61 protein-coding genes, 1 tRNA gene and 1 pseudogene (1 of these 63 cut by a window edge) are annotated in these 53605 nt (G+C 68.0%); 32 read left to right on the forward strand and 31 right to left on the reverse strand.

What is annotated here, in order from left to right:
- The 4 genes and pseudogenes from KBY71_RS03160 to serA form a co-directional block, all read right to left on the reverse strand.
- Nucleotides 1-323: pseudogene (locus KBY71_RS03160) on the reverse strand (hypothetical protein); the annotation flags it as partial.
- A 47-nt stretch (nt 324-370) separates the two neighbouring features.
- The gene (locus KBY71_RS03165) at nt 371-670 is read right to left on the reverse strand and encodes a ferredoxin (RefSeq protein ID WP_094560128.1); all 300 of its coding nucleotides are present in this window, start codon (nt 668-670) and stop codon (nt 371-373) included.
- A gap of 141 nt (nt 671-811) precedes the next feature.
- Nucleotides 812-1714 carry a 50S ribosomal protein L11 methyltransferase gene (gene prmA, locus KBY71_RS03170; protein ID WP_254927543.1) on the reverse strand — a complete coding sequence of 301 codons (903 nt, stop codon included), beginning with the start codon at nt 1712-1714 and terminating at the stop codon, nt 812-814.
- Complete coding sequence (gene serA / locus KBY71_RS03175) at nt 1714-3300, reverse strand: phosphoglycerate dehydrogenase (protein WP_254927544.1); 1587 nt, start codon at nt 3298-3300, stop codon at nt 1714-1716. Before serA ends, prmA begins: the two co-directional genes overlap by 1 nt.
- An 82-nt stretch (nt 3301-3382) precedes the next feature.
- Between serA and KBY71_RS03180 the strand changes: the two genes are divergently transcribed.
- Nucleotides 3383-3886 (forward strand): hypothetical protein, encoded by a 504-nt coding sequence (locus KBY71_RS03180; protein ID WP_254927545.1) that lies wholly within the window; start codon nt 3383-3385, stop codon nt 3884-3886.
- A gap of 15 nt (nt 3887-3901) precedes the next feature.
- Nucleotides 3902-4687 (forward strand): photosystem II S4 domain protein, encoded by a 786-nt coding sequence (locus KBY71_RS03185; protein ID WP_254927546.1) that lies wholly within the window; start codon nt 3902-3904, stop codon nt 4685-4687.
- A 58-nt stretch (nt 4688-4745) separates the two neighbouring features.
- Here the strand turns inward: KBY71_RS03185 and KBY71_RS03190 are convergent, their stop codons facing one another.
- Complete coding sequence (locus KBY71_RS03190; protein ID WP_254927547.1) at nt 4746-5231, reverse strand: type II secretion system protein; 486 nt, start codon at nt 5229-5231, stop codon at nt 4746-4748.
- A gap of 134 nt (nt 5232-5365) precedes the next feature.
- Here KBY71_RS03190 and KBY71_RS03195 point away from each other — a divergent pair.
- From KBY71_RS03195 to KBY71_RS03210, 4 genes are all read left to right on the forward strand, one after another.
- Nucleotides 5366-5437: transfer RNA gene (locus tag KBY71_RS03195), tRNA-Val, on the forward strand.
- Nucleotides 5438-5462: 25 nt separating this feature from the next.
- Complete coding sequence (gene murD, locus KBY71_RS03200; RefSeq protein ID WP_396095061.1) at nt 5463-6881, forward strand: UDP-N-acetylmuramoyl-L-alanine--D-glutamate ligase; 1419 nt, start codon at nt 5463-5465, stop codon at nt 6879-6881.
- Nucleotides 6882-6953: 72 nt separating this feature from the next.
- A complete protein-coding gene (locus tag KBY71_RS03205; protein WP_254927549.1) occupies nt 6954-7412 on the forward strand; it encodes an EVE domain-containing protein in 459 nt (152 codons plus the stop codon).
- The gene (locus KBY71_RS03210) at nt 7409-8173 is read left to right on the forward strand and encodes a hypothetical protein (protein WP_254927550.1); all 765 of its coding nucleotides are present in this window, start codon (nt 7409-7411) and stop codon (nt 8171-8173) included. Before KBY71_RS03205 ends, KBY71_RS03210 begins: the two co-directional genes overlap by 4 nt.
- Here the strand turns inward: KBY71_RS03210 and KBY71_RS03215 are convergent.
- From KBY71_RS03215 to KBY71_RS03225, 3 genes are all read right to left on the reverse strand, one after another.
- The gene (locus tag KBY71_RS03215) at nt 8160-8414 is read right to left on the reverse strand and encodes a DUF2811 domain-containing protein (protein ID WP_254927551.1); all 255 of its coding nucleotides are present in this window, start codon (nt 8412-8414) and stop codon (nt 8160-8162) included. The two genes, KBY71_RS03210 and KBY71_RS03215, sit on opposite strands and share 14 nt — an antisense overlap.
- Nucleotides 8415-8750: 336 nt before the next feature.
- Complete coding sequence (locus KBY71_RS03220) at nt 8751-9164, reverse strand: DUF1818 family protein (protein ID WP_254927552.1); 414 nt, start codon at nt 9162-9164, stop codon at nt 8751-8753.
- Nucleotides 9165-9174: 10 nt separating this feature from the next.
- Entirely contained in the window at nt 9175-9405 is a 231-nt protein-coding gene (locus KBY71_RS03225; protein WP_190389914.1) for a DNA-directed RNA polymerase subunit omega, read from the reverse strand.
- 63 nt (nt 9406-9468) lie between these two features.
- On the opposite strand from KBY71_RS03225, the gene KBY71_RS03230 reads away from it, so the two are divergent.
- From KBY71_RS03230 to KBY71_RS03240, 3 genes are all read left to right on the forward strand, one after another.
- Nucleotides 9469-11049: an Hsp70 family protein gene (locus tag KBY71_RS03230; RefSeq protein ID WP_254927553.1), complete on the forward strand. Its 1581-nt coding sequence runs from the start codon at nt 9469-9471 to the stop codon at nt 11047-11049.
- Between the two features lie 117 nt (nt 11050-11166).
- The gene (locus KBY71_RS03235) at nt 11167-11994 is read left to right on the forward strand and encodes a hypothetical protein (RefSeq protein ID WP_254927554.1); all 828 of its coding nucleotides are present in this window, start codon (nt 11167-11169) and stop codon (nt 11992-11994) included.
- Nucleotides 11995-12061: 67 nt separating this feature from the next.
- Nucleotides 12062-12280 carry a ferredoxin-thioredoxin reductase variable chain gene (locus KBY71_RS03240; RefSeq protein WP_254927555.1) on the forward strand — a complete coding sequence of 73 codons (219 nt, stop codon included), beginning with the start codon at nt 12062-12064 and terminating at the stop codon, nt 12278-12280.
- Here the strand turns inward: KBY71_RS03240 and pyrR are convergent.
- Complete coding sequence (gene pyrR / locus KBY71_RS03245) at nt 12277-12813, reverse strand: bifunctional pyr operon transcriptional regulator/uracil phosphoribosyltransferase PyrR (protein ID WP_254927598.1); 537 nt, start codon at nt 12811-12813, stop codon at nt 12277-12279. The two genes, KBY71_RS03240 and pyrR, sit on opposite strands and share 4 nt — an antisense overlap.
- A gap of 256 nt (nt 12814-13069) precedes the next feature.
- Here pyrR and gpmI point away from each other — a divergent pair, with 256 nt between their 5' ends.
- Genes gpmI through msrB form a run of 3 tightly spaced genes read left to right on the forward strand, consistent with a single transcriptional unit; the run spans nt 13070 to nt 15392 of the window.
- Nucleotides 13070-14641 carry a 2,3-bisphosphoglycerate-independent phosphoglycerate mutase gene (gpmI, locus tag KBY71_RS03250; protein ID WP_254927556.1) on the forward strand — a complete coding sequence of 524 codons (1572 nt, stop codon included), beginning with the start codon at nt 13070-13072 and terminating at the stop codon, nt 14639-14641.
- Between the two features lie 24 nt (nt 14642-14665).
- Entirely contained in the window at nt 14666-14896 is a 231-nt protein-coding gene (gene secG / locus KBY71_RS03255; protein WP_254927557.1) for a preprotein translocase subunit SecG, read from the forward strand.
- A gap of 13 nt (nt 14897-14909) precedes the next feature.
- Nucleotides 14910-15392, forward strand: coding sequence for a peptide-methionine (R)-S-oxide reductase MsrB (gene msrB, locus KBY71_RS03260; RefSeq protein ID WP_254927599.1), 483 nt, complete (start codon nt 14910-14912; stop codon nt 15390-15392).
- A 104-nt stretch (nt 15393-15496) separates the two neighbouring features.
- Here the strand turns inward: msrB and groL are convergent, their stop codons facing one another.
- Together groL and groES are read right to left on the reverse strand one after the other, a co-directional pair.
- Entirely contained in the window at nt 15497-17131 is a 1635-nt protein-coding gene (gene groL / locus KBY71_RS03265; protein WP_190389921.1) for a chaperonin GroEL, read from the reverse strand.
- A gap of 89 nt (nt 17132-17220) precedes the next feature.
- The gene (gene groES, locus KBY71_RS03270) at nt 17221-17532 is read right to left on the reverse strand and encodes a co-chaperone GroES (protein ID WP_094561335.1); all 312 of its coding nucleotides are present in this window, start codon (nt 17530-17532) and stop codon (nt 17221-17223) included.
- Between the two features lie 269 nt (nt 17533-17801).
- Here groES and atpD point away from each other — a divergent pair, with 269 nt between their 5' ends.
- Both atpD and atpC read left to right on the forward strand, forming a co-directional pair.
- On the forward strand, nt 17802-19262 hold the full coding sequence (atpD, locus tag KBY71_RS03275) for a F0F1 ATP synthase subunit beta (RefSeq protein WP_254927558.1): 1461 nt from the start codon (nt 17802-17804) through the stop codon (nt 19260-19262).
- A gap of 29 nt (nt 19263-19291) precedes the next feature.
- Nucleotides 19292-19699: an ATP synthase F1 subunit epsilon gene (gene atpC, locus KBY71_RS03280; RefSeq protein ID WP_254927559.1), complete on the forward strand. Its 408-nt coding sequence runs from the start codon at nt 19292-19294 to the stop codon at nt 19697-19699.
- 147 nt (nt 19700-19846) lie between these two features.
- Here atpC and KBY71_RS03285 read toward each other — a convergent pair whose 3' ends face one another.
- The gene (locus KBY71_RS03285) at nt 19847-20323 is read right to left on the reverse strand and encodes a 30S ribosomal protein PSRP-3 (RefSeq protein WP_396095064.1); all 477 of its coding nucleotides are present in this window, start codon (nt 20321-20323) and stop codon (nt 19847-19849) included.
- 77 nt (nt 20324-20400) lie between these two features.
- On the opposite strand from KBY71_RS03285, the gene KBY71_RS03290 reads away from it, so the two are divergent.
- Together KBY71_RS03290 and KBY71_RS03295 are read left to right on the forward strand one after the other, a co-directional pair.
- Nucleotides 20401-21060, forward strand: coding sequence for a transaldolase family protein (locus KBY71_RS03290; RefSeq protein WP_254927560.1), 660 nt, complete (start codon nt 20401-20403; stop codon nt 21058-21060).
- Between the two features lie 34 nt (nt 21061-21094).
- Nucleotides 21095-21871 (forward strand): TIGR01548 family HAD-type hydrolase, encoded by a 777-nt coding sequence (locus KBY71_RS03295; protein ID WP_254927561.1) that lies wholly within the window; start codon nt 21095-21097, stop codon nt 21869-21871.
- A gap of 4 nt (nt 21872-21875) precedes the next feature.
- Here the strand turns inward: KBY71_RS03295 and KBY71_RS03300 are convergent, their stop codons facing one another.
- Nucleotides 21876-23195 carry an aminopeptidase P N-terminal domain-containing protein gene (locus KBY71_RS03300; protein WP_254927562.1) on the reverse strand — a complete coding sequence of 440 codons (1320 nt, stop codon included), beginning with the start codon at nt 23193-23195 and terminating at the stop codon, nt 21876-21878.
- 107 nt (nt 23196-23302) lie between these two features.
- On the opposite strand from KBY71_RS03300, the gene KBY71_RS03305 reads away from it, so the two are divergent.
- From KBY71_RS03305 to ald, 6 genes are all read left to right on the forward strand, one after another.
- Nucleotides 23303-24319, forward strand: coding sequence for a CNNM domain-containing protein (locus tag KBY71_RS03305; protein WP_254927563.1), 1017 nt, complete (start codon nt 23303-23305; stop codon nt 24317-24319).
- Entirely contained in the window at nt 24316-25641 is a 1326-nt protein-coding gene (locus tag KBY71_RS03310; protein WP_254927564.1) for a GTP-binding protein, read from the forward strand. Before KBY71_RS03305 ends, KBY71_RS03310 begins: the two co-directional genes overlap by 4 nt.
- A gap of 11 nt (nt 25642-25652) precedes the next feature.
- Nucleotides 25653-26261 carry a nicotinate-nucleotide adenylyltransferase gene (locus tag KBY71_RS03315; protein ID WP_254927565.1) on the forward strand — a complete coding sequence of 203 codons (609 nt, stop codon included), beginning with the start codon at nt 25653-25655 and terminating at the stop codon, nt 26259-26261.
- The gene (locus tag KBY71_RS03320; RefSeq protein WP_254927566.1) at nt 26261-27982 is read left to right on the forward strand and encodes an NAD+ synthase; all 1722 of its coding nucleotides are present in this window, start codon (nt 26261-26263) and stop codon (nt 27980-27982) included. Before KBY71_RS03315 ends, KBY71_RS03320 begins: the two co-directional genes overlap by 1 nt.
- Nucleotides 27979-29310 (forward strand): APC family permease, encoded by a 1332-nt coding sequence (locus KBY71_RS03325; RefSeq protein WP_254927567.1) that lies wholly within the window; start codon nt 27979-27981, stop codon nt 29308-29310. Before KBY71_RS03320 ends, KBY71_RS03325 begins: the two co-directional genes overlap by 4 nt.
- 63 nt (nt 29311-29373) lie before the next feature.
- Nucleotides 29374-30525: an alanine dehydrogenase gene (gene ald / locus KBY71_RS03330; protein ID WP_254927568.1), complete on the forward strand. Its 1152-nt coding sequence runs from the start codon at nt 29374-29376 to the stop codon at nt 30523-30525.
- Between the two features lie 28 nt (nt 30526-30553).
- Here the strand turns inward: ald and KBY71_RS03335 are convergent, their stop codons facing one another.
- From KBY71_RS03335 to KBY71_RS03400, 14 genes are all read right to left on the reverse strand, one after another.
- A complete protein-coding gene (locus KBY71_RS03335) occupies nt 30554-30961 on the reverse strand; it encodes a YchJ family protein (RefSeq protein ID WP_254927569.1) in 408 nt (135 codons plus the stop codon).
- Nucleotides 30962-30965: 4 nt separating this feature from the next.
- A complete protein-coding gene (locus KBY71_RS03340; protein ID WP_254927570.1) occupies nt 30966-32021 on the reverse strand; it encodes a DUF3326 domain-containing protein in 1056 nt (351 codons plus the stop codon).
- A gap of 115 nt (nt 32022-32136) precedes the next feature.
- Nucleotides 32137-32442: a hypothetical protein gene (locus tag KBY71_RS03345; RefSeq protein ID WP_254927571.1), complete on the reverse strand. Its 306-nt coding sequence runs from the start codon at nt 32440-32442 to the stop codon at nt 32137-32139.
- Between the two features lie 7 nt (nt 32443-32449).
- Entirely contained in the window at nt 32450-32812 is a 363-nt protein-coding gene (locus tag KBY71_RS03350) for a 2Fe-2S iron-sulfur cluster-binding protein (RefSeq protein ID WP_254927572.1), read from the reverse strand.
- A 37-nt stretch (nt 32813-32849) separates the two neighbouring features.
- Nucleotides 32850-33572, reverse strand: a complete 723-nt coding sequence (locus KBY71_RS03355; RefSeq protein WP_254927573.1) for a TIGR02466 family protein — start codon at nt 33570-33572, stop codon at nt 32850-32852.
- 196 nt (nt 33573-33768) lie between these two features.
- Nucleotides 33769-34722, reverse strand: coding sequence for a F0F1 ATP synthase subunit gamma (locus KBY71_RS03360; protein ID WP_254927574.1), 954 nt, complete (start codon nt 34720-34722; stop codon nt 33769-33771).
- Between the two features lie 15 nt (nt 34723-34737).
- Nucleotides 34738-36255, reverse strand: a complete 1518-nt coding sequence (gene atpA, locus KBY71_RS03365; RefSeq protein WP_254927575.1) for a F0F1 ATP synthase subunit alpha — start codon at nt 36253-36255, stop codon at nt 34738-34740.
- 85 nt (nt 36256-36340) lie between these two features.
- A complete protein-coding gene (gene atpH, locus KBY71_RS03370; RefSeq protein ID WP_254927576.1) occupies nt 36341-36889 on the reverse strand; it encodes an ATP synthase F1 subunit delta in 549 nt (182 codons plus the stop codon).
- A complete protein-coding gene (locus KBY71_RS03375; RefSeq protein WP_254927577.1) occupies nt 36889-37413 on the reverse strand; it encodes a F0F1 ATP synthase subunit B in 525 nt (174 codons plus the stop codon). The genes atpH and KBY71_RS03375 overlap by 1 nt, the downstream gene beginning before the upstream one ends.
- Nucleotides 37410-37880 (reverse strand): F0F1 ATP synthase subunit B', encoded by a 471-nt coding sequence (locus KBY71_RS03380; protein WP_254927578.1) that lies wholly within the window; start codon nt 37878-37880, stop codon nt 37410-37412. The genes KBY71_RS03375 and KBY71_RS03380 overlap by 4 nt, the downstream gene beginning before the upstream one ends.
- A 97-nt stretch (nt 37881-37977) precedes the next feature.
- A complete protein-coding gene (gene atpE, locus KBY71_RS03385) occupies nt 37978-38226 on the reverse strand; it encodes an ATP synthase F0 subunit C (protein WP_010315318.1) in 249 nt (82 codons plus the stop codon).
- Nucleotides 38227-38386: 160 nt separating this feature from the next.
- Nucleotides 38387-39106 carry a F0F1 ATP synthase subunit A gene (gene atpB, locus KBY71_RS03390; RefSeq protein ID WP_396095062.1) on the reverse strand — a complete coding sequence of 240 codons (720 nt, stop codon included), beginning with the start codon at nt 39104-39106 and terminating at the stop codon, nt 38387-38389.
- A 55-nt stretch (nt 39107-39161) separates the two neighbouring features.
- On the reverse strand, nt 39162-39668 hold the full coding sequence (locus tag KBY71_RS03395) for an ATP synthase subunit I (RefSeq protein ID WP_254927579.1): 507 nt from the start codon (nt 39666-39668) through the stop codon (nt 39162-39164).
- A gap of 46 nt (nt 39669-39714) precedes the next feature.
- Complete coding sequence (locus KBY71_RS03400; RefSeq protein ID WP_254927580.1) at nt 39715-40914, reverse strand: class I SAM-dependent methyltransferase; 1200 nt, start codon at nt 40912-40914, stop codon at nt 39715-39717.
- 150 nt (nt 40915-41064) lie between these two features.
- Between KBY71_RS03400 and KBY71_RS03405 the strand changes: the two genes are divergently transcribed.
- The 7 genes from KBY71_RS03405 to KBY71_RS03435 all read left to right on the forward strand — a co-directional run bounded on the left by KBY71_RS03405 (nt 41065) and on the right by KBY71_RS03435 (nt 49158).
- Nucleotides 41065-44088: a phycobilisome rod-core linker polypeptide gene (locus tag KBY71_RS03405; protein ID WP_254927581.1), complete on the forward strand. Its 3024-nt coding sequence runs from the start codon at nt 41065-41067 to the stop codon at nt 44086-44088.
- Nucleotides 44089-44457: 369 nt separating this feature from the next.
- Nucleotides 44458-44943 carry an allophycocyanin gene (locus KBY71_RS03410; RefSeq protein WP_254927582.1) on the forward strand — a complete coding sequence of 162 codons (486 nt, stop codon included), beginning with the start codon at nt 44458-44460 and terminating at the stop codon, nt 44941-44943.
- Nucleotides 44944-44990: 47 nt separating this feature from the next.
- Nucleotides 44991-45479, forward strand: coding sequence for an allophycocyanin subunit beta (gene apcB, locus KBY71_RS03415; protein WP_254927583.1), 489 nt, complete (start codon nt 44991-44993; stop codon nt 45477-45479).
- A gap of 34 nt (nt 45480-45513) precedes the next feature.
- Nucleotides 45514-45714, forward strand: coding sequence for a phycobilisome linker polypeptide (locus tag KBY71_RS03420; RefSeq protein WP_094561360.1), 201 nt, complete (start codon nt 45514-45516; stop codon nt 45712-45714).
- A gap of 163 nt (nt 45715-45877) precedes the next feature.
- The gene (locus KBY71_RS03425) at nt 45878-47095 is read left to right on the forward strand and encodes an FtsW/RodA/SpoVE family cell cycle protein (protein ID WP_254927584.1); all 1218 of its coding nucleotides are present in this window, start codon (nt 45878-45880) and stop codon (nt 47093-47095) included.
- Nucleotides 47096-47104: 9 nt separating this feature from the next.
- On the forward strand, nt 47105-47851 hold the full coding sequence (locus KBY71_RS03430) for a cytochrome c biogenesis protein CcdA (RefSeq protein ID WP_190389946.1): 747 nt from the start codon (nt 47105-47107) through the stop codon (nt 47849-47851).
- Complete coding sequence (locus tag KBY71_RS03435) at nt 47848-49158, forward strand: cytochrome c biogenesis protein ResB (protein ID WP_254927585.1); 1311 nt, start codon at nt 47848-47850, stop codon at nt 49156-49158. The genes KBY71_RS03430 and KBY71_RS03435 overlap by 4 nt, the downstream gene beginning before the upstream one ends.
- On the opposite strand, the gene queF is transcribed toward KBY71_RS03435, so the two are convergent.
- A complete protein-coding gene (gene queF / locus KBY71_RS03440; RefSeq protein ID WP_254927586.1) occupies nt 49155-49580 on the reverse strand; it encodes a preQ(1) synthase in 426 nt (141 codons plus the stop codon). The two genes, KBY71_RS03435 and queF, sit on opposite strands and share 4 nt — an antisense overlap.
- A gap of 186 nt (nt 49581-49766) precedes the next feature.
- Here queF and KBY71_RS03445 point away from each other — a divergent pair, with 186 nt between their 5' ends.
- Nucleotides 49767-50105 (forward strand): P-II family nitrogen regulator, encoded by a 339-nt coding sequence (locus tag KBY71_RS03445; RefSeq protein WP_190389949.1) that lies wholly within the window; start codon nt 49767-49769, stop codon nt 50103-50105.
- Between the two features lie 7 nt (nt 50106-50112).
- Here KBY71_RS03445 and KBY71_RS03450 read toward each other — a convergent pair whose 3' ends face one another.
- Nucleotides 50113-50970 carry a TlyA family RNA methyltransferase gene (locus tag KBY71_RS03450; RefSeq protein WP_254927587.1) on the reverse strand — a complete coding sequence of 286 codons (858 nt, stop codon included), beginning with the start codon at nt 50968-50970 and terminating at the stop codon, nt 50113-50115.
- Nucleotides 50971-51081: 111 nt separating this feature from the next.
- Here KBY71_RS03450 and KBY71_RS03455 point away from each other — a divergent pair, with 111 nt between their 5' ends.
- Both KBY71_RS03455 and purB read left to right on the forward strand, forming a co-directional pair.
- Nucleotides 51082-51267 carry a hypothetical protein gene (locus KBY71_RS03455; RefSeq protein ID WP_254927588.1) on the forward strand — a complete coding sequence of 62 codons (186 nt, stop codon included), beginning with the start codon at nt 51082-51084 and terminating at the stop codon, nt 51265-51267.
- A 55-nt stretch (nt 51268-51322) separates the two neighbouring features.
- Nucleotides 51323-52618 (forward strand): adenylosuccinate lyase, encoded by a 1296-nt coding sequence (gene purB / locus KBY71_RS03460; protein WP_254927589.1) that lies wholly within the window; start codon nt 51323-51325, stop codon nt 52616-52618.
- A gap of 16 nt (nt 52619-52634) precedes the next feature.
- Here purB and KBY71_RS03465 read toward each other — a convergent pair whose 3' ends face one another.
- Together KBY71_RS03465 and KBY71_RS03470 are read right to left on the reverse strand one after the other, a co-directional pair.
- Entirely contained in the window at nt 52635-53069 is a 435-nt protein-coding gene (locus KBY71_RS03465; protein ID WP_254927600.1) for a 23S rRNA (pseudouridine(1915)-N(3))-methyltransferase RlmH, read from the reverse strand.
- Nucleotides 53069-53605, reverse strand: the end of a protein-coding gene (locus KBY71_RS03470; RefSeq protein ID WP_254927590.1) for an RNA helicase. 2211 nt of this gene lie beyond the right edge of the window; only the last 537 of its 2748 coding nucleotides appear in the window; its start codon lies off the right edge, out of view — the gene reads right to left on this strand; the stop codon is at nt 53069-53071. The genes KBY71_RS03465 and KBY71_RS03470 overlap by 1 nt, the downstream gene beginning before the upstream one ends.

A 53605-nucleotide genomic window follows, 5' to 3' on the forward strand; every position in this document is an offset into this window, starting at 1 on the left:
AGCAGCTCAACGGCATAGGAAGGGCAGCGGCGTGAGGCCAGATCCGCCACGAAGCGCCGGCCGATGCGCCGCCAACTGGGCTCCTTACTGCGCCAGGCCAGACGGCAGCAGGGCCAGGGCAGCTCCTCGCGATCAAACAGGCGGCAGCAGGGGCCCAGCACCCGATAGCTGTACTGACCACCAGGGCTGGTGTGCTCGCTCCCCGGCTTCAGCAGGGCTGCGACGTTGCCCCGGGAGGGGGGTGCCTGGGCTGACACAGAACGACGGCTCCGAGATGACAGCAAAAAGCCACCCCGCAGGGTGGCAGAGAGGGAGCCGGCCATCAAGCACGCAGGCGTGCCTGGAAGGGGCCATCACCCGGATGGGGAGCTCAGTAGAGCTCTTCTTCGGCGTGGGTCTTGATGGTGCAGTCGCTGGTGGGGTAGGCCACGCAGGTGAGCACGAACCCAGCTTCGATCTGGTCGTCGTCCAGGAAGCTCTGGTCGCTCTGGTCCACGGTGCCGGCGGTCAGCTTGCCAGCGCAGGTGGAGCAAGCGCCGGCACGGCAGGAGTAGGGCAGGTCAATGCCCTGCTCCTCAGCGGCGTCGAGGATGTACTGGTCATCAGGAACCTCGATGGTCTTGTTGAGGCCTTCGCTCTCGCTGATGAGGGTGACCTTGTAGGAAGCCATGAAAGGGATTGGGGCTCACAGGCACCCGGAAGCCGGGCCTGTAGGACCCGCCCTTCATACATCCGCCGCGCACCTTTCCCGTCGATTTGTCAGCGAGGACGGAGGAAGCCCAATCAAAGCCAAGGCACAGATCAGCGTGCCTTATGCAACACGGCGGATCGTCAGCAGGCCCCACTGGCTCTGCTGGGCCGTGAGCTCGGCCCGCCAGCCCTCCTCCAGCAACGCCTGTTGGAGGGCGGGGGCCTGGTCCACCAGCAGGCCGCTGAGCAGGCCGACACCGTGGGGAGCCAACAGGGTGTGAAAAGCCGGACAAAGGGCCTGAATCACCGGCGCCAGGATGTTGCAGAGCAACAGATCGGCCGGCTGGCCATCGAGCAGGCCGGCCAGGGTGTCCGCCGAGCCCAGCGCCACCCGCAGCTGGTGCTTCAGCCCGTTGAGGGCGGCGTTGTCGGCCGTGGCCCGCACCGCCAGGACATCGGTGTCGGCGGCCGCCACTGCAACCGCCCCCAGCCGCAGGGCCGCCAGGCCCAGCACGCCGCTGCCGCAGCCGAGATCGGCCAGCCGCACCCCCGCCAGATCGAGGGATTCGAGCGCTTCGAGACACAGGCGCGTGGTGGGGTGGCTGCCGGTGCCGAAGGCGCTGCCGGGATCCATGACGATCACCTGCCGCCCAGCGTGCTCGGGCGGGCAGGACAACCAGGCTGGAAGGATCAGCAGCCGCTGGCCCACTGGATCGGCCTGCCAGTGCTGCTTCCAGCTGAGGCTCCAGTCTTCCTCGGCCTGCTGGCTCCACTGCAGGGGTGGCAGGGCCACGCCGAAGGGCTCCGCCAGGGGCGCCAAGGCCTGCTCCAGCTGCCAGCGCTCGTGCTCGGGCCAATCGCTCGCCGGCAGCCAGGCGATCAGCTGGCGCTCAGCGGGAGTCCCGGGAGGGTGCTGGACCGCAACTCGGGGAATCCCCAGGGCGCCGAGCTTCCACAACAGGGATTCCTCGAGCTCCGGCGGGGACGCCAGCTCCAGTCGCCACCAACCCGGGGCCGCGGCCATCAGAGGGTGACCGGGTTTGCTTCCTGAATGCCGTTGATGGCGTGCACCGAAGCCAACAGGCTCGGAGGAATCGGATCGTCGAGGCTGAGCACCATCACGGCGTCGCCGCGCACGATGCGGCGACCCACCTGCATCGAGGCGATGTTGACGTTGTGCTCACCGAGCAGGGAGCCCAGCTGGCCGATGATTCCGGGCATATCCCGGTGACGGGTGAACAGCATGTGGCGGCTGGGGGCCACGTTCACCGGAAACTCATCGATGGTGGTGATCCGCAGTTCCCCCTCGGCGAATACCGCCCCGGTGACGGTGTGGTTGCCGTTGGAGCCCTTGGAGCTCAGCTGCAGGGAGCCGCCCGCGAAATCGCGGCTGGCGTCGTCCTTCACCTCCACCACGTGGATGCCCCGCTCCTTGGCCTCCAGGCTGGCGTTCACGTAGTTGATGCTGTCGCCAAGAGCGGTGGAGAGCAGACCCTTGAGGGCCGCCACCACCAGGGGCTGGGCGGGGTGGGCGGCAAAGTCCCCCTGGAGCCGCACCTCCAGCTCGTTGATCGGGCCGCCGGCCAGCTGACTCAGCAGTTGCCCCAGGGTTTCGGCCAGTTGCAGGTGGGGCTTGAGCTGCTCCATCACCTCGGCATTGAGGCCGGGGATGTTCACGGCGCTGCGGGCCGGCAGGCCCAGCAACACATCCCGGATCTGCTCCGCCACATCGATCGCCACGTTTTCCTGGGCCTCTTCGGTGGAGGCGCCCAGGTGGGGGGTGAGGATCAGGCGCTCCCGCACCTGGCGCAGGGGCGAGCCGGCCTCGAGGGGCTCGTTGGCATACACGTCCAGGGCGGCGCCGCCGATGGTGCCGTTCTCCACCGCCTCGGCCAGGGCCGCCTCGTCGATGATGCCGCCGCGGGCGCAGTTGACGAGGCGGGCCGTGGACTTCATGGTCTTGAGCAACTCCGCGTTCACCAGGTTCTCGGTGTCCGGGGTGCGGGGCAGGTGGAGGCTGATGAAGTCGGCCTCGGCGAACAGGGCCGGCAGGGGCATCAGCCGCACCTGCATCTGCTGGGCCCGCTCCGCGGACACGAAGGGGTCGTAGGCCATCACGTCCATGCCCATGGCCTTGGCCACCCGGGCCACGTGGGAGCCGATCTTGCCGAGGCCCACCACGCCGAGCTTTTTCTTGTAGAGCTCGTTGCCCACATATTTCTTGCGGTCCCAGCCGCCGGCCATGGTGCTGGCGTGGGCGTGGGGCACATGGCGGGAGAGGGCCAGCATCAGGGCCAGGGCCTGCTCGGCGGCGGCGATGGTGTTGCCCTCGGGCGAATTCACCACCAGCACACCCCGCTTGGTGGCCGCCGGCACATCCACGTTGTCCACCCCAACGCCGGCGCGGCCGATGATCCGCAGCTTGTCGGCAGCTTCGATGATCTCGGCGGTCACCGTGGTGCCCGAGCGGATCATCAGGGCGTCGTAGTCGCCGATGATCGCCTTGAGCTCTTCAGGCGGAAGCCCGGTGCGCACATCCACCGTGGCCACTTGGGACAGGATGTCGATCCCCGCCTGGTCGATGGGATCCGAAACGAGAACCTTTGTCATGCCCGGCGGTGGGGTGGGTGAGCCGGCGGTGCAGTGTAGTGAGCGGCGAGAATCCCCCCATCCCGAAGGAGCAGAGCGCAGCGTGGGCACGAGTGTGGTGGTGGTGCTGAACGACCGCAAACGGCTGCATCAGCTGCGGGATCGCCTGGCGGCCCTGCAGCCGCCGATGGTGCAGCTGGAGGTCATCGGCGAAGGGGAACAGACCCTGGCGGAGGTGGCGCGGCTCAATCCGGCGGTGGCCCGCCGCCTCCGCCAGCGCTCGATGGCCCGCTGGCTGATCCCCTTCGGCTTCCTGGCCGGCCTCACCTTCACCTACATCACCGACCTCGACACCTTCGCCTTCGCCGGCGCCTGGAGCCAGCACCTGATCGGCGCCCTGCTCGGCATGGGCTCGGGGTGGATGGGGAGCTTCGCCGCTGCGGCGAGCGTGCGCTCGGAGGAAGATGACCGCATCCGCAGCCTGCGCAACCGGGTGGAGGAGGGCCACTGGCTGCTGCTGGCCGAAACGGCCAACGGCGTCGAGATGCCCTGGATCAGCCTCCAACAGGCCAAGCCCTTGGCGGTGGTGCGCCTGGGCGATGGCTGAACAGGCCCGGATCTGATGCTGCCGCAGCGCGACCTGCTGGTGGGGAGCCAGCACCCGAAGGAGCTGGCCGCCGTGCTCGCCGTCGCCGACCAGGCCCTGCGCACCTGGGAACCGGTGTGGACGGGGTTTGTGGACGGGGGCGTGCGAGAGGAAGCCACCGAACGGCTGGGCGCCCTGGCCGAGCTGACCCTGACCAGCACCGGGGGCTATCCCGGGGCCGAGCGGCAGCGGCTGCTGGTTCAGCGGAGCGACGCAGCCCTGGATCTGGAGGCTGGGGCAGCCGGCTTGATGGGCCTCGAGATCAGCGGCAATTTTCTGTTCGATCCCGCCGAGCGCAGCGATTTCCGCGCTGGCCTGCTGGCCCTCGGCCCCCCGGAGGAGGCGCTCGGCGACATCTGGGTGCGGGGCGACCGGGGGGCCCAGGCCGTGGTCACCGCAGAGCAGGCTGCGGCGCTGGATGGCCGCACCACCAGCGTGCGCACGGTGGAGGTGCGGCTAGAGGCCAGGCCGCTGGATCAACTGCAGCTGCCCGCCCAGCGCCACCCTCGCCGCTTCCAGACAGTGGAGGCCTCCCTACGGCTGGATGCGGTGGCCTCGGCCGGATTCGGGATCTCCCGCAACCGCATGGCAGAACTGATCCGTCAGGGCAGCGTGGGGGTCAACTGGCAGCCCATCTCCAGCCCCAGCCGCCTGCTGGTGGCCGGGGATCGGGTGCAGCTCGAAGGACGAGGAGAGCTGCAACTCGAGGCGGTGCAGGCCACCAAGCGCGAGCGGTGGCGGATTGAGCTGGTGCGGTGCTGACTGGAGTATTGATGCAGAACGGCCCGATGGGCGCAGGGTCAGAACCGCTCCCAGGCATTCACCAGCGTCCCCCCTGGCAGTCCACCGAGCCGGTACAGACGCGCTCGAGGGTGCCATCAGGGTTGACATTGACGCCAAAGGTCGAGCCCGGCATCACATCGATCGTGACCACAAATGGAACGACCTGCGGACCACCACACTCCGGGGGATCAGGGAGCAGGCGAAATCCCTCCCCAGCCGACGTACCCAATGCAAAGGCGACCCCTTCTGTATCCAACATCCAGCGCAGACATTCCCGGGCCGCCGACGCCACCACCGCCTTGGCCGCTGAGACGCGCGCCTTGTTGCCATAGCGGATCACAGCGCCTGCACTCAGACCGGCGAGGACGGCGATGATGATTACCACCACCAACAGCTCCACCAAGGTGAAGCCGCGACTTTGCCCTGCCCTGCGAACCCGCCACAGACGGGGGCGACCACCAAGACCGTGGCAAGACGGAGTAGCCGAGCGAGTCCTATCCAGAGCTAGAGCGGGGGCGATCAAAAAGCAGCTTTTGCAGTTCCTGCATTGGAACGCGCCTCCCGCAGATCCACCAGCAGGTGAGACCCATCGACACCATCGACCCAGTCCGGTCCAGGAGGCAGCGGCGGCCGTTCTGTAAAGTCAGATCGCTTCTGGGGCGATTAGCTCAGAGGTAGAGCACTACCTTGACACGGTAGGAGTCACTGGTTCGATTCCAGTATCGCCCATTTCAATTCAACTGCATTTCCTGAGATGGCAGTCACGGTGAGCGATTTGACCGTGGTTGTCGGTCTGGCGCGATCCGGAATCGGTGCGGCCAAGCTGTTGCATCAGGCCGGCCGAGCGGTGCTCGTGATCGACAGCCAGCAGGGACCAGACCTTGAAGCCAGGGCCGCCGATCTGCGCCAGCTGGGCATCGCCGTGCAGCTCGGCACCCCCCTCCATCCGGACACCTTCTCGGCCCTGGCCAGTCCCCCCGCGGCGGTGGTGGTGAGCCCGGGCATTCGCTGGGATCACCCCACCCTGGAGGTGCTGCGCCAGCAGGGCATCCCCACCGTTGGCGACCTGGAGCTGGCCTGGCAGGCCAGCCGCAACGTGCCCTGGATCGGCATCACCGGCACCAACGGCAAAACCACCGTCACCCACCTGGTGAGCCACCTGCTGCAGCATGCGGGCCTCGACGCGCCCATGGGTGGCAACGTCGGCTTTTCAGCGGCTGAGCTGGTGCTGGAAAGAATCCAACCCAACCTCCCCCAACCCAACCGCCCCCAGCCCGACTGGCTGGTGATGGAGCTCAGCAGCTACCAGATCGAAGCCGCCCCACGGGTGGCCCCCCAGGTGGGGATCTGGACGACCCTCACCCCGGACCACCTGGAGCGCCATGGCACCCTCGACGCCTATCGCGCCATCAAACGGGGCCTGCTGGAGCGCTCACGTGAGCGCATCCTCAACGCGGATGACGCCGATTTGCGCGCCCATGCCGACCGCTGGGACCAGGCCACCTGGATCACGGCGGGCCGGCGCGAGAGCCTGCCCGCCACCATCACGCCCAGCCTCTGGATCGAAGGGGGCCAGGTGATGCACGCCAGCCCGTCCGGCGGCACCGCCCTGATGGCCGCCGACTGCCTGGCCATGCCCGGAGCCCACAACCGCCAGAACATGCTGCTCGCCGCCGCTGCCGGCCTGGTGGCTGGGCTGTCTGGAACGCAGATGGAAGAGGCCTTCCGGGCCTTCCCCGGCGTCCCCCACCGACTCGAGCGCCTGCGCGAAGACCAGGGCATCACGTACTACAACGACAGCAAGGCCACCAATTACGACGCGGCCGAGGTGGCTCTCCAGGCCTTGGAAGGTCCCTTGGTGGTGTTGGCGGGGGGCGAAGCCAAGCAGGGCAACCCCAACAGCTGGCTGGCGGCCCTGGGCCAGAAAGCCGCCGCCGTGGTGTTGTTCGGCGCGGCCCAGGCGGAATTCCAGCACCTGCTCACAGCCGCAGGCTTCCCGGGAGCGGTGCACTGCTGTGAGGGCCTGGACACGGGTGTTGCCCTGGCCGCCCAACTGGCACGCACCCATCGGTGCCAAGCGGTGCTGCTCTCACCGGCCTGCGCGAGCTTTGATCAATACAGCGATTTTGAAGCCCGCGGGAATCACTTCCGCCACTTGGTCGCTGGGCTCTAGGGCTGCGGGGCCGGCAAACCACGACAACGCTGCCCCTACCATTCCGGGGCGAGCCGTTCGCTGCAAACGCCCATGGCGTACTGGTTGATGAAGAGCGAGCCCGAGGTCTACGGGATCGACCACCTGCAACGGGAAGGCACGACCCTGTGGGATGGCATTCGCAACTATCAAGCCCGTAATTTCATGCGGGCCATGCAGATTGGCGACCAGGCTTTCTTCTACCACTCCAACACCAAACCACCAGGAATCATCGGCCTGATGGAGGTGATCGAGACCCAGCTGATCGATCCCAGCCAGTTTGATCCCACCTCAAATTATTTCGACCCCGGCGCCACCCCCGAGAAGCCCCGCTGGGATTGCGTGAAGCTCCGCTATGTGCGCCAATTTGCGCGCCTGCTGAGCCTCGACACCCTGCGGGAGAACTTCAGCCCCGAGGAGCTGGGGGTGGTGAAACGGGGCAACCGCCTCTCGATCCTGCCGGTGAGTGCCGCCAGTGCCGAACGGCTGCTGAGCCTGCTGGACGCCCCGTGAGCCAGTCGGCACCGATCAGCCCGGCCCCCCTGGCGATCCGCGGCGCGGTGGAGCGGGGTTGGGCAGCCTTTGCCCACTGCCCCTGGGTGCTGATGGGCTTCACCCTGCTCAGCGGTGGCGCCAACCTGCTGGCCCAGCTGCTCTACCGCTACGAGAGCGGCCTGGTGATCTCGCTGCTGGGCCAACCGGATCCGATCTCGATCGTCTTGGCCGCCATGGCCTGGATCCTCTATGTGCTCACCGGCCTGTGGCTGGTCGTGGGCCTGCTGCGTGGAGCCCAGCTGGCCCTCCACCGTCGCCGGCCCCAGCTGGGGGAGCTGATCCGGGTGGATGGCCGGGCCATGCTCCGCTGTTTCGGCACCGTGCTGCTGATCCTGGTGGTGCTGGCCGTGATTGTGCGTCTCGCCCAGGCCAGCTCCTGGCTGCTCACCCTGATCCAGCCGCTGCTCGCCCCGCTGCCGCTGCTGGCGGGCTGGGCCGTCGTCGTGTATTTCAGCGCTGACCAGATCCTGAGCCTGCCCCTCACCGTGATTGGCGGGCTGGGTCCCCTAGGCGCCTTTCGCCGCGGCCGGGCCGCAACAGACCCCCATTGGCTCCATGCCCTGGGACTGACCCTGGTGCTGCTGGGGATGGTTCTGGCCGGCTTCCTGGTGCTGCTGGCGGGCTTGGTGGTGGCCTTGCCTGTGGCGGCCTGCACCCTGACAGCCGCCTACCAGCAGCTATTCGAACCGGGCGACCCGAGCGGGATCAGCGTCCCCTGAAGCTCGCCTGGGCTGGGAAGAGATTGGCCAGATAGCAGCGGGTGACCTCCCGATTCTTGAGGCCGTTCTGAACCAGAAACCCCGCCAGGGCGGCTTGAAAAAGACGGTATTGATCCCAGTTGGGATGCTGCTCGATGAACCCGCGCATCGACGCCAGCAGGACCTCCGGCACCTCAGCCTGGAAACTCACCGTGGCCGGATCAACGCCCGTCAAGGGCTGGTCACTGGCCTGCAATTCCATGGAGGTGGGTTCGAGATGGCACCAGTTCTCCACATCCAGCCGAAGCCGTCAAATCGGGACCAAGGCCCCAAACCGCGACGCTCGCAGACTGAGATTGCAGGCCCCTGAAGGGATTGGCCCCGCCGACGGCCAGCCGCAATCGCCCAGGAGGGAACCGCCCCAGCCTGTCAAGGGGAAAGGCTGCAGCGGCAGGGTTTTCCCCAGGCTCCCGGCGCTCGCGGCCTCCCGGGAGCCAAAGCTGGGGAAAACCTGGGCAAATCCACGGCCGATCTGGGGGCTGCGCAGGAATCCCGCCATCATCAGCAGTGCTGATCATGGGGCTACGGCCCTTGGGTCTCAGGCGGGACCGTGAGGAGCCGCCCACAGTTGGCCCGCCCCATCGGCAGACGCCCCCGGGTCCAGGGCCGCCACCAGGGCTGCGCTGGCCCCAACGCCCCAGCTGCCCTCCACGGCGCGGCTGCCCCCCCCAGCCGGGGTGAGCACAAACCGGAGCTCCCAGGCCTGCCGGTCACCCTCGAGCGCCATCCAGAGCGATCCCCGCTCCAGCTCCAGGCTGATCGCCTCCTCGCCCATCAGTTGGTCGGCCAGCCCCCTGTGCTCCCGCGCCAGCCGGGCCAACCCCTGCTGCAGCTCCCGGGCTTCCTCCGCGGTGAGCTCGACGGCCCAGCCCTGGCCACCCACCAACACAGAAAAGGGGTGGCTGGCCGGATCCACCAGCCAACGCCACCCCTCCCCTTCCTGGACCTGCATGCGGCGACGGTCAGCCGGGCAGCAGGTCGGGCTGGTCCTGTTCGTCGCTCAACTCAATGATGGCGCGCTGCACAGGCTTGATCATGGAGTCGTCGAGCAGACCGTCGAAGTCATCGAAACGGCGCTGCTTGGCCCGGAAGGCAATGCGCACCGTGGTGAGGTAGCGATTGCTGGAATGGCGGATCAGGCTTTCGGCCCGTTGGGCCAGTTCCTTGGGATTGACATCAAGTCCGCTCTGCATGAACACCGCTCCAATTCAGCCAATCTAGGTCAGCAGGTGCCGCGTCCCGATTAGAAGATCACCATGCGGGGCACCCTGGCCATCGATCTGGGCAGCAGCACCACGGTGGTGGCCTACCAGGAGGCCGGTGCCGCAGCGCAGCTCCTCGCCCTGCCTCCCTACAGCAGCAGCGAGCCCGTGGTGGTTCCCACCTTGCTGTGGCTGAGCGATCCCGCCCGATCCAGGCCCCTGATCGGACGCCAGGTGCTGGAGGCGGGCCTGGCCCACACCGAGGGGCCCGAGCTGCACCGCGACTTCAAACGGCGGATCGGGGCCACCCCCCGGAGTGGGACCCTCCCCCCGGGTCCGGCCCGATCCATCACCCTGCCGCTCAGCCCGGAGCAGGCCGGGGCCCTGTTGCTGCAACAACTCTGGGCCGCCCTGCCCACGGATCTGGACCCTCAGCGGCTGGTGCTCACGGCCCCGATCGACAGCTACCCCCGTTACCGCCAGTGGCTGCAGGAGGTGTGCCGCGAGCTGGAGGTGGCGGAACTGGCCCTGGTGGACGAACCCACCGCCGCCGCCATCGGCGCCGGATTGCCCGCCGGCAGCACGGTGCTGGTGGTGGACCTCGGCGGGGGGACGATCGACCTCTCCCTGGTGGCCCTGGAGGGGGGTGAGGGCCGGCCGGCGCCCATGGCCCAGCTGCTGCGCTTCGCCGGCCGTGACCTGGGCTCCAGCCGCCAGGCCCTGCGCTGCGCCCGGGTGATTGGCAAGGCTGGGCTCGCCCTGGGGGGCCGGGATTTCGACCGCTGGATCGCCGCCCATCTCTGTCCAGAAGCGGCCTTGAGTGGCGATCTGCTGGCCGCTGCCGAAGCCCTCAAGTGCCAACTCAGCAACCAGGAGGAGGCTCTGGTGCTCTGGAGCCCCCCTGGGTCAGGCCTCCCCCCCCAGGCCCTGCGGCTGAACCGGAGCGACCTCGAGGCCCTGCTGCGGGAACGGGGCCTGGTGGCCCAGCTGGATGGATTGCTCGAGGAAGTGCTGGCCGCCGCCCGCCGCGAGGGGCTGGCCCTGAAACAGATCACAGCGGTGCTGCCGGTGGGGGGCAGCAGCCGACTCCCCCTGATTCGCCAGTGGCTGGCCGAACGCTGCAGCGGGATTCCCCTGCGCCACGAGCGGCCGGTGGAGGCCGTGGCCCTCGGCGCCCTGGCCCTCACCCCCGGCGTCCAGGTGCGCGACATCCTGCGCCATGGGGTGTCGCTGCGCTGCTGGGACCAGCGCTCGGGCCGTCACCACTGGCAGGCCGTGTTTGTGGCCGGCCAGACCTGGCCCAGCGACCGTCCCCTGGAGGTGGTGCTGGCCTGCAGCAGCCCTGACCAGCGGTCCCTGGAGCTGGTGCTCGGGGAACCGGACAACGAACAGCGCAGCGAAGTGGTGTTTGAGGGTGGCTTGCCGGTGCTGCGGCCACGGCCCGCCGGCGAGGGCCGCGTCCAGCCCTGGAGTCAGCAGCCCCCGGCCCTGCTCCTGGAAACGCCGGGCCAGCCCGGTGAGGATTGCCTGCGCCTGGCCTTCGAGATCGATCCCCAGGGCCAGCTCCTGCTGGAGGTCACCGACCTGCGCAGCGGCCAACGCACCCCGCCGCGGGCGCTGGGCCCGGTGCGCTGAGCCCAGCGCCCGGGGCGCGGGACCGCCAAGGACAGTGGACGCCGGAGCCGCTGCCCCCTGCCAAGGGCGGCGGGGCCCCCAGCCCCATAAAACGGGGAGACTTGCCCTCCTCTCGCCTTGGCCCTGCGCCGCCACAGGCTGCCCCGTTTCTGGCTGGGCCTCACCCTGGGCCTGGTGGCCTCCGGCCTCGGGGCGGCCTACTGGTGGGAGCAACAACTGCCCCAACGGCTGGAGCAGGCGGCCAGGAGCGGGGATCTGCAGGCCTGCCTTCGCTACAGCGAACAGCTGGAAGCCCTGCGCTGGCTGGGAGGGCAGGCACCGGCGGAACAGGGAAGCTGCCGGCGGCGCCAGGCGGCCCGCCTCTGGCAGCAACAGCAGTGGGCCGCGGCCCTGCAACTGCAACTGCAACTTGTGAACTCCCAGGCCGGCAGTCCGGCCGACCGCGACCAGCTAAACCGCTGGCAGCAGTCCCTGCAACAGCGAGCCCTGAGCCGCTTTCAGGACGGCGACCTCCAGGCCGCTCTGGCACTCCTGGCCGTGATGGGGGACGACCGACGGGCCGATGGCAACAGCCTGGGGGACAAATTCCGAGAAAACTGGACCCGCAACCGACTCCAGTTCGAGCGGGCCAAGGCCCTGGGTGATCAACGGCGGTGGTGGGAAGCCCTCGATGCCCTCACCCGCATCGACCATCCCTGGTGGAAAACCCACAGCCGGGCGCTACAGGCCACGGTGCAGAAGGGCATTGAAGGCCTGGCAGGACAGGAGCGTGAACACGACGCCCACGGGCAGCTGCCCCACACCGTGCCCACCGACCAACTCGACGCCCAGGTGCAGCTGAGGATCGCCAAGGGCATGAACGAATGGGCGGCCTTCCAGGACGCCTGCCGGGCCCTCGGCGGGACAGTGGTGGAGGCCGGGCCGGAGACAGCCTGTCAGCGCTGACCCCCTGGGGATCCCCAGGGCCGGCTGGCGCATGACAAGATTGGCCGCGCGATGAAGCTCCGGGGCCATGCAGCCAGGTGATCAGGTCAAGGTCTCCCAGAGCGTGGTCGTCTACCACCATCCCCAGCACCGCGGCGAAGCCTTCGACCTCCAGGGCCAGCAGGGCGAAGTGGTGACCGTCCTCAACGAGTGGAAAGGTCGGGTGATCAGCCCAACCCTGCCGGTGATCGTGGCTTTTGGGAAATTTCGCGCCCACTTCCGCGGCGACGAACTCGAGCCCGCCTAAGGCTCGGGTCGCAGCAAATAGACCCCTTCCTCGCCGTCGATGGCCTGGAGACAGAGCTGGATCGACTCCTGACGGCGGGTGGGCACCACGCGGCCGCAGAAATCGGGCTGAATCGGCAACTCCCGATGGCCCCGATCCACCATGGCCAACAGACTCACCCGCTTGGGCCGCCCCCAGGCCTGCAGGGCCTCTAAGGCCGCTCGCACGGTGCGCCCGGTGAAGATCACGTCGTCCACCAGCACCACCTGACGTCCATCCAGGGCCACAGGCAGGTCGGTGGGTTGGCCCAGGCGGGTGCCCACCCGTTCCAGATCATCACGGTGAAAGGTGGGATCCACCGTGCCCTGGTCAATCGGATGACCCGTCATCGCCGCCAGCCGCTGGGCCAGGACCTCAGCCAGCGCCACGCCCCGGGTCGGGATGCCGAGCAGCACCAGGGAGCGGCTGTCGAGGGCACTTTCCAGCACCTGGGAGGCCAGGCGATCGAGGGTGCGGCCGAGATCCAACGCGGAGAGCAATTCCAGCCGGTGCATCAGGACAGCCACGGATAAAGAGCCCCGGCGAATTGGCCTTGGACCATCAGTGTGGCCAAAGCCTGACCCGGCCGGGATCAAGCGGGATCACCGCACATCCGCACTGTAGGTTGGGCTTGGAAGGCGTTGATTCAACGTCGCTAGGCGAATCGGTCGCTAGGTGAGACGGGTGACAGCATTTCCCTCACAGCAGCAATCCACCCTGTCCGAGGGCCCTTCTCCCACTTTCCGGGACCCATCCGGTGTCGCCCCCGTTGTGCTCGCGATTCTGGATGGCTGGGGCTACAGCCATCAGGCCGAACACAACGCCATCCGGGCCGCCAGCACCCCGGTGATGGACGCCCTCTGGCATGCCTACCCCCACACCCTGATCGAAGCAAGCGGCGGCGCCGTGGGCTTGCCCGACGAGCAGATGGGCAACTCGGAGGTGGGGCACCTCACCATCGGCTCCGGCAGGATCATTCGCCAGGAGTTGGTCCGGATCAGCCAGGCCGTCAACAACGGCAGCATTGCCGATAACACCGCCCTCAATGCCCTCGCCGCGGGGCTCCAGCAACGCGGCGGCACCCTGCACCTGATCGGCCTCTGCTCGGACGGCGGGGTGCACAGCCACATCAAGCACCTGGGAGGTCTGCTGAGCTGGGCCGCCGCACGAGGCCTGTCCGACGTGTGTGTGCACGTGATCACCGACGGCCGTGACACCGACCCGAGCAGCGCACCGCGGTTCGTGACCCAGGTTCAGGAGCAGATCAACCGGGCGGGTGTAGGCCGCATTGCCACCCTCTGCGGCCGCTACTGGGCGATGGACCGCGACAACCGCTGGGATCGCACGGAAAAGGCCTATCGCCTCTACACCGAACCGGCGCCCATCTCCGAACTCAGCCCGGTCAACGCCATCCACGCCTCCTACGCCCAGGAGATCGGCGATGAGTTCCTCGAACCGGTGCGGCTGGCGGAGGGTCTGATCAAGGCCGGTGACGGCGTGGTGTGTTTCAACTTCCGGCCCGACCGGGTGCGGCAGCTGATCCGAGCGCTGGTGCTGGCCGAGTTCGATGGCTTCGCCCGGGAGCCCATCAGCCCGATCGATGTGGTCACCTTCACCCAATACGAAAAAGGGCTGCCCGTGGCCGTCGCCTTTCCCCCCGAATCCCTCGACGGGCTGCTCGGGCAGGTGGTGTCGGAGGCGGGACTGCGCCAGTTCCGCACCGCCGAAACGGAGAAATATCCCCACGTCACCTACTTCATGAACGGGGGCATCGAGCAGGCCTTCCCCGGCGAAGACCGGCACCTCGTTCCCTCACCGAGGGTGGCCACCTATGACCAGTCCCCCGCCATGTCGGCGGGCCAACTCACCGACAGCTGCGTCGCCGCGATCCAGAAGGGCATCTATGCCCTGGTGGTGATCAACTACGCCAACCCCGACATGGTGGGGCACACCGGCAAGATGGCGGCCACCACGGAAGCCATCACCACCGTGGACACCTGCGTCGGGCGGCTGATGGAGGCCACCAACCGCATGGGTGGCACCCTGCTGATCACCGCCGACCATGGCAATGCGGAGGTGATGGAAGGCCCCGATGGCCGGCCCTGGACGGCGCACACCACCAACCCGGTGCCCGTGATCCTGGTGGAGGGCGAGAAGCGCAAACTGCCCGGCCATGGCACCAACGTGGTGTTGCGCGACGGCGGCGGCTTGGCTGACATCGCCCCCACCCTGCTGGAGATCCTCCACCTGCCCAAGCCAGCCACCATGAGCGGCGAGTCGCTGATCCTGCCCGCCGCCACCACCGCGGACACCAGCCGCATCCCCCAGACCCTGGGCGTCTAGCCTGCGCTCACCAGGGAAGGAACTGTGATCACGTCGGTGTTGTCTTGGGTGTGGATCGGCAGCGGGGTGCTGCTGATCATCAGCGTGCTGCTGCATAGCCCCAAGGGCGATGGCATGGGCGGGCTTGCCGCCAGTGGTGGCTCGATGTTCACCAGTGCCCGCAGCGCCGAAGCCACCCTCAACCGCATCAGCTGGACCCTGCTGGCCATCTTTCTCGGATTGGCCGTGGTGCTCAGTGCCGGCTGGCTGAGCTGAGCCAGCGATGTCGATGCCCCGCCGCAACCTGCTGGTGGCCCTGGGATCCAGCCTGGGCGCCTTTTTCAGCGGCACCTCCCGAGCCCACGCCGCTGCCAAGGCCCAGGATCCAACCTGGCAGCTCAGTGATGCTGCCTGGAAACAGCGCCTCAGCCCCGCCGCCTATCAGGTGCTGCGCCGAGAGGGCACCGAACGGCCCTTTTCCAGCCCCCTGAACAGCGAAAAGCGGGCGGGCACCTTCGTCTGCGCCGGCTGCGCCCTACCCCTGTTCAGCTCCAAGGCCAAATACGAGAGCGGCACGGGCTGGCCAAGCTTCTGGCAGCCCCTGCCCAACGCCATCGCCACCCAGGTGGATTTCAAACTGCTCGTCCCGCGCACCGAATACCACTGCCAGCGCTGCGGCGGCCACCAGGGGCACGTCTTCGGCGACGGCCCCAAGCCCACCGGCAAGCGCTACTGCAACAACGGCGTGGCGCTGGTGTTCAAGCCGGGCTGATCCAACGCCAAGCCAGGCCGAATGGGCCAACAAAAAAGCGCCCCCGCAGGGGCGCTTTGACTGGGTTCTGAAGGAACGACTCAAACCGTGGATCTCGATCGAGATCAGTAGTCGAAGTCGCCGCCGCCCATGCCGCCGCCGGCGGGGGCTGCATCCTTCTTCTCGGGCATGTCGGCCACGATGCACTCGGTGGTGAGCACCATGCCGGCAATCGAAGCCGCGTTCTGCAGACCGGAGCGGGTCACCTTGGCGGGATCCACGATGCCAGCAGCCAGCATGTCGACATATTCACCGGTGGCTGCGTTGTAGCCCTCGTTGAAGGGCTTGTTGCGCACGTTCTCCGCCACCACGGCGCCATTGACGCCAGCGTTCTGGGCGATGCGCATCAGGGGAGCGGTGAGGGCGGAGGCCACGATGTGGGCGCCGATCAGCTCTTCGCCGGACAGGTTGGCCTTGGCCCACTCCTCAAGGGCGGGAGCCAGGTGGGCCAGGGTGGTGCCACCGCCAGGAACGATGCCTTCCTCAACGGCCGCCTTGGTGGCGTTGATGGCGTCTTCGAGGCGCAGCTTCTTGTCCTTCATCTCGGTTTCGGTGGCGGCACCCACCTTGACCACGGCCACACCGCCGCTCAGCTTGGCCAGACGCTCCTGCAGCTTCTCCTTGTCATAGGAGGAGTCGGTTTCGTCCATCTGCTTGCGGATCTGCTCGCAGCGGGCCTTCACAGCCACCTCGTTGCCTTCGGCCACGATGGTGGTGGTGTCCTTGTTGATGGTGATGCGGCGGGCGGTGCCCAGCATCTCCAGCTTGGCGTTCTCGAGCTTGAGGCCGGCGTCTTCGGTGATCAGCTGACCGTTGGTGAGAACGGCGATGTCCTCGAGCATGGCCTTGCGGCGATCGCCGAAGCCAGGAGCCTTGACGGCGGCCACGTTCAGCACACCGCGCAGGCGGTTCACCACCAGGGTGGCGAGAGCTTCCTTCTCGATGTCCTCCGCGATGATCAGCAGGGGCTTGCCGGTGCGGGCGATCTGCTCGAGCACGGGCACCAGGTCCTGCACCAGACCGATCTTCTTGTCAGTGAGCAGGATGTAGGGCTCCTCCAGCACCGCTTCCATGCGCTCGGTGTCGGTGGCGAAATAGGGCGAGATGTAGCCCTTGTCGAAGCGCATGCCCTCGGTGACCTCCAGCTCGGTGGTCATCGACTTCCCTTCCTCCAGGGAGATCACGCCTTCCTTGCCGACCTTGTCCATGGCGTCGGCGATCATGCGGCCCACCTCTTCGTCGTTGCCGGCGGAGATGGTGCCTACCTGGGCGATGGCGCTGGAATCGGAGATCGGCTTGGCGTGCTCCTTGATCTTGCCCACCAGGAAGTCGGAGGCCTTGTCGATGCCCTTCTTGAGGGTGATGGCATTGGCGCCCGCAGCCACGTTGCGCAGACCGGCCTTGACCATGGCGTGGGCCAGGACGGTGGCGGTGGTGGTGCCGTCACCGGCGGCGTCGTTGGTCTTGGAGGCGGCCTGACGGATCAGGGCCACACCGGTGTTCTCGATGTGATCCTCGAGCTCGATCTCCTTGGCGATCGTGACGCCGTCGTTGATGATCTGGGGAGCGCCGAACTTCTTCTCCAGCACCACGTTGCGACCCTTGGGGCCCAGGGTGACGGCGACGGCCTCAGCCAGGATGTCGATGCCTTTTTCGAGGGCCCGGCGGGCGTTCTCGTTATAGATGATGCGCTTAGCCATGGAAGGCGATGTCGGTATGGGGTTGGTTCGGGAAACGAAAGGCTGCGTGAGCGATCACAAGGCGCGATCGCTCAGTGCGCCGGGTCAACTCAGTTGACGATGGCGAGGATGTCCTTCTCGGAGAGCAGCACGAATTCGTCGCTGCCGAGCTTGATGTCGGTACCGGCGTACTTGCTGTAGAGCACCTTGTCGCCCACGCTGACCTCGGGAGCCTGACGGCTGCCGTCGTCGTTGCGCTTACCGGGGCCGATCTGGACCACCTCGCCCACCTGGGGCTTTTCCTTGGCGGTATCGGGCAGCAGGATCCCGCCGGCGGTTTTCTCCTCCGACTCCGACACCTTGATGAAAATGCGATCTCCGAGGGGCTTGACCGTGGAGACGCTGAGAGAAACAGCAGCCATGGATGAATTGCGACAGCAACGGCATGGCGCCAAAGACGCCACAGAACAGCGAGCGGGAGTGCGCCGAAAAAGGCGAATTAGCACTCGGGCCCGTTGAGTGCCAACCTATGCGGGCGCACACCGCCCGCGCCAGGCCTGGCCTGTGCGGGTGACCGAACCCCCCGGCGGGGCCTGCCCAGGTTGCTCTCGCGCGCCAGGCGCAGTGGTAAGGTTGCGCCGCTTCAGGCGGGATGGTTCCCTCCTCAGCACTCTTTGCGTCTTCCCTTCCTATGGCAGCTGCTACCGCCACCGGCACCAAAGGCATCGTCCGGCAGGTGATTGGCCCGGTTCTCGACGTTGAATTCCCGGCCGGCAAGCTGCCCAAGATTTACAACGCGCTTCGGATTGAAGCCAAAAACTCCGCTGGCCAGCAGGTCGCGCTGACCGCTGAGGTGCAGCAACTGCTCGGTGACCACCGGGTCCGGGCCGTGGCCATGAGCACCACCGATGGCCTGGTGCGGGGCATGGAAGCCCTTGACACCGGCGCTCCGATCTCCGTTCCCGTGGGGGAAGCCACCCTCGGCCGCATCTTCAACGTGCTCGGTGAGCCGGTGGACGAGCAGGGTCCCGTCACCACCAACCTGACCGCCTCGATCCACCGGGCCGCCCCCAGCCTCACCGAGCTGGAGACCAAGCCCAAGGTGTTCGAGACCGGCATCAAGGTGATCGACCTGTTGGCTCCCTACCGCCAGGGCGGCAAGGTCGGCCTGTTCGGCGGCGCCGGCGTGGGCAAAACCGTGTTGATCCAGGAGCTGATCAACAACATCGCCAAGGAGCACGGCGGGGTGTCCGTGTTTGCCGGCGTGGGTGAGCGCACCCGTGAAGGCAACGACCTCTACGAGGAGTTCAAGGAGTCGGGGGTGATCAACCCCAGCGACCTCTCCAAGTCGAAGGTGGCCCTCTGCTACGGCCAGATGAATGAGCCCCCCGGCGCCCGCATGCGCGTCGGCCTTTCGGCCCTCACCATGGCTGAGCACTTCCGCGACGCCAACAAGCAGGACGTGCTGCTGTTCGTCGACAACATCTTCCGCTTCGTGCAAGCCGGCTCGGAAGTGTCGGCCCTGCTGGGCCGCATGCCGTCGGCCGTGGGCTACCAGCCCACCCTCGGCACCGACGTGGGCATGCTCCAGGAGCGCATCACCTCCACCCTGGAGGGATCGATCACCTCGATCCAGGCCGTCTACGTGCCTGCGGACGACCTGACCGACCCGGCTCCGGCCACCACCTTCGCCCACCTGGACGCCACCACCGTGCTCAGCCGCGGCCTGGCCTCCAAGGGCATCTACCCCGCTGTGGATCCCCTGGATTCCACCAGCACCATGCTCCAGCCCGCCGTTGTGGGCGACGAGCACTACCGCACCGCCCGTGCCGTGCAGTCCACCCTGCAGCGCTATAAGGAGCTCCAGGACATCATTGCCATTCTGGGCCTGGACGAACTGTCCGAGGACGACCGCCGCACGGTGGACCGCGCCCGCAAGATCGAGAAGTTCCTCTCCCAGCCCTTCTTTGTGGCCGAGATCTTCACCGGTCAGAAGGGTGAATACGTGAAGCTGGAGGAAACCATCACCGGTTTCAACCAGATTCTCGCCGGCGAACTCGATGATCTGCCGGAAGCGGCGTTCTACCTGGTGGGCAACATCGACCAGGTGAAGGCCAAGGCCGCCAAGATCCTCGCCGAAGCCAAGGGTTGATCCCCTCCCCGTTCTGAGGACCTCCCCCCATGAGTCTCACCCTGCGCGTTCTGGCCCCTGATCAGAGCGTTTTTGATGGAACCGCCGAAGAGGTGATCCTGCCCAGCACCACCGGTCAGGTGGGCATCCTCCCCGGCCACGTCACCATGCTGGCCGCCCTTGACACCGGCGTGATGCGGCTGCGCTCCGGCGGAGCCTGGTCCACGATCGCCCTGATGGGTGGCTTTGCCGAAGTGGAAGCCGACGAAGTCACCGTGTTGGTGAACGGCGCTGAGCTGGGCACCAGCATCGATGCCAACGCCGCTGAAGCCGCCTTTGAGGCCGCCCAAAGTGCAGCTGCCGCCTTTGAAGGCCAAGCCACCAGCGCCGACAAAGTCAAGGCCCTGCAAGCTCTGGCGACAGCCCGAGCCCGCTTCCAAGCCACCAAGGCTGGCTGAAGCCAAGCCGCCACCAAGTCTCAAGCGCCCGACAAGGGCGCTTTTTTGTGGGTTGGCTCGATCAACAACACCCCACACAGTGGGGCAGGACCACAAAAAAAGCGCCCCACTCGGGGGCGCAAAGGGAAGTGTGGACAGACCCACCAATCAGGCGGTCCCGCAGAAGGTGACATCGGGGAACTTGAGTTTGGCCTCATCGAGGCTCTTGCCCTTGCCCTCTTCCTGCCAGTAGTTGATCACCTCGGTGGCCTTGTTGAGCACCTCAACACGCTCGTTGTCGGTGATCCAGCTCTTGCCTTCGAGCTCGGTCTTGAGGGTTTCCCAGGCATCTTCACGGGGCCAGAAGAAGTAGGCCGTCAGGGGGCTAGGGCCGCCGCCCACGATTTGATCCACCGCCAGAGCCACGTTGTCGGGCAGCCAGAGGATCTTCAGCAGGAAGCGGCCCTCGTCGGCCTTGGGGGTATAGCCGGAGGGAACCCCATCTTCGTCGATGGTGGCCGTGGCCAGGGCTGCACTGCCCCCACGCATCACCGGACGCCCCTGGGTGGTGGTGTCTTCAGCAGCCGCGGCCACCTCGGGCACGTCGGTCACAACAGCGCCTGGAGCGCTCTCGGTGGCGGGCATGGGGTCGGCGCTCAAGGCAACACGTCAAACAACTAACCTACCAGCCGCCCTGCCGGCCCCCGGCCTGTTCTCCGGCCATGGCCCTGCGCCTGTTCCTCGATTCGGCCGACCCCCTGGCCTGGCAGCAGTGGTTGCCCAGCGGGCTCTTCCACGGGGTCACCACCAACCCCACCCTGCTGCGCCGGGCGGCCCAGCCCTGCAGCCTGGAGCGGCTGGCCCAGATCGCCCCCCTGGCCCTGGCCCACGGCATCCAGGAACTGCATCTGCAGGCCTGGGGCACCACCGCCGCCGACATGCTCCAGTGCGGCCTGGCCCTGGCGGCCCTGGCCCCTGGTCACATCGCGGTCAAGCTGCCCGTGACCCAGCAAGGCGCGGCGGTGGCCCGCGATCTCGGTCGCGCCGGCATCCCCATCACCTTCACCGCCTGCTACGAGCCCCACCAGGTGCTGATCGCCGCGGCCCTCGGGGCGGCCTACATCGCCCCCTACCTGGGTCGGATCAACGACCAGGGGCGCGACGGGACCGCCGCGGTGATCGCCATGCACCGAAGCCTGTCGGGTCTGGGCTCCAGCGTCCGGCTGCTGGTGGCCAGCCTGCGCCAGCCCGGCGAGCTCACCCGCCTGGCCGCCGAAGGCCTCAACACCTTCACGATCAGTCCCGAGCTGGCCACGGCCCTGGTTCGCTGTGACGCCACCGAGGCCGCCAGCGCCCAGTTTGAACGCGACGCCCAATCCTGATCCCGCTTTACCCCCAACACCCCTGCCGAGACCGATGTCCACCCGCCCCCAGGCCGTTGTGCTGTTCGACATCGACGGCGTGATCCGCGACGTGAGCGGCAGCTACCGCCGGGCGATCGTCGAGACGGTGCACCACTTCCACGGCGAGCGGCCCGATCCCGCCGCCATCGACGCGCTCAAGAGTGAAGGCGGCTGGAACAACGACTGGGAGGCCTCGCTGGAACTGCTGCGGCGGGCGGGCCACACGCCCCTGCCGGCCTTTGAGGCTTTGGTGGCTGTGTTTGAGACCTTCTATTTCGGGGGGGATCCCAACGGCGATCCCAGCCGCTGGCAGGGGTTCATCGGCGACGAGCCGCTGCTGGTGCAGCCGCCCTTCTTTGCCGCCCTGAGCGCGGCCAACCTGGTCTTCGGCTTCGTGAGTGGCGCCGAGCCCCCCTCCTGCCGCTACGTGCTGGAAAGCCGGCTGGGGCTGAAGGATCCGCCCCTGATCGCCATGGGGGATGCGCCCGACAAGCCCGATCCCACCGGCCTGCTGCAGCTGGCCAGCCATCTGGCCGGCGGGGCCCTGGGGGCCAGCGCACCGCCCGTGGCCTACCTGGGCGACACGGTGGCCGATGTGCTCACCGTGCAGCGGGCCCGCGCCCAGTGTCCCGACCAACGCTTCCTCAGCCTGGCGGTGGCGCCGCCCCACCTGCACGGACACCCTGAGGCCCGCGCCAGCTATGAGGCCAAGCTGCTGGAGGCCGGCGCCGATGCGGTGATCCCAGCCACCGGCACCCTGCACCAGCACCTGGAGCTGCTGCTGTCCTGAAGCCTTAGCGCTCGAGCGCCGCCGGAGCCTTGAGGGCGGAGGCGGTGAGGTTCTCGTGGCCGTGGTCGGTCACCGCCACATCGTCTTCGATGCGGATGCCGATCCCCTTCCAGCACTCCCCAATCTCCGGCTGGCCCTCGGGCACCGGCAGCCGATCGCTCACATAGAGGCCCGGCTCCACCGTGAGCACCATGCCGGGCTCCAGCTCCACATGGTGCTCGCCCAGCCGATAGGCCCCCACGTCATGCACATCGAGCCCCAGCCAGTGGCCGGTGCGATGCATGTAGAGATGGCGGTAGGCCCCCTGCTCGATCACCCCCTCCACCGAGCCCGCCAGCAGCCCCAGGTCGAGCAGGCCTGCCACCAGCACCCGCAGGGCCGTGTCATGCACCCCCTCGGCGGTGAACCCCGGCGCCACCGAGGCCACCGCCGCTTCCTGGGCCGCCAGCACCAGCTCATACAGGGCCCGCTGCTCACCGCTGAAGCGGCCATTCACCGGAAAGGTGCGGGTGATGTCGCCGTTGTAGTAATCCGACAGCGAGCAACCGGCGTCGATCAGCAGCAGGTCGCCGTCGTTCAGCGGGGAACTGTTGGCGGTGTAGTGGAGCACGCAGGCGTTGTCGCCGCCGGCCACGATCGTGCCGTAGGCCGGCCCGCGGGCGCCCTGCTCCAGGAAGTGCTGCTCGATCACCGCCTGCACCTGGCGCTCGAGGAGGCCCGGCCGCACCACCTGGCGCGCCAGTTCATGGGCCTCCGCCGAGATGCGGGCCGCCTCCCGCATCCGCTCCAGCTCCTCGGGCCCCTTGCGCAGCCGCAGCGCATGCAACAGGGGGCAGGGGGCCACCAGGCCGAGGGCGGCCGAGCCGCTGCGGGGGGCGCGGTCCAGCTGGCCGGCCCAGGCCGCCAGCACCAGCGGCTCCACCTGGGGATGCTTGCCCACCCGGAAGGCAATGCCCTCAGCCCCCTTGAGGTACTCGGGCAAACGCTGCTCCAGTTCGCTGCGGGGATGGGCCAGGTCGGCGCCAAACGCGGCCACGGCCCCTTCACACCCCCAGCGGAAGCCGTTCCACACCTCAGCGCTGGCCTCGCGGGGCTGCACGAACAGCACGAAACGTTCCCCCTCGGGCCGGTGCGGCAGGAACAGGGCCACCGCCTCCGGCTCATCGAAGCTGGTGAGATACCAGAAATCGCTGTTCTGGCGAAAGGGCCACTCGCAGTCGGCGTGGTGAACCGCCAGCGCCGCCGCCGGGATCACCGCCGCCGCCCCTCCCAGCTGCTCGAAGAAGCGCCTGCGCCGCTGGGCAAAGATCGACGGATCGTGCATGGGGAGTGGCCTGCGGGCCCTGGCTGGGCACCAGTCTGGAGCAGGCACCGGGACAGGCGTTGGCAGAGACGATTGAATAGGGGAATGGCCAGCGGTAATCCGGCGGAATGAACGACCTGCTCGCTCTGGCGCTGCTGGTGGTGGTTGTGATTGCCGGATCGGCCCTGTGCTCGGGCGTGGAGGCGGCCCTGCTGACCGTCAACCCCGTACGGGTGCATGAACTCGCGGCCCGCAGCAAGCCGGTGCGAGGAGCCCGGCGGCTGGAGCAGCTGCGTCAGCGGCTGGGGCGCACCCTCTCGGTGCTGGTGATCGCCAACAACGGCTTCAACATCTTCGGCAGCCTGATGCTGGGCGGCTATGCCGCCATCGTGTTCAAACGGCACGGCATTGAAGGGGTGGCCCTGCCCCTGTTTTCCGTGGGGCTCACGGTGCTGGTGATCCTGCTGGGCGAAATCCTGCCCAAGGCCCTGGGCAGCCGTCTGGCCATGCCGGTGGCCCTGGCCAGCGCCCCCACCCTGGCGGTGATCGCCCGGCTGATGCTGCCGCTGGTGCTGCTGCTGGAGCAGCTGCTGCCGGCGATCACCGCCGAAAACGAGATCAGCACCGACGAGGAAGAGATCCGGCTGCTGGCCCGCCTGGGCTCCCAGAAGGGCCAGATCGAAGCCGACGAGGCCGCGATGATCGCCAAGGTGTTCCAGCTCAACGACCTCACCGCCCGGGATCTGATGACCCCACGGGTGGCCGCACCCACCTTGGAGGGGGCCGCGAGCCTGGAGCAGCTGCGCGGGGAATTGCTGGCCAACAATGCCGAGTGGTGGGTGGTGCTGGGGGAAGAGGTGGACGAGGTGCTGGGGGTGGCCAGCCGGGAGCGCCTGCTGACGGCCCTGCTCCAGGGCGAGGGGGGCCGCAGCGCCTCCTCCCTGAGCGAGCCCGTCGACTACGTGCCGGAAATGATCCGGGCCGACCGGCTGCTCACCGGCTTCCGCCGCAACAGCACTGGCGTGCGGGTGGTGGTGGATGAATTCGGGGGCTTTGTGGGCGTGATTGGTGCCGAGTCTGTGCTGGCCGTGCTGGCCGGCTGGTGGCGGCGGCCCCAGCCCGCGGCCGAGGGCGCCCGCCCATGAGGCCCATCCCTGGCGCCACTCCCGTGCCCGCCACCCCCGAGCGCTGCCGGCTGCTGCTGGAGCAGTGGCGCAGCCAGCTCCAACTCAGCGGCCGGGAACAGAGCCAGCTGGCCGGCCAGCACCAGGCCCTCGATCGCCAGCTGGAGCGCCTGCGCCAACGCTGCCTGCGGGTGGCCGTGTTCGGCCGGGTGGGGGTGGGCAAGTCGAGCCTGCTCAATGCCCTGCTGGGGGAGGAGGCCTTCGCCACCGACGTGGCCCACGGCTGCACCCGCCATCAAGAGGCCCGAACCTGGCACCAGCCCATTGAGGGGCTCCAGCGGGTGGAGCTGGTGGACACCCCCGGCATCGACGAGATCGCCGCTGCGGCCCGGGCCCGGCTGGCGGCCCGGGTGGCCCTGGGCTCCGACCTGGTGCTGCTGGTGCTCGACGGCGACCTCACCAGCGTTGAGCACGACGCCCTGGCGCCCCTGCTGGCCAGCGGCAAGCCCCTGCTGCTGGTGCTGAACCGCTGTGACTGCTGGAGCGAGGCCGAACAGGCCGCCCTGGTGGCCAGCATCCAGCGGCGCCTGCCCGCCGCGGCCCGTCACCTGGAGCTGATCCCGGTCGCCGCCGCACCGCGCCAGCCCGAGCTGCTGGCCGATGGCCGGGTGCGCAGCGTCGTCCAGGCGCCCCGGGTGGCCCCCCTACAGCGGGCCCTGGTGTCCCTGCTGGAACAGCACGGCGAGCTGCTGCTGGCCCTCAATGCCCTGGGCGCCGCCGACCGCTTCCACCAGGCCCTGCAGCGCTGGCGGCTGGGGGTCAGCCGCCGGGCCGCCCAATCCCTGATTGGCCGCTTCGCCGCCCTCAAGGCCACGGGTGTGGCCGCCAACCCGCTGGTGCTGCTGGATCTGGCGGGCGGCCTGGCCTGCGATACGGCCCTGGTGCTGCAGCTCTGCCAGCTCTATGGCCTGCCAATGCACGGCGCCGGTGCTCGCCAGCTGCTGCGGCGCCTGTCGGGCCACAACGCCCTGCTGGGTGGGGCCCAGCTCGGCATCCAGCTGGGCCTGGGGGCCCTGCGCCAGCTGCTGATGGTGGCCGCACCGTTCACCGGAGGGCTCAGCCTCGCCCCGGCGGCGCCGGTGGCCCTGGCCCAGGCCGCCCTGGCCGTGCACACCACCCGGCTGACGGGCCGGCTGGCCGCCGCCGAACTACTGCGGGGCGCCCAGAGTGGGGGCCGCCCCGGCGCCCTGCTGCGCCGCCTGGCCCACAGCGATCCCCAGGTGCGCCTGTGGCTGGGAGAGCGCCCGCATCCTCCCGCCAACCTGCAGGCCCTGCTGCCATGAGCGGCGGGGGCATGCAAGCCGGAGAGGGGGCGGTCGCCCTGTTCGGCACCAGCGCCGACCCGCCCACCCGGGGGCACCAGGCCCTGCTGGAGGGGTTGCTGCAGCTCTATCCCACGGTGGCCACCTGGGCCAGCGACAACCCCCTCAAACAGCACGGGGCGCCGCTGGAGCAGCGGGCGGCCCTGCTCGGCCAGCTGGTGGCCGCCATCGGCAATCCCCGGCTCCGCCACCGGCAGGAGCTGAGCAGTCCCTGGGCGATCACCACCCTGGAGCGGGCGGCGGCGGTCTGGCCCGGCCGCGACCTGGTGTTTGTGGTGGGCAGCGACCTGGCCCCCCAGATGACCGGCTGGAAGCAAGCCCAAGCGGTGCTGGAGCGCTGCGTGCTGGCCATTGCCCCCCGGGCCGGCTTCCCGCTCCAACCCAGCAGCCTGGAAGCCCTCGAGACCCTTGGCGGGCGGGTGGTCACCCTCAACCTGGAGGTGCCCGCCACCGCCAGCTCGGCGGTGCGCGAAAACCCAGACCCCAGCCAGATCCCCGCCGCCCTGGTGCCACTCCTGCTGGAGCACAATCTCTACGGGCTGACCCGCTCGAGCCCCACCTGCCGCCTCGAAAGCCCCTGATGCGCCTCGCCCTGGCCCAACTCAATCCGTTGGTGGGCGACCTGACGGGCAACGGCGAGCGGATCCTGATGGCCTGCCGCCAGGCCGCCGCCGAGGGGGCTGATCTGGTGCTCACCCCCGAGCTCTCCCTCTGGGGCTATCCGCCGCGCGACCTGCTGCTGCGGCCGAGCCTGCTCGCCCAGCAGGCCACCGCGCTGCAGCGGCTGGCCGAGGCCCTGGCCCTGGAGTGGCCCGATCTGGCCGTGCTGGTGGGGGTGGCCGAGCCGATTGGGGCCACCGACAGACCGAATCTGTTCAACGCCATCGCCCTGATTGGGGCGGGCCAGTGGCGCATCGTCGCCCGCAAACGGCTGCTGCCCACCTACGACGTCTTCGACGAGCAGCGCTACTTCCGGGCTGGGGAGCAGGCCTCGGTGCTGGACCTGGAGCACCAGGGGCGCACCTGGCGCCTGGGTCTCACCATCTGCGAAGACCTCTGGGTGGAGGAGGAGCTGCAGGGCCACCGCCTGGCCGGTGCCGATCCCGTCGCCGAACTGCTTCCGCGCCACGTCGACCTGCTGCTCAACCTCTCGGCCTCCCCCTTTGGCCAGGCCAAGGCGGCCCTGCGCCATCGCCTCGCCGCCCGGGCCGCCCAACGGTTGCAATGCCCGGTGGTGTACGTGAACCAGGTGGGCGGCAACGATGAGCTCGTCTTCGACGGGGCCAGCTTTGTGGTGGCGGCCAGCGGCACGGTGGTGAGCCAATTGGCCTGTTGCCGTGAGCAGGTGGCGGTCTGGGACACCCCTGGACCCGACCCGGCCCCCAGCCCCCCAGCGGCGGATCTACCCGAGGCCAGCGAACAACTGTTTCGGGCCCTGGTGCTGGGCGTGCGTGACTACGCCCGCAAGTGCCGCTTCGCCCAGGCCCTGCTGGGGCTGAGCGGGGGGATCGATTCGGCCCTGGTGGCGGTGATCGCCACGGCGGCGCTGGGGCCTGAACACGTGCAGGGGCTGCTGATGCCCTCGCCCTGGAGCTCGGCCGGATCCCTCGGGGATGCCACAGCCCTGGCCCAGCGGCTGGGGATGGGCACCCACACGCTGCCGATCGCTGCACTGATGGCGGGCTTTGATGCCGCCCTCCACCCCGCACTGGCGGGGCCTCCCGCTGGGCTCACCGCCGAAAACCTGCAGTCGCGCATCCGCGGCACCCTGCTGATGGCCGTGGCCAACCAGCAGGGCCAGCTGCTGCTCTCCACCGGCAATAAATCGGAGCTGGCCGTGGGTTACTGCACCCTCTACGGCGACATGAACGGGGGCCTGGCGGTGATCGGCGACCTCTACAAAACCACGGTGTTTGCCCTCTGCGCCTGGCTCGACAGCCCCGCGGCCGCACCCTGCCGCGCCGAACTGGGCCTCCCCGCCCAGGGCGAGCTGGTGGGCCGCGCCATCCGCGAGAAACCCCCCAGTGCGGAGCTGCGTCCCGACCAGCGCGACAGCGACTCCCTGCCGGATTACGCGCTGCTGGACCCCATCCTCCAGGCCCTGATCGAAGACCTGCGCAGCCCCGAGGAGCTCGCCAGCCAGGGCCTGGCCGATGGCACGGGCGTGGATCTCGCCGACGCCGAGCGCATCCTGCAGCTGTTGCGCCGGGCCGAATTCAAACGGCGCCAGGCGGCCCCCTTGCTGAAGGTGAGCCGCCGCGCCTTCGGCAGCGGCTGGCGCATGCCCATCGCCGCAGCGTGACGAACGAGCTGCGGCGCTGCCTGGGGCCAGTGGCGGTGACGGCCCAGGCCGTCGGCACCGTGGGGCTCACCCTCACCGCCGTGTTCAACATCCCGGAGGCCATGCGCAGCGCCGGGCCAGCCACCTGGATCAGCTACGCCCTGGCCCTGGTGGTGGTGGTGCTGGTGGGCGAAACCCTGGTGCTGTTCCGCCAGCTGCCGGGCAGCCCCAGCGGCATCGCCGGCTACGTGGCCGCGGGGCTCGGTGTCCGCATCGGCGCCGCAGCCAGCTGGGCCCTGCTGCTGGGCTACGGCGCCACGCTGCTTGGCTGCCTGGTGTTCTTTGGCTTCTTCTTGGAGCAGCTGCTCCTGCACCTCGGCTGGCAGGCGCCACGCCTGCTGGCCTACCTCCTCGGCGGGCTGGGCTGCCTGGAGCTGGCCCGCCGCGACGTGCAGCTCTCCACCCGCACCATGCTGCTCACCGAGACGATCTCGGCCCTGATCATCCTCAGCCTCACCCTGGTGATCGCGCACCAGGGCTGGGGAGCAGCGGATCTGCGGGCCATCAACCCCCTCGCTGACACGGCGGGCCAGGTGCGCTCCGGCCTGATGGTGGCCGTGCTGAGCTTCATCGGCTTTGAGAGCGCGGCCAACCTGGGCCGCGAGGCGCTGCAACCGGAGCGGGCTATCCCACGCAGCATCCGCACCGCCGTGCTGATCGCCGGGGTGCTGTTTGTGATCTGGGGGGCCTTTCTGCCGGAGGGGCTGGGCTGGTTGCCGGCCTCCGCGCGTCAGGGTCTGGATCCCCTCAGTGCCCTGGCGGAGCAGCTGGGGATTCCGGGGGCGGGGTTATGGATCAAGGTGGGGGCGCTGCTGTGTCTGTTCGGCACCTGCCTGGGGTCGCTCACCGCCCTGGCTCGGCTGGGCTACGGCTTGGCGGAGCAGCGCCTGCTGCCCCAGGCCCTCGCCCGCGTGCATCCCCGCAGCGGTGCACCCGCCAACGCCCTGCTGAGCATCGGCCTGCCACTGGTGGCCGGGGGTGCCCTGGTCGTGCAGCACAACCTGAGCATCAGCCAGATCTTCGGCCTGTTCGGCGGCTTTTCGGTGTTGTGTTTCCTGCTGGTGTACGGGCTGGTGGCCTGCTCCAGCCTCCAGGTGGCCCTGCCGGGCAACTCCCGTCGCCGCCGCTGGCTGGTGGGCGGCACATGCCTGCTGGCTGTCGCGGCCATCGCCGTGGCCTACCTCACCAGCGTGGTGGGTCAGCAGAACGGCATGCTCCTCACCGTTGCCGGGCTGCTGCTGCTCGGTGCGCTGCGGGCCTGGTGGGTGTTGCCAGCGGGCCGGGCCTAGGGGCGTTGCTGGCGCGTGCCGGCCGCCGCGGCCAATCTGGAGGGACGTCTCCGCAGCGCATCCATGGCAGCCTCCAGCCCAGGCCTGGGCCTCAAGGCACCGATGGCCAGCATCGGCGTGCCGGCGGAAATCAAGCGCGACGAGCAGCGGGTGGCCCTCACCCCCGATGCGGTGCGTGACCTGGCGGGCCAGGGCATGGAGGTGCGGATTGAAGCCGGCGCGGGCCTGGGGGCGGGATTCGCGGACGCAGCGTTTGCCGCCGCCGGCGCCCGCCTGGTGAGCGCTGAGGAGGCCTGGGCCGCCCACCTGGTGGTGAAGGTGAAGGAGCCGCAGCCGCAGGAATTCGGCTATCTGCGGCCCGACCTGGTGCTGTTCACCTACCTGCATCTGGCGGCCTATCCGGAGGTGGGCCGGGCCCTGCTGGAGGCGGGCACCACGGCGGTGGCCTACGAAACGGTGCAGCTCGAAGACGGCAGCCTGCCCCTGCTGGCGCCGATGAGCGAAATCGCCGGCCGCCTGGCCGCCCAGGTGGGGGCGCACCTGCTGGAACAACCCCATGGCGGCCGCGGGATCCTGATGGGTGGTTGCACCGGAGTGCGTCCGGCCCGGGTGGTGGTGCTGGGGGCGGGCAGTGTGGGCTGGAATGCGGCCCGGATCGCCGCCGCCATGGACGCCGAGGTGTTGCTGCTCGACCGCTCGCCCCAGAAACTGCGCAGCCTGGAAGCCCACCGCAGCGGGCGCCTGGTGAGCCTGGTGAGCAACCGCAGCCTGATCGAACGCCTGGTGCCGGAAGCCGACCTGCTAATCGGTGCGGTGCTCACCGCCGGGGGCCGGGCCCCCACCCTGGTGAGCGAAGCGCTGGTGGGGCAGATGCAACCGGGGTCGGTGATCGTGGATGTGGCGATCGACCAGGGAGGCTGCATCGCCACCAGCCGCGAAACCACCCACACCGATCCGGTGCACACCCTGCACGGCGTGCAGCACTACGCCGTGGGCAACATGCCCGGCGCCGTGCCCTTCACCTCCACCGAAGCCCTGGTGAGCGTCACCCTCCCCTACATCCTGGTGATGGCCGGACGGGGCCTGGTGGAGGCCGTCACCGACCGGCCCGAGCTGCTCTCGGGCCTCAACACGGTGGACGGGGCCGTGTGCCATCCCGGCGTGGCCCAGGCCCTGGGCGTGGCTCCCCGCCATCCCATGGCCTGCCTGCGCTGACGCCCGGCTTGCGCTGATGAAACATGGGTCAGGCCAGTTCCAGCGCCTCCAGGTAGAGCCAGCCGCCGTCGAGGCTGTTGCCCGTCCGCCCGAACAGCGAACACTCCCGCATCACAGCCCGCTGGCCGGCAGCGACGTAGTGGGCCTCAAAGGTCACCGTGCCGCTGAGATCGTCCCCGCCGCCGGCCGTAACCGTGATGATCTGTAGCCGCTGCCAGTGGAGCTGACCCAGGCTGCCCAGCAGCTCCCGACGCCGGCGCGCCAGGGGCACCGGGGAGGGCTGGGTCTGCAGCAGGTACTCCACTTCCCCCAAGGCATAGGCGCTGTAGCGCGAGCGCATCAGCTGCTCGGCCGTGACCGCCTGGCGTTCGCCGCGGTGCAGCGGCGCGCAGCAGCTGACGTAGAGAAAGCCACCACAGGGGCAGGGGTTCTGCATGGATTCAGGCTGACCCAGCCAGCGGGCGGGTCAGGGCCGCCGGATCGATCCCCTCGCGCAGGGCCAGCACCAGCCCGGCGGCTTCGGCGTAGGAGCTGGCCGGGATCGCCGCCAGCCCCAGCGCCACGGCGGTCACCTCCAGCAGGCAGGGATTGGCGACGCTGATCAGGGGGATGCCCCGCTCGGCACAGGCCAGCACCGCCGCTCCGCCCAGGGCACCAGCGGGGGCCACCACCGCGCCCAGCTGCGCGGCGTGCAGCAGCGGAGCCGTTCCGCGCGTTGCTGAGTCCACCAGGGGCACCAGATCCGGCGCCCGGCTCAGTCCCACCAGCACGCAGGGCAGAAAGGTGTGACCCAGCTCTTCGGCCGCGGCACGGGGATCTAGCGCGGGATCGAGAGGCAGGGGCAGCAGCGCTGGGGCATGGGCACAGGGAATCCCCAGATGGCGCACCAACAGGTGGCTGATCACCGCTTCGGCGCCCGCCAGGGCATCGACGCCCGATCCAGCCCGGTAGGCCGCTAGGGCTTCGCTTTCGGGATCCTCAGGGAAGCGGGCCACCACGGCGATGGCCGTCGCACCGGCCGCCACCAGCTGCTCGCCGGCGCGCAGCAGGACATCGGGGCGTTCGATCGTGCCCCAGCTGCTGCCGCTGCTGCCAAGCTGCAGACTCACTCCCAGGGGCAGCTCGCTGCTCATCACCGGCCCGATCGGCAGGCCGAGGCTGGCCCGGCAGGCGTCGATCACCTGGCGGTGGCGTAGGACCAGCTCCGGCTCGATGCCGGAATCGAGCAGCACGCCCACCCGCTGCGATGCTCGCGGCGCCAGGGCCAGCTCGCCGGCTGCGAAGCGATCCAGGGCCCAGCCCTCCACGTAGTGGATGCGCCGATCGCTCCAGTAGAGGGAGGCCGCATTCATCACATTGGGATGGGTGATCAGGCAGCCGCTGGCCGCCGCCAGCAGCCGCGCCGCCGGCAGGCCATCGCCGGCATAGCCGCCCTGCTGGCAGCCGATGCCGGTGGGGATCACCAGCAGCGTGGGCAGGGGCGGGGTGTCGCTCATCGCTGCGGGCTGGGATCAGGGAGCAGGAGAGCGCTCCACTGGGCACTGTCAGAAGCACTTCCGAGGAGCGAGCCCCGTGTGGATCCCCAGCAGGGGGGTAAGAGGCCAGTGCATCTCATCGCCAGCAGGCCCCGGCGCCGCTGATCCCCACCCCTTCCAGCTGTAGGCCCCGGTTGGGATCAACGGCGGTAATCGCCCAGCGCAAGGGTTCGACCCCAGGCCAGCCGAGGCCCGCCAGGTGGGCGGTGATGGCGGCGCTCATGGCGGCGACAGCGGGGGGGCGGGGGGCCTGGTCAGCCGTGGCGGTGGACAGGGGAAGCCAGAACCCGAAGGGCACCAGAACGGGTGCCTGGAGCTGCAACGGGTCACCCGGCCCATCGGGCCAGGCGGCCCCTTCGATCAGCCCCGCCTCAACAGTCATCCCCGGCTCACTTCTGGTACTGACCGAACTGGGCTTCGTAGAGGGCGTCTTCCTGGCCCGCCTTCAGCTTGAGGTCGGCAAGGGGGAAGGACACACACAGCAGGGCAAATCCCTGCTGCTGCAGCTCCGCCTTGACGCCCATGGCGTCGGGCTGGTGCACGCTGCCCTCGCTGATCAGCGCGGCGCAGGTGGTACACACCCCGGAGCAGCAGGAACTCGGCAGGGGCACGCCCGCCGCCTCGGCCGCCGCCAGCACGGTCTGGTCGCTGCGGCAGGGGAAGGTTTGCTGGGCGCCTTCGAATTCGGCGGTGATCGTGAAGGTCTGGGGATCGGTCACGGGAGGGGCCGGATCGGAACAGCGGTGCACCATCTTCCCAGCCCGCCTCCTCCCGCCCTGCGGGGGCGCCTCAGCATTCCTGCCATTGGCTGGGATGGGGCGCGAGGTATTCCGGCGGGGGAGCACCAGCCTCAGCCGGGGGGGCCGTCAGGAGGAAATCGAGGCTGAGGGAACAGCGCAGATCATCGGGATCCCCATTGGGCAGCACCGCATGATCGAGGCAGCTGGGGAAGAGCAGCAGCAGCCCGGCCCTGGGGGCCACATCGACCCAGGGAAGCGTCCAGGCGGAGGGGCCCAGCGGACCACCGTGCCCCACGGCCATCCCCGGCACCAGCTCATTGGCCTGCCGCTGGGGCCAGAGGCGCAGACAGCCGCTGCGGCCGCTGCCATCGCCGTTGAGGTAGTAGATGGCACTGAGGTGGGCGTTGGGATGGTGATGGCGCCCCACCACCTGCCCCTCCTCACTGAGCACCGGCCAGCAGCGCTGAATGTGCAGGGCCACCTGGGAGCGATCAAAGCCGAGTTGCGCGAGATAGGCCTCCGCCTGGTCCACGAGGTTGGCGATCAAGGGGGCAAAGACCGGGTGCCGATGCAGCTGCCAGACGCCGTTGAGATCGCCGGTCCAGGCGCAACCAGGATCGGGATTGGAGCCGGCCTCGCCCCGCAGGCCATGCAGAGCCTGGATCTGCAACGCCGTGTCGAGGGGATCGGGCTGCAGCTGCACCCGGCCAAGGGCCACCGGGAACAGGGGCTCGAGCATCAGGCCCATGCCGGCAGGCAACGGCGACAGCATCGGCTCCTCCAAAGCACAGAGATTCCCCTCCAGCATCCCAGGCTGCAAAAGAATCGTGGACCCAGAACCCGCCCGTGCAGCCAGCAAAAAACCCCGGATGTCCCCAGCAGTGGTGCACGTTGGGCGTGCAACACCACCGAGGAGATCCGGGGATGGCGAGGCGGGGAATCAGAAGATCCCCGAGGGCTGGGCTGGCTCAGCTCATCGCGGCCGCACCGCCCACCACTTCCAGGATTTCCTGGGTGATGGCGGCTTGGCGGGCCTTGTTGTAATCGAGGGTGAGGGTCTTGGCGAGCGCCTTGGCGTTGTCGCTGGCGTTGTTCATGGCCGTCATCCGGCTGGCCAGCTCGGACGCCGCCGCCTCCTGGAGGGAGCGCAGCAACTGGTTTTCCAGATACAGGGGCAGCAGGGCATTGAGCAGCTGGTCCGGGCTCTGGTCAAACACGATGTCGGAGGGCAGCTTGGGCTGCGCGTTGGTGGCCGTACCCACCTCAACGCCCAGCTGACCATCCCGGGTGGTGAGACGGAAGATCTCGTCCTCGGGGATGGCGATGCCCTGGGGATCCAGGGGAAGCAGGGTCTGAATGACCGGCTTGGAGCTCACCAGGTTGATGAACTTGGTGAAGATGATTTCCACCCGATCCGTGGAACCGGAGAGGAATTCAGCCAACACCTCATTGGCAATCCCCATGGCCTCACTGGCCTTGGGCACCTGCTCGAGGCCCGTGAAGGTGGCCCGGATGGTGTAGAGGCTGGCCCGGTTTTGGAAGTAGGTGATCGCCTTGCGGCCAATCAGCACCAGATCCACCTTGTAGCCCTGGCCCTTGAGCTCGGCGACGCGCTGTTCGGTCCGCTTGATGATGTTGGCGTTGTAGCCGCCGCAGAGACCGCGGTCACCGGTCACCGAGAGCAGGGTGATGGTGGAGACGTCGCGCTGCTCCAGCAGGGGAGCATCGGCGTCTTCAAAGCGCATGCGCGACTGGAGGTTTTCCAGCACGCGGGCCAGGCGGTCGGCGAAGGGCCGACTGCGCAGCACCTGCTCCTGGGCGCGCCGCACCTTGGCGGCGGCCACCAGGCGCATGGCCTCGGTGATCTTGCGGGTGTTCTTGACCGAACTGATCCGGTCGCGGATGTCCTTAAGGTTTGCCATCGGTAATGCCCCTCCTCAAACGGAGGCGAGCATGGTCGACTTCACCTCGTTGATCGCATCCTTGAGCATGGCTTCAGCTTCGTCGCTGAGCTGCTTCTCGGTCTGCACCTTGGAGATGTAGTCGGCCTTATTGGTCTTGAGGTACTCGCGGAGCTCGCGGCAGAACTGCACCACCGAGTCCACCGGCACCTCGTCGATCATGCCCTTGACGCCGGCGTACACCACGGCCACCTGCTCGGCCAGGATCAGGGGGCTGAACTGGGGCTGCTTGAGGATCTCGCGCAGCCGCTTACCGCGGCCCAGCTGTTGCTGGGTGGCGGCGTCGAGGTCGGAGGCGAACTGGGAGAAGGCGGCCAGTTCGTCGAACTGGGCCAGCTCCAGCTTCAGGGTGCCGGCGATCTTCTTGATGGCCTTGGTCTGGGCGGCACCACCCACCCGGCTCACCGAAATGCCCACGTTGATGGCGGGACGCAGACCCGAGTTGAACAGGTCGGAGCTGAGGAACACCTGGCCGTCGGTGATCGAAATCACGTTGGTGGGGATGTAGGCCGACACGTCACCAGCTTGGGTTTCGATGATCGGCAGGGCGGTCATGGAGCCCTTACCCATGGCGTCGCTCAGCTTGGCGGCGCGCTCGAGCAGACGGCTGTGGCAATAGAACACGTCGCCGGGGTAGGCCTCACGGCCGGGGGGACGGCGCAGCAGCAGCGACATCTGGCGGTAGGCCTGGGCCTGCTTGGTGAGGTCGTCGTAGATCACCAGGGTGGCCTTGCCCTTGTACATGAACGACTCAGCCAGGGCTGCGCCGGTGTAGGGGGCCAGGTACTGGAGGGCGGCTGACTCGGAGGCACTGGCGGCCACCACGATCGTGTAGTCGAGGGCGCCCTTCTCGCGCAGCACCTCCACCACGTTGGCCACGGAAGCGGCCTTCTGACCCACAGCCACGTAGACGCAGACAACGTCTTCGCCCTTCTGGTTGATGATCGTGTCGATCGCAATGGCGGTCTTGCCGGTCTGGCGGTCGCCAATGATCAGTTCGCGCTGGCCTCGGCCGATGGGGATCATCGCGTCGATCGCAGTGATGCCCGTCTGCATGGGCTCGTGCACCGACTTGCGCTGGATGATGCCAGGCGCCATCGATTCGATCAGGCGCGTCTCGGTGGTGGCGATGTCACCCTTGCCATCGATGGGCTGACCGAGGGAATTGACCACCCGGCCGAGCATGGCGTCGCCCACGGGCACAGCGGCGATCTTGCCGGTGGCCTTCACGGTGCTGCCCTCCTGGATGCCGCGGCCTTCGCCCATCAGCACCACACCGACGTTGTCGTCCTCGAGGTTGAGGGCGATGCCTTCGGTGCCGTCTTCGAACTGGACCAGCTCGCCGGCCATCACCTGCTGCAGTCCGTACACACGGGCGATGCCATCGCCGATCTGCAGCACGGTTCCGACGTTGCTGACCGAAACCGACTTGTCGTAGTCCTCAATCTGCTGCTTGAGGATGGCGCTGATCTCGTCGGGGCGGATGGAAACCATGGGAGGAAGTCCCCACAGGGGGAGCTGATGGAAGGGAAGGCGTTGAAGCGGAGGGGGGGACCGGAGGGCCGGTTTTGCAGCGGAGCTAGCTCACCTGGGCCAGCGCCAGGCCGAGACGGCGCACCTGGCCCGAGAGGCTGGCGTCGATCACCTGGGATCCCATGCTGACGATGAAGCCACCGATCAGGCTGGGGTCGACCACGAGGTCGAACTCCACGGCCTTGGAGCCGGCGATCGCCTGCACTTTTTTATTGAGCTCAGCCTGCTGCTCCTCGGTGAGCTCGGCGGCCGACGTCACCTTGGCCAGGGTGATGTTGCGCAGCTCGCGGTAGAGCTCCAGGAAGCGGATCAAGACCGCATCCAGCATCGGCAGACGCTGACGGTCGGCCAGCAGCTTGAGCAGGTTCTGGACCGAGGGGGTGACCCGGTCGTTGAAGAGCGTGGCCAGAGCTGCCTTCTTGGCATCGGGCTCCAGGACCGGGGACGACAGGGCGGCCTGCAGTTCGGGGCTGGAGTTGAGAACGGCCAGCAGATCCTTGGCCTGCTCGGCCACCGCGTCGGTTTCTTTGCGGGATTCCGCCACCTGCAGCAACGCTTCGGCGTAGGGGGTGGCAATGGAGTTGAGGAGTGGCATCAGGCTTTCCCCAGGGTCGTGATGGACTGATCGATCAACCGTGCCTGGGCACTGGCATCGAGCTTTCCAGGGAGGGTGGAGAGGGCCTTGGCGATCGCCCGATTGGCGGCCTCACGGCGCAGCTGGTCGGTGACCCGGGCGGCCTCGGCGCTGAGATCGGCGATGGCCCCCTGCTTGAGGCGAGCCATTTCCTCAATGGTGCGCTTCTCGCTCTCCTGACGCAGGGCCTCGGCACGGGCCTGGCCATCGGCGCGAATCTGGTCCGCCTTCTGCTGGGCAGCCGCCAAATCCTGCTGGGCCTGGGCCAGGGCAGAGGTGGCCGACACCAAACGCTGCTCGGCGTCCTGAAGGTCGCTCAGAATCGCGTTGCGACGGCGCTCCAGGATGCTGCCGAGGAATCCGGGCAGAAACTTCCAGAGCCCGAAAATGACGATCGCCAGGTTGATGATGTTGGTCTCAAACGGATTGAGATTGAGACCAAAACCGCCATGGCTGGCGAGCAGGGTGGGAAGCAGAACGGTCATGAGGTGGCCAGCAAGCGGGACACGATCAGGTCACCGAGCTTGTCGGCATCCTTGTTGAGCTGGGTCATCGCCTGATCCCGCTGGGCATCGATCTCGCGGCGAGCCTGCTCCCGGGAAGCATTGGCATCGGCCGTAGCGGCTGCCAGGGCGTCGCGGTAGAGACGATCCATTTCCTGTTCCGCCTCCAAAATCAGCTTCTGGGACTGCTGACGCGCGTCCTTGAGCTGTTCCTTGAGGTCGGATTCAAGCCGCTCAACCTGAGCCAGCTTCTGCTTGGCATCGGCGCGGCTGGTGGAAATGAAGCTCTCGCGCTCCTCCACAGCCCGTCCAACGGGGCGGAAGAACAGCGAATTCAGAATGAAGGTGAGGAGAACCACCTGCACCGCCATGAGCGGCAGGGTGGCGTCGAGGTCAAACAGACCTCCCTCCGGGACACCTGCTTCGGCGAGCAGAAGCCAGCTGGTCATTGGGGCGAGGGCGCTGGAACGGTCGGGCGGGATGGGCGGTGGTGAGGTTGGGAGGGCAGGGGCTCAAGCCCCCACCTTCCGTCCACTCACGCAACGATCAACCGGCGAAGGGGTTGGCGAACAGCAGCACCAGAGCGACCACAAGGCCGTAGATGGTGAGAGCTTCCATGAAGGCCAGGGACAGCAGCAGGGTGCCGCGGATCTTGCCTTCGGCTTCGGGCTGACGTGCAATGCCTTCAACGGCGCCGCCAGCTGCGGTGCCCTGACCGATGCCGGGGCCGATGGCACCGAGGCCGACAGCCAGGCCAGCGGCCACAACAGACGCAGCGGAGGTGATGGAATCCATGGTGGAGTGGGGGATGGGAGGCGCCGTGACAGCGCGTAGTGGACCGGGATTGAAACCCTGCGCCTGGGACATCCCCGAAGGGATGGGCCCGGGGTGCATCCGGACCTGCGCGAGGGAGATTTAGCAGAGCGCCGAAGCAGCCCCGCCAAACGGAGAGCGCCTAGTGGTGCTCTTCGTGCACCGCCTCGCCGATGTAATAAGCGGCGAGGGTGGCGAAGATCAGAGCCTGGATGGCGCTGGTGAACAGTCCCAGGAACATGGCCGGCAGGGGCACGATCAGGGGCACCAGAAACGCCAACACCGCCACCACCAATTCGTCGGCCAGGATGTTGCCGAACAGACGGAAGGAGAGGGAGAGAGGCTTGGTGAAATCTTCGACAATCTTGAACGGGAGCATGATCGGGGTCGGCTCCACGTAGTACTCGAAATAGCGGAGGCCCTTTCGGCTCAGTCCGGCATAGAAGTAAGCCAGGGAGACCAGCAGAGCCAGCGCAATCGTGGTGTTGATATCTGCGGTGGGCGCACCCAGTTCGCCGCTGGGCAGATGGATCAGCTTCCAAGGAACCAGGGCGCCGCCCCAGTTGCTCACGAAGATGAACAGGAACAGGGTGCCGATGAAGGGCATCCAGTCGCGGTAGGCCTTCTCACCGATTTGCTCGCGGGAGAGGTCGCGGATGTAATCCCAGAGGAACTCCAGCAAGTTCTGGGTGCCGCGGGGATCCCGCTCCAGCTTGCGGGTGCCCACCACCACCAGGGCCAACAGGGCACCGATCACCACCCAGGAGCTCAGGAACACCTGGCCGTGGATTTTGAGGTTGCCGAGTTGCCAATAGAGGTGTTGACCAACCTCCAGTTCGGCAAAGGGGAGAAGGAGAGGCATCGGAGCCAGCGAAGGGGAGTTCGGGGTCGCCGGGGCGACGGAACGGGATGGGGCTTCAGGTGTCGAAGACGGCCTGAAGAATCACCGCCGGCTTGTAGAGCAGGAAGCCCAACAGGGCCGGCAGAGTCGAGAGCTGGGGAACCCTGGACGACACCAGCACCAGGGCGACCGGCACCAGCAGCTGGGCCTTGCTCATGCGGCGGGAATTCTCTCCCAACCGGGTGACGCTGCGGCTCAACAGCCACAGGTAGAGCAAGCCGGCCAGGGCACCCACGAACAGGCTGAAGGCCGTTGCGAGGGAACCGAGGACGGCGGTGGCGACCACGGCCACTGCGGAGAGCAGCAGGGTGGCGAGCAACAGCCGGCGTTGCAGCCGGAAGTAGTCGTCCATGCCGTTGCTGGGATCAAGCGAGGCTCGATCGTCAGCTGCGGGGGGAACCACAGCCAGGGGGGACGCGGTGCTGGAACCATCCATCTGATCCAGATCCACCGACACCAGGGGGGCAGCCAAACCGGCTGGTCCGGGGTCGGGGAGCGAGGAACAGGGGAGGGAAACCGGCAAGTGCGTTCGACCCCTGAAAAGGCGCGCGGAATCTATCACGGTCGGGTCACCGCACCGGCAGCAACACCCGTTGCTCCAACAGCTCTCGAGCCACCGCAACCCGTTGCGCCACGGGCCAATCCAGCGGCAGCTGGCCGATCCCCAGCTCGGGGGCTGCCTCCAGGGCCCGCATCAGGCACAGCCCCTCCTCGCTCAGGCTGAGCGGCATCAGGTCGGGGCCCATCAGGCTGGTGGAGGGCCAGCCCCAAAGGCAGCGGTTCACCTCACCCCGGGCAGCGAGCAGGGCGGCATCGGAGCTCCAATCAGCAGCGGAGACCGGGCCCTTGCTGAGGAAAAACTCAAAGTGACTGATGTCGGGATCGAGCTCTTCCACCAGCGCCCATTGCTGGCGGGGGGGCAGCGCCAGCGCTCGATCCAGCAGCGCGCCACTCAGGAGGCGCGCCGGCGACCAGACTTCGGGATTGGAGAACCCGGCGAAGTCCAACCCAGCTGAGGCCACAAAGGCCATCAACCGCTCGAGGTTGTAGCTCGTCTCCTGGGGGTGGAGATACATGTCGGCGAAGTTGGCGTCGGCCGTCGTGTCGAGGGCCCAACGCTGCTCGTGGTGGCGGCGCAGCCGATTGGTGTCGGGCAGCTCCGCCAGCAGTTGACGACCGAGGCGCAGCCCGTCCTCGCCCGTGCCCGCCCCCAACAGCGCCAGGGCCCTCTGGGTGCGATGGATTTCCCAGCGGCCGCCGTCGGCATACAGAAAGAGATGGAGCAGCCCACCCGGCCTCAACAACCCGGCCAGGGCCCTCAGACCCGCTTCCGGCTCGCGCAGGTGGTGCAGCACCCCCACCGAGTTGATGTAGTCGAACAGGCCCTCGCCCTCCAGATCCAGCAGGCTGCGCTCCTCAACGCGCAGCTCCTGCACCTGGGCAGCGGCTCCGGAGCGCCGGGTGCGCTCCCGCGCCACCTCGAGGGTGCCGGGGCTGATGTCCACCGCCAGCACCGAGGAGCCCGGATTGAGGTGGCAGAGGTAGTCGGTGCTGACGCCGGTGCCGCAACCGGCATCCAGGATCCGCCAGGTGCGCGGGCCGCTGGCCGGAGGGGAGGGCAAAACGCCGAAGGCGGCGGCCCAGGCGCTGTCGACACACCAGCGCCAGTTGTATCCGGGTGGCGGCCCGTCCTGAAGGGGGTCGCCCGGGTAGGGGAAACGGTCGTAGAAGGCGCTCACCACCGGCGTGGCGGCATCACTGGCGGGCACGGGGGCATCAGCGGGAACGGGCCGAGCTTTTCACGGCCCGGCGCCCCCGCGACGGCCCAGCGCCAAAAGCGGCTGCAAACATTTGTTCATGCCCCGACGAAGGCCCAGAGGGGCAGCCGTAACGTGGCCCAACCCGGTTCGCTCTCGTCAATGACCGTGACCGCCAGCAGCGGCAGCACCAGGGTTTCACCCCAGCGCTACGACACCCTGCCGCTCTCCAGCGTCCGTCAGGCGGAGCAACAGGACCGCTTCCCCGACGGCGGGGAACTCGACACCCTGGTGGCGTTTTTCCAGAGCGGGCAGCAGCGGCTGGAGGCCGCGCGCCGCATCTCTGAAAACGCCGACTTCATCGTGGCCAAGGCGGCCAACCGGATCTTCTCCGGCGGCACGCCGCTCTCCTATCTCGATGCCCCCCTGAGCATCGGTGCCAGCGGTGGCGGCGATGACGCCACCCCCCTCGCCGCCGACCAGGCCGCCTTCCAGCGCTCGGTGCAGACCTTCGCCCAGGGCACGGGCAGCTCCAACGGCACTCTGATCTCGCGGTTGCTGGAGGGCGCCGGTGGCGATGCCGACGTGCGCGTCGTGCTGCCCACGGGCTTCAGTCCGATCGCTGTGGGGCGCTACGGCACCGACCGGATGCGCAAGTCGCTCCGCGACATGGCCTGGTTCCTGCGCTACGTGGGCTATGCCCTGGTGGCCGGCGATCCCAGCATCCTCGTGGTCAACACCCGCGGCCTGCGCGACATTCTGGAAAAAGCCTGCTCCCTGGCGGCTACCAACGTGGCGCTGCAGGAGATGCGCGCTGCTTCGGCCGGCCTCTGCAAGGACAATCCCCAGGCCCGCCAACTGGTGATTCAGTACTTCAACGTGCTGATCGCCGAGCTGGAGGTGGCCACCCCCTCCACCCGTCAGCGCCTGGGCAGCCCGGAGAACCAGGGCCTGCAACTGCCTGCCACCTACGCCCTGGCCGCCGATGGCAAGCAGCGCTTCATCATGCGCCCGCGGCTGAGCGGCGCCCAGAAAGCTGAAGTGATCCGCGCCGCCTACCGCCAGGTGTTTGAGCGCGACATCGCCAAGGCCTACAGCCAGATGCCCTGCCCGGTGGAGGCCACCCAGGTGCGCCAGGGCCAGCTCTCCATGCGGGAATTCATCCGCTCCCTGGGCCACAGCAAGGAATACCGGCAGCAATTCTTCGGACGTTTCTCCAACAGCCGCGCCGTCGAACTGGCCTTCCGCCACTTCCTGGGCAGGGGCATCAGCTCCCGGGAGGAGTTCACCCGTTACTTCGACATCGTCAGCGCCCAGGGCCTCCATGGCCTGGTGGATGCCCTGATCAACACGCTTGAGTACGCGCGCGTCTTCGGGGAAGAAACCGTGCCCTACCTGCGGGATCTGGGTGAAGAAGCCCAGGAGAGCGCCGGATGGGGATCCAACCGCAAGCTGTTCCGCTTCAGTGCGCCATTTGAAGGCGCCCCCCAGTACGTCACGCTCTACGCCTCCTACCGCCAGCCCTTCCCGGATCAGCACGCCTACGGCGGCGGCAACGATCCACTGGCCCTCAACTACGGCGCCATCTTCCCTTCCGGTACCGCATCGGTGGCCACTCGCCCCGTGCCCTATGGCTATGACAGCCGTCGGATCCTGATCGGCAACGGCCTCACCCAGCCGGGCCAGATGGACAGCGTCCAGTTCCGCCAAGCCAAGCCTCGCCGAGTGGGCCCGAAGGTGTTGCGGCTGCAGCAGATCGCCACCGGTGGCAGCTCCGTGCCTCGCCGCGGCGGCCAACCCAGCATCCGGGGCACAGAAGCCAGCACCCAGGCCGTGATCAACGCGGTGTACGTGCAGATCCTCGGCAATGCCGGCTACGCCGGGGAACGCAACAAGGTGGAGGAGATCAAACTCGAGAACGGCGACATCAGCCTGCGCGAGTTCGTGCGTCAGGTGGCCCGTTCCACCGCGTTCCGACGTCGCTATTGGAGCGGCCTTTACATCACCAAAGCCCTTGAGGTGATGCACCGCCGGATCCTGGGTCGCCCCACCTTTGGTCGCTGGGAAATCGACGCCTACTTCGACACCGCCGCCCGCTCTGGCTTCTACGGCGTGGTCGACAAAATGCTGTCCAGCCGCGAATACAACGACTGTTTCGGCGAGGACACGGTGCCCTATGAGCGGTTCATCACCGCCGGTGACCGCAATGCCCGCAAGGTTCCGGGCCTGAACCGGCCCTTCAATGCGGCCGCCTACGCCGACCTCTCCGGCGGCAAACGCCCCGATGTGGCGCCGCCACAGAGCCTGCGCACCACCACGGATGTGGTGTCCAGAAACCTGGCCGATCGGCCGCGCGTGGTGATGGGTGGCTGGAGCGCCCAGATCGCTGGTGGCGAAACCATGGCTGCTCCGACCAGCGCCATGCCCACAGGGCCTGGCAGCATCCGCCAGGCCCCGGCGCCCAACCGTCGCTGGAAGCAGGCCCCGGCCACCACAACGGGCTTCTGGAGCTCCGCCCCTGCGGGCGCTCCCTCCACCTCCAGCACCACGCCGCTGATCAGTGGGGATTGGCGGGCCGCCGTGGGCAGTGGCCAGACCAGCGGTCTCGCCAACCAGCCCGGCGCCGCCATGGCCAAGGCGATGCAACCGGGCCGTCCCCAGGGCTTCGGCCGGCGCCAAAGTGTCGCCCCCCCCGTCCGTCTCGGCCGCAGCACCACCGAAACCGAGGTGCAAGAAGCCCTCGAGACGGTGTACAAGCAACTGCTCAACCGGGTTCCCTTCACCGCAGAACGGCTGGGCGATGCCGAATCCCAATTCCGCAACCAGCAGCTCACCGTGGCGGAGCTGGTCACCCAGATCGCCGGCAGTGAGCTGTTCCAGCAACGGCTCAACCTTATGGCGCCCCTCCGGGCAGCGGCAGCGGCCTACCTCGCCCTGCTCGGACGGGCGGCCCAGCCCCAGGAGGTGAGCGCCTTCCTGGCCACCCGCGCCAACCGGGGCCAACAGGCGGCCATCGATGCCCTGCTCAGCAGCCAGGAATACGCGGAAGCCTTCGGACAGGACACGGTGCCCTACATCCGTGGGCTGGCCACCGCCGATGGCATTCCGCTCGCCACCGTGAATCGAACCGCCCAGCTCTACGGCGGCAACGCCGGCCTCACCCCTAGGCCCAATGCGGCGATCTGAGCGCCAGAGTCACCCCCAGCCAAGCCGATCGGCACCCCCAACCTCCCGGATAGCAAACGGGAGGTTTTTTGATGGAAAGAAATAACGATGGCCGCAAACATCGAGTCGCAGGGTGAAACGAGCGAGCGAATCAGCGCGACTGAATGGTGAACAATTGCTGCGGCAAAGCTCTATCAGCAACAGCCGCCAAAGCCATTGCAGGGCAAGGGTTTTCCCGCCAGGCAGCGCCATGAAGAACTGTTACCGCACCCCGGGGCTCTGCGACCCGTTGCCACAGAATGCTTGGGAGATCGGCGCGAGTCGATCACTCCCTTACCCACCGGATATCGGTCTCCGTCAAGGCGGCCGCTTGTTTCGAGGCAGAACTGCATGAGCATCGTCTCCAACTCGATCATCAACGCGGACGCCGAGGCCCGCTACCTCAGCCCTGGCGAACTCGACCAGATCAAGTCCTTCGTGGGCGCTGGTCAACGTCGTCTCCGCGTTGCTCAGGTTCTCAGCGAGAGCCGCGAGCGCATCGTCAAGACCGCGGGCGGCGCCCTCTTCCAGCGGCGCCCCGACGTCATCTCCCCTGGCGGAAACGCCTACGGCGAGGAAATGACCGCGTCCTGCCTGCGCGACATGGACTACTACCTGCGCCTGGTGACCTACGGGATCATCGCCGGTGACGTGACTCCCATCGAGGAGATCGGCATCATCGGTGCCAAAGAGATGTACCGCTCCCTGGGCACGCCCCTCGACGCCATGGCGGAATCCGTGCGTGAAATGAAGTCGGTGGCCATGGGCCTGCTCACCGGCTCTGACGCCGAAGAAGCTGGCTTCTACTTCGACTACGTCGTCGGCGCCCTCTCCTAAGCAACCTCGCCTCCCCGCACTCCGCCTCTCCGCACTCAGCAGGATTCATGCAAGACGCCATCACCAACGTCATCAATCAGTCCGACGTTCAGGGCCTGTATCTCGACGGCTCTGCCATGGGCCGCCTGGAGCAGTACTTCGCCAGCGGTGAGCTGCGGGTGCGGGCTGCCGCCACCATCAGCGCCAATGGGTCGGCCATCATCAAGGAAGCCGTCGCCAAGTCGCTGCTGTATTCGGACATCACCCGTCCCGGCGGCAACATGTACACCACCCGTCGCTACGCGGCCTGCATCCGCGACCTCGACTACTACCTGCGCTACGCCACCTACGCCATGCTGGCGGGTGACACCTCGATTCTCGATGAGCGGGTGCTGAACGGCCTCAAGGAGACCTACAACTCCCTGGGCGTGCCCATCGGCGCCACCGTGCAGTCGATTCAGGCCATGAAGGAAACCACCGCCGCCCTGGTGGGTCCTGATGCCGGTCGCGAAATGGCCGTCTACTTCGACTACATCTGCTCCGGCCTGGGCAACTGATCCCTGCCATCGGCACACCCCGAGGATCACTCCCATGCGTCTGTTCAAGATCACGGCCTGCATCCCCTGCCCGGAGAAAAGCCGCACCCAGCGCGAGCTTCAGAACACTTACTTCACCAAGTGGGTGCCGTACGACAGCTGGTTCGCTGAGCAGCAGCGAATCATGAAGCAGGGCGGCAAGATCCTCAAGGTGGAATTGGCGACCGGCCGACGCCAACAGAACGTCGGCAACTGAGCTCTGGCTCAGCCACGTGGGCAACCACAAGCACCTCAAGCCCGGCTCCGGCCGGGCTTTTTTGTTGGCCACCGATTGCGTCGCAGGGGTCGACAACCACCCCCCGGACACGGCTCAATGGGGCTTCAGGATGGTGCCGCTCAGGCCACCCCCACTCCCTGCTTTGGCCCGCACCGCAGACCCCTCCCGCAGCATCGCCCCAGCCAGCAACCGCCCGCCCAGCCGGGCGGCAGGCGCCGGGTTGCTTCCCCTCCCCTGGGACCAGTGGCCCGCGGAAGCCAGGCTGCTGCTCGGCATGGTGGCCCTGTGGAGCGTGATCGGGCTTCTGGTGCTCACGTCAGCGAGCTGGTGGGTGGCCGAGCGGGAAATGGGGGATGGGGCCTTCTATCTCAAACGCCAGCTGATCTGGATGGGAGCGAGCTGGGGGCTGCTCTGGCTTGGCCTGCGCACGAGCCTGCGCCGTTGGTTGCACCTGGCACCGCTGGGGCTGTGGGTGGGCATCGTGCTGATCGCCGCCACCCTGGTGATGGGGAGCACCGTGAATGGAGCGAGCCGCTGGCTGGTGGTTGGGCCGATCCAGGTGCAGCCCTCCGAGCTCGTGAAACCCTTCGTGGTGCTCCAGGGAGCCGCCCTGTTCGCCCATTGGCGGCGCATCGGGGCCGACCAGAAACTGCTCTGGCTCGGCGTGTTTGGGGCCCTGATCCTGCTGATCCTCAAACAGCCCAACCTCAGCACCGCCGCCCTCAGCGGCCTGCTGCTCTGGCTGATGGCCCTGGCCGGCGGCCTCTCCCTGCCCCTGTTGCTGGGAGCCGCCGCTGGGGGGGGACTGCTGGGCACCGCCAGCATCCTGGTGAACGAATACCAGCGCCTGCGGGTGGTGTCGTTCCTCGACCCCTGGCGCGATGCCCAGGGCGATGGGTACCAACTGGTGCAGAGCCTGATGGCGATCGGCTCAGGAGGCTTTCTGGGGGAGGGATTTGGACTGTCGACCCAGAAGCTGCAGTATCTGCCGATCCAAAGCACCGACTTCATCTTCGCGGTGTTCGCCGAGGAGTTCGGCTTTGTGGGCTCGGTGGTGTTGCTCCTGTTCCTGCTGCTCTTTGGCTTTGTCGGTCTGCGGGTGGCCCTGAGCTGCCGCAGCAACCAACAGCGCCTGATCGCGATCGGCTGCACCACCTTGCTGGTCGGCCAGTCCATCCTCAACATCGCCGTGGCCAGTGGCTCCATGCCGACCACCGGCCTGCCCCTGCCGCTGATCAGCTACGGCGGCAACTCCCTGATGGCCAGCCTGCTGGTGTGCGGTCTGCTGATCCGCTGCTCCCTGGAGGCCGGCGGCCTGGCCCCCACCCCCCGACGCCGGCGCACCGCAGCCGCCCGATAGGCTGGGGACATGATCAGCCTTGGGCCCCAACTGGCCGATTGGGCCCGCAGCAGCGAGGCCCTGCTGCAGCAATCCCTGGCCAGTCCCACGCCCACCACGCTGGCGGTGGTGTTCGCCGGTGGACTGCTCACGAGCCTGGGGCCCTGTTCCCTGTCGCTGCTGCCGGTGACCCTGGCCTACCTGGCCGGCTTCGGGGCAAGTGCCGCCCCTGACGCCAGTCGCCCCAGCCAGCCTCCCTGGCAGCGCAGTCTCTGCTTTGCCGCCGGCATCGTGGGTGCCCTGGTGCTGCTGGGGCTGGTGAGTGGGCTGCTGGGCCGCATCTACGGCCAGATCCCAGGCCTGATTCCCACCGTCGTGGCGGTGCTGGCCCTGCTGATGGGACTCAATCTGCTGGGCCTGCTCAAATTGCGCCTGCCCGCCGGCCCTGATCCGGATCTCTGGCGCCGCAAGGTGCCCGCCCCGCTGGCTCCGATCGCCGCGGGCCTGGCCTTCGGACTGGCCGCCACCCCGTGCACCACCCCGGTGCTGGCGGTTCTCCTGGCCTGGATGGCTCAGAACGGCAAGCCCCTGGTGGGCATGGTGCTGCTCACCAGCTTCGGAGCGGGCCAGGTGGTGCCCCTGCTGCTGGCCGGCACCGCCGCCGCCAGCCTGCCGGGCCTGCTCAGCCTGCGCCGCATCGGCCAATGGGTTCCGCCGATCAGTGGCGTGGTGCTGGTCACCACCGGGGCCCTCACCCTGGTGGCCAATTGGCGATGACGGGCTTCACCAGAGGTTTCACCCGGCTGCTCGGCTGGATCTCCGATCTGCGGCTGGCGATCGTGCTGCTGCTGGTGATTGCCATCGCCAGCGGCGTGGGCACCGCCATTCCCCAGCGGGAGACGGCCGAGTTTTACCACCGGCTTTACGACCCCCAACCCTGGCTGGGTCTCCTGGACGGCGAGGGGGTGATGGCCCTGCAACTCGACCACGTGTATTCGAGTGGCTGGTTTCTGGGCTTGCTGGCCTGGCTGGCCCTGGCCCTGCTGCTGTGCAGCTGGCGGCGCCAGTGGCCCGCCCTGCAGGCTGCCCTGCGCTGGATCGACTACCGCTCACCGCGCCAGCTCAGCAAGCTGAGCGTGGCCGAAAGCCTGCCCAGCCAGAGCCCTGGCACCAGCCTTAACAACCTGGCCACCTTGCTGCAAAGCCAGGGCTGGCAGATCCAACTCCAGGACGGACGCCTCGCCGCCCGCAAGGGCGTGCTGGGCCGGGTCGGCCCCCTGCTCGTGCATGCCGGCATGGTGGTGCTGATGCTGGGGGCCGCCTGGGGGGCCGTGGCAGGCCAGCGCGCGGAGCAATACCTGGCCCCTGGCCGCAGCCTGGAACTGATGGACAGCCGCGGCAGCAGCCAGCTCACCCTGGCCCTCGACGGCTTTTCCATCCAGCGGGATCCCGCCGGGCGGCCTGAACAGTTCACGTCCCAGCTGCGCATCCTGGACGGCGACGGCAGCGACGGGGCCCTGCTGAAGCAAGCCGAGATCAGCGTCAACCACCCCCTGCGGTTCCAGGGAGTCACCCTGTATCAGGCCGACTGGGCCCTCGCGGCGATCACGGTGCAGCTCGGCAAGAGCCCCCTGCTCCAATTGCCCTTGCAGAGCTTCCCCCAACTGGGCGAACAGGTGTGGGGGCTGGTGTTGCCCACCCGACCGGATGGCAGTGAACCCGTGCTGCTCAGCCTGGGCAGTGAGCAGGGCCCCGTGGACATCTACGGCGCCGACGGCAGCTTGCTCAGCCAGATCGCCCCCGGCGGTGAACCGGTGGAGGTGAAGGGCCTGCCGATCCGGGTGGAGAGCGTGCTCCCCGCGAGCGGCATCCTGCTCAAGCGTGATCCCGGCGTGCCGCTGGTCTATGCGGGCTTCGCCATCGCCCTGGCCGGCGGTGGTCTCAGCCTGCTCGCCACCCGCCAGCTCTGGGCCATTGCCGAGGCCCCCTCGGGCCAGGAGGGCCAGCTGCACGTGGCCGGCCTCTGCAACCGCAACCTCACGGGCTTTGCGGCGGAACTGCCCCAGCTGCTGGCCCAGCTCTAACAGGGCAGCCTGGATCCGTGGCTCACCCGCACCACCGTGTGCACGTTGCCGCGGGGATGGAAGTCAGCCTCCAGCTGCATCCACTGGGGATCCGTGGCCGCCACCAGGTCGTCGAGGATCCGGTTGGCCACCTCCTCATGGGAGATGGAGCGGTCGCGATAGCTGTTCACGTAGAGCTTGATCGCCTTGAGCTCCACCACCCGGGGACCGGGCTGGTACAGCAGGCGCAGCACGGCGAAGTCGGGATACCCCGAGAAGGGGCACTTGCAGGTGAATTCAGGCAGCTCGATGGAGATCTCGTAAGGCCGGCCAGGCCTGGGATTGTCGAAGCAGATCAACTCGGCGTCGGCGATGGCCCGCTCGCCGTACAGGGGGGTCTGGGTGAGATCGGACGATGCGGCAGCGGCTGCGCTGAAGGACATGGGAACGGAAAGGCCAGGTCGGCTGAAGCCAGGACGTGATCCTAGAAAGAATGGCGCTGGGCCCCGGTTGAACGGGCCGGTAACAACCGCTACGACGACCCCGGCAAAGCTCGGGCCTAATGGGCCCACTCCCTCCCAACGGCAGGGATTTCCTGAGAGACTGTCTATTCAGCCCGAGCTGTTCCCATGAAAAAAGTTGAGGCCATCATCCGTCCCTTCAAGCTCGAGGACGTCAAGATCGCGCTCGTGAACGCGGGGATCGTTGGCATGACCGTGAGCGAGGTGCGCGGATTTGGCCGTCAGAAGGGCCAGGTGGAGCGCTACCGCGGCTCGGAGTTCACCGTTGAATTCCTCCAGAAGCTCAAACTCGAAATCGTCGTGGACGACGACAAAGTGGACACCGTGGTCACGGCCGTCCAGGACGCCGCCCGCACCGGTGAGATCGGCGACGGCAAGATCTTCGTGAGCACGATCGACTCGGTGATCCGCATCCGCACCGGTGACCGCGACAGCGGAGCCATCTGACCCGGGTTCAACGGTCTGAGTGAGCTGCCCTGGAGGCCAGCGTGCTGGCCACCAGGGCTCTGATTTGGTCAGGGCTCACCGTGGCGGCTTGTTCCAGCTCCTGGGGCCCACCAGCCAAGCGCTGCAGCCAGAGCAGATATTCATGGTTGCCGGCCGGGCCGGTAATCGGCGACGCCACCAGGCCGCAGGCCTGCAGCCCCAACGCCGCGGCCGCGCCAATCACGCCCGCAATGGCATCGCCGTGGGCCACGGGATCGCGCACCACCCCTCCCTTGCCCACCCGGGCCTTGCCCACCTCAAACTGGGGCTTGACCAGCAGCACCAGATCCGCCGGGACATCGGGCTGCAGCAACCCCAGCAGGGCCGGCAGCACCAGGGCCAGGGAAATGAACGACACGTCGGCCACCGCCAGGTCGGGCCAGGGATCATCGGCCCCGTAGAGATCAGCGGGGCTGAGATGGCGCAGGTTGGTGCGCTCGCGCAACACCACCCGCGGATCGCTGCGCAGGCTCCAGGCGGTCTGGCCGTAGCCCACGTCAATGCCGTAGACGCGGGATGCCCCGTGTTGGAGCAGGCAATCGCTGAAGCCGCCGGTGGAGATGCCCCCATCCAGGCAAACCCTGCCGGACACCGCCAGGGGGAAGGTGTCGAGGGCGATCAGCAGCTTCTCCCCGCCGCGGGAGACGAAGCGGGGGGGCTGCTGCACCTGCAGCTCCGCCTCAGGCAGCACCTCGGTGCCGGGTTTGTCGAGCACCCGATCACCCAGGCGCACCCGTCCCGCGCGAATGAGCTGCTGGGCCTGCTGACGGCTGGCGGCCAGGCCGCGGGCCACGAGCTCCAGATCCAGACGTTGCTTGCGGGCCATGGCACTCGCGCTTTTGTGATCAAACCACAACGCAAACGGAACACATTCCAAGCAACGGGGCACTCCCACCAAAACCCAGCAGAGGATGGCCCCCAACGACCGGTAGCGGCCATGGCCAACAACGTGCTGGAGCTGCTCTACCCCGGCAGTTTCGTCAAACTGCGCAACCAACCTCCCGACCTGCCCCCCTTCCAGCTGATCCAGTGCCGCGGGGGCCGCTGCTGGGTGCGGCAGCAGGCCTGGGGCCAACAGGTGCATTGGGAAGTGTCCCACCGCCAGCTCACAACGGCGGCCTGAGCAGAGTCCAGGGGGCGCCCCCATACATTGGTCTGGATGTGAGCCAGGCGCGGCCTTGATCGAGCGTTACACCCTGCCCGAGATGGGCGCCATCTGGAGCGAGGAAGCGAAGTTCCAGAGCTGGCTGGATGTGGAGATCGCGGCCACCGAGGCCAACTGCGAGCTGGGCCGGGTGCCTGCCGACGCCGTGGCCACCATCAAGGCGAAGGCCTCCTTCAGTGTGGAGCGCATCCTCGAGATCGAGGCCGAGGTGCGCCACGACGTGATCGCCTTCCTCACCAACGTGAACGAGCACGTGGGCGATGCCGGCCGCTACATCCACGTGGGCATGACCAGCTCGGACGTGCTGGACACGGGCATTGCCCTGCAGATGAAGGCCTCCGTGGCGCTGCTGCGGATCGAGCTCGACCAGCTGGCCGAGGCCCTCAAGGCTCTCGCCCGCGCCCACAAGGGCACCGTGATGATCGGCCGCTCCCACGCCATCCACGGCGAACCGATCACCTTCGGCTTCAAGGTGGCCGGCTGGCTGGCGGAGGTGGTGCGCAACCAGGAACGGCTCGAGCGGCTCGAGCGCATGGTGAGCGTGGGCCAGATCTCCGGCGCCATGGGCACCTACGCCAACACCGATCCCCAGGTGGAGGCCATCGCCTGCGCCAAGCTCGGCCTGGTGCCTGACACGGCCAGCACCCAGGTGATCTCCCGCGATCGCCACGCCGAATACATCCAGACCCTGGCCCTGGTGGGCGCCGCCCTGGAGCGCTTCTCCACCGAGATCCGCAACCTGCAGCGCACCGATGTGCTCGAGGTGGAGGAGAACTTCGCCAAGGGGCAGAAGGGCAGCTCGGCCATGCCCCACAAGCGCAACCCGATCCGCAGCGAGCGCATCGGCGGCCTGGCCCGGGTGCTGCGCAGCTATGTGGTGGCAGCCCTGGAAAACTGCGCCCTCTGGCACGAGCGCGACATCAGCCACAGCTCCGTGGAGCGCATGATGCTGCCCGACTGCTCGGTGACCCTGCACTTCATGCTGCGGGAGATGACGGACGTGGTGAAGGGTCTGGGGGTGTACCCCGGCAACATGGCCCGCAACATGAACGTGTACGGCGGCGTGGTGTTCAGCCAGCGGGTGCTGCTGGCCCTGGTGGAGAGCGGCATCAACCGCGAAGACGCTTACCGGATCGTGCAGCGCAACGCCCATACCGCCTGGAACACCGAGGGGGGCAACTTCCGCGCCAATCTCGAGGCCGATGCCGACGTGACCAGCCGCCTCAACGCTGAGCAATTGGCCGATTGCTTCTCCACCGACCTGCACCAGGACAACCTGGACGTGATCTGGCAGCGGCTGGGGATCTGAGCACCGGGCCGGCGGCTCAGGCCCGGTGATAGGGCCCGCCCTGGAGGATGGAGGTGGCGCGATACAGCTGCTCCAGCAGCAGCAGGCGGGCGAGCTCGTGGGGGAAGGTCATCGGGGAGAGGCTGAGGCGCCAGGTGGCACGGGCCTTCAGGACCGGATCCAGGCCATCGGCGCCGCCGATCACAAATGCCAGGCGATCGGAGCCCGAACCGCGCAGCTGCTCGGCGAAAGCCACCGAGTCGGTGGGGCTTCCCTCTTCGGTGAGCACCACCAGCCGTTCGTCCGGATGCAGAGCAGCCGTGATCGCCTCGGCCTCCTTGGCCATGGTGGAGTCCTTGAGCTCGGTGATCACCAGCCCGGGCAGCCGCTTGCAGTAGAGGGCCACGCCCTCCTGCACCCAGCCCTTGCGCACCTTGCCGACGGCAAGGATGCGAATGCGGGCCGGATTGATCACGGCATCGGGCGCTCGATCGCCGGATCCAGCTGACCGTTGCCGCTGGCCAGCAAGTCCTCGATCTCGCACACCGGGAAGCGGTTGATGGCCTTAAGGGCGGCGCGGGCCTTGGTTCGCAGCTGCTCGCTGATCGCCTCGCAGTAGGGCACCTGGGCCAGCAGATCCACGGTGCGGCGCAGGATCCTCACCACATCGCCCTCATCGAGGGAGGTGTTGGCGATCACGTCGCTCCAGCTGGCTCCCTTCGCCCAGGCATGCACCAGGCCGGTGAGTTCGGGCTCCCACCAGAGCGGGAAGGTCACCTTGGCGCGCTCCTGCTGGCGCTCCAGCTCGCGGCGCAGGCCCCGCAGATCGTGCAGGGCCTCCTCGGCGGCCGGAGGCGGTGGGAAGCCGCACCACAGATCGGGCCGGTTGACTTCGGTGGAGATGGCTTCGAACACGGCCGCCAGCTGGGGCGGATCGAGCTCATCGAGATGGCCGCTCATCAGGGCCAGCCCCAGCCACAGCTCGTTGTCGCCGCGCAGGGCGGCCAC

This window comes from Cyanobium sp. T1B-Tous (assembly GCF_024345475.1).
Lineage (GTDB): Bacteria > Cyanobacteriota > Cyanobacteriia > PCC-6307 > Cyanobiaceae > Cyanobium_A.

Excerpts from the sequence above, each read along its gene's own strand:
- KBY71_RS03165 (WP_094560128.1), bottom strand. The coding sequence starts at position 670 with ATGGCTTCCTACAAGGTCACCCTCATCAGCGAGAGCGAAGGCCTCAAC.
- prmA (WP_254927543.1), bottom strand. The coding sequence starts at position 1,714 with ATGGCCGCGGCCCCGGGTTGGTGGCGACTGGAGCTGGCGTCCCCGCCG.
- serA (WP_254927544.1), bottom strand. The coding sequence starts at position 3,300 with ATGACAAAGGTTCTCGTTTCGGATCCCATCGACCAGGCGGGGATCGAC.
- KBY71_RS03185 (WP_254927546.1), top strand. The coding sequence starts at position 3,902 with ATGCTGCCGCAGCGCGACCTGCTGGTGGGGAGCCAGCACCCGAAGGAG.
- murD (WP_396095061.1), top strand. The coding sequence starts at position 5,463 with ATGGCAGTCACGGTGAGCGATTTGACCGTGGTTGTCGGTCTGGCGCGA.
- KBY71_RS03205 (WP_254927549.1), top strand. The coding sequence starts at position 6,954 with ATGGCGTACTGGTTGATGAAGAGCGAGCCCGAGGTCTACGGGATCGAC.
- KBY71_RS03215 (WP_254927551.1), bottom strand. The coding sequence starts at position 8,414 with ATGGAATTGCAGGCCAGTGACCAGCCCTTGACGGGCGTTGATCCGGCC.
- KBY71_RS03220 (WP_254927552.1), bottom strand. The coding sequence starts at position 9,164 with ATGCAGGTCCAGGAAGGGGAGGGGTGGCGTTGGCTGGTGGATCCGGCC.
- KBY71_RS03225 (WP_190389914.1), bottom strand. The coding sequence starts at position 9,405 with ATGCAGAGCGGACTTGATGTCAATCCCAAGGAACTGGCCCAACGGGCC.
- KBY71_RS03230 (WP_254927553.1), top strand. The coding sequence starts at position 9,469 with ATGCGGGGCACCCTGGCCATCGATCTGGGCAGCAGCACCACGGTGGTG.
- KBY71_RS03240 (WP_254927555.1), top strand. The coding sequence starts at position 12,062 with ATGCAGCCAGGTGATCAGGTCAAGGTCTCCCAGAGCGTGGTCGTCTAC.
- pyrR (WP_254927598.1), bottom strand. The coding sequence starts at position 12,813 with ATGCACCGGCTGGAATTGCTCTCCGCGTTGGATCTCGGCCGCACCCTC.
- msrB (WP_254927599.1), top strand. The coding sequence starts at position 14,910 with ATGCCCCGCCGCAACCTGCTGGTGGCCCTGGGATCCAGCCTGGGCGCC.
- groL (WP_190389921.1), bottom strand. The coding sequence starts at position 17,131 with ATGGCTAAGCGCATCATCTATAACGAGAACGCCCGCCGGGCCCTCGAA.
- groES (WP_094561335.1), bottom strand. The coding sequence starts at position 17,532 with ATGGCTGCTGTTTCTCTCAGCGTCTCCACGGTCAAGCCCCTCGGAGAT.
- atpD (WP_254927558.1), top strand. The coding sequence starts at position 17,802 with ATGGCAGCTGCTACCGCCACCGGCACCAAAGGCATCGTCCGGCAGGTG.
- atpC (WP_254927559.1), top strand. The coding sequence starts at position 19,292 with ATGAGTCTCACCCTGCGCGTTCTGGCCCCTGATCAGAGCGTTTTTGAT.
- KBY71_RS03285 (WP_396095064.1), bottom strand. The coding sequence starts at position 20,323 with ATGCCCGCCACCGAGAGCGCTCCAGGCGCTGTTGTGACCGACGTGCCC.
- KBY71_RS03290 (WP_254927560.1), top strand. The coding sequence starts at position 20,401 with ATGGCCCTGCGCCTGTTCCTCGATTCGGCCGACCCCCTGGCCTGGCAG.
- KBY71_RS03295 (WP_254927561.1), top strand. The coding sequence starts at position 21,095 with ATGTCCACCCGCCCCCAGGCCGTTGTGCTGTTCGACATCGACGGCGTG.
- KBY71_RS03300 (WP_254927562.1), bottom strand. The coding sequence starts at position 23,195 with ATGCACGATCCGTCGATCTTTGCCCAGCGGCGCAGGCGCTTCTTCGAG.
- KBY71_RS03305 (WP_254927563.1), top strand. The coding sequence starts at position 23,303 with ATGAACGACCTGCTCGCTCTGGCGCTGCTGGTGGTGGTTGTGATTGCC.
- KBY71_RS03310 (WP_254927564.1), top strand. The coding sequence starts at position 24,316 with ATGAGGCCCATCCCTGGCGCCACTCCCGTGCCCGCCACCCCCGAGCGC.
- KBY71_RS03315 (WP_254927565.1), top strand. The coding sequence starts at position 25,653 with ATGCAAGCCGGAGAGGGGGCGGTCGCCCTGTTCGGCACCAGCGCCGAC.
- KBY71_RS03320 (WP_254927566.1), top strand. The coding sequence starts at position 26,261 with ATGCGCCTCGCCCTGGCCCAACTCAATCCGTTGGTGGGCGACCTGACG.
- ald (WP_254927568.1), top strand. The coding sequence starts at position 29,374 with ATGGCAGCCTCCAGCCCAGGCCTGGGCCTCAAGGCACCGATGGCCAGC.
- KBY71_RS03335 (WP_254927569.1), bottom strand. The coding sequence starts at position 30,961 with ATGCAGAACCCCTGCCCCTGTGGTGGCTTTCTCTACGTCAGCTGCTGC.
- KBY71_RS03340 (WP_254927570.1), bottom strand. The coding sequence starts at position 32,021 with ATGAGCGACACCCCGCCCCTGCCCACGCTGCTGGTGATCCCCACCGGC.
- KBY71_RS03345 (WP_254927571.1), bottom strand. The coding sequence starts at position 32,442 with ATGACTGTTGAGGCGGGGCTGATCGAAGGGGCCGCCTGGCCCGATGGG.
- KBY71_RS03350 (WP_254927572.1), bottom strand. The coding sequence starts at position 32,812 with ATGGTGCACCGCTGTTCCGATCCGGCCCCTCCCGTGACCGATCCCCAG.
- KBY71_RS03355 (WP_254927573.1), bottom strand. The coding sequence starts at position 33,572 with ATGCTGTCGCCGTTGCCTGCCGGCATGGGCCTGATGCTCGAGCCCCTG.
- KBY71_RS03360 (WP_254927574.1), bottom strand. The coding sequence starts at position 34,722 with ATGGCAAACCTTAAGGACATCCGCGACCGGATCAGTTCGGTCAAGAAC.
- atpA (WP_254927575.1), bottom strand. The coding sequence starts at position 36,255 with ATGGTTTCCATCCGCCCCGACGAGATCAGCGCCATCCTCAAGCAGCAG.
- atpH (WP_254927576.1), bottom strand. The coding sequence starts at position 36,889 with ATGCCACTCCTCAACTCCATTGCCACCCCCTACGCCGAAGCGTTGCTG.
- KBY71_RS03375 (WP_254927577.1), bottom strand. The coding sequence starts at position 37,413 with ATGACCGTTCTGCTTCCCACCCTGCTCGCCAGCCATGGCGGTTTTGGT.
- KBY71_RS03380 (WP_254927578.1), bottom strand. The coding sequence starts at position 37,880 with ATGACCAGCTGGCTTCTGCTCGCCGAAGCAGGTGTCCCGGAGGGAGGT.
- atpE (WP_010315318.1), bottom strand. The coding sequence starts at position 38,226 with ATGGATTCCATCACCTCCGCTGCGTCTGTTGTGGCCGCTGGCCTGGCT.
- atpB (WP_396095062.1), bottom strand. The coding sequence starts at position 39,106 with ATGCCTCTCCTTCTCCCCTTTGCCGAACTGGAGGTTGGTCAACACCTC.
- KBY71_RS03405 (WP_254927581.1), top strand. The coding sequence starts at position 41,065 with ATGACCGTGACCGCCAGCAGCGGCAGCACCAGGGTTTCACCCCAGCGC.
- KBY71_RS03410 (WP_254927582.1), top strand. The coding sequence starts at position 44,458 with ATGAGCATCGTCTCCAACTCGATCATCAACGCGGACGCCGAGGCCCGC.
- apcB (WP_254927583.1), top strand. The coding sequence starts at position 44,991 with ATGCAAGACGCCATCACCAACGTCATCAATCAGTCCGACGTTCAGGGC.
- KBY71_RS03420 (WP_094561360.1), top strand. The coding sequence starts at position 45,514 with ATGCGTCTGTTCAAGATCACGGCCTGCATCCCCTGCCCGGAGAAAAGC.
- KBY71_RS03430 (WP_190389946.1), top strand. The coding sequence starts at position 47,105 with ATGATCAGCCTTGGGCCCCAACTGGCCGATTGGGCCCGCAGCAGCGAG.
- KBY71_RS03435 (WP_254927585.1), top strand. The coding sequence starts at position 47,848 with ATGACGGGCTTCACCAGAGGTTTCACCCGGCTGCTCGGCTGGATCTCC.
- queF (WP_254927586.1), bottom strand. The coding sequence starts at position 49,580 with ATGTCCTTCAGCGCAGCCGCTGCCGCATCGTCCGATCTCACCCAGACC.
- KBY71_RS03445 (WP_190389949.1), top strand. The coding sequence starts at position 49,767 with ATGAAAAAAGTTGAGGCCATCATCCGTCCCTTCAAGCTCGAGGACGTC.
- KBY71_RS03450 (WP_254927587.1), bottom strand. The coding sequence starts at position 50,970 with ATGGCCCGCAAGCAACGTCTGGATCTGGAGCTCGTGGCCCGCGGCCTG.
- KBY71_RS03455 (WP_254927588.1), top strand. The coding sequence starts at position 51,082 with ATGGCCAACAACGTGCTGGAGCTGCTCTACCCCGGCAGTTTCGTCAAA.